We start from the raw sequence: 57,671 nt of genomic DNA, 5'->3' as shown, positions 1-57,671 counted from the left end.
GCCATGGCCGGGGCGATTGGTGCGGGGGGATTGGGGGACATTGCGTATCGGTACGGGTATCAGCGGTTTGATAGCCAGATCATGCTGACGGTGATTGTGGTGTTGGTGGTGTTGGTGGCGGTGATTCAGTTGGGTGGGGATCGGTTGGCTCGGGGGTTGAACAAACGCTGAAGCAAATGAATGACCTCAACGAGGGGAGCATTTCGCAAACACCTGCCCCCTCCCGTTCAAGCAATAAAGAACTAGCTGTCACTTCGCATATAGCTGACCCAATCGGTGGCCAAGAGATCGGAAAAATGAAGTTTTTTTGGTCTTATTCTGAACGAGTGGACGTGTGACTCGGCTGGTGCCAATGGACGGTTGCACGGGCTCAGCCAATGGTTTGGCAAGTCCCAACATAGATTCTTCATTGTAGATCTGCTGGGCGGTCATCCCTTTAGCCTCCATCTTGAAAATGATGTTCAGGCCTTCACTTTCGCCAAAATTCGCTTTGGCGGCTTCCCAGACACCTTGTTCTTTCAGGTAGGTGATCAAGCCATTGAAATCTCGCTTGTACATGTTCACCAGGCGCTCATACGTTTCGGGCGAGTCAATAGAATTGATTCGAAGTGTTGAATCAAACGACGAGCTCTCGGGAATCGGGGCATAGCTCACTGACTGTTGCTGCGGAGCAATCTCGCGAATCATCGCCTCAACGTCAATTGAGGATTCGGGTTTGTAGTGGCCGGAATGATTGTTGATGACGAGTTTTGAAGGGTCTTGTTTATCAACTTTCAACAGCCCCGCGAACTCTGGAAGGCCCATGCCAGGCTGGATGCCCATGTGCTGATAATGCATGTTGGCAAATAGACGCAGCTTGCCGTCCTGATCACGAAATGCAGCAATGGCATGTCCGAAAGATGATGGGTACCACTCGGAATCCGCCCCCTGGATCACCTCCATTCCTCGGGTATATACCGGACCAGTACTCATGAACGTGTTTTTCTCTTGATCCCACATCAGCTCCTCGAACCATCCGCTATAAATGGTTTTACTGCTTGAGTTGACGATATCGGCGATAAAAATATCGACTGGAATCGATATCGTGCCTTGCCAGTCGTAGAAATTAATCGGGTTGTTCCTCACCATCGCATAGCGATTCAGCCCATCCTTGTCTCCTGCCGGGTCTGGGCACATCCAACGCTGCAACCACGGCGCGTAATACCGGAATCCGTAGTAATAGAGCCCTGTCACATCCCGCTCTTTGCCGGAATAGCGAAACGTTTTGTACTTCGCCACCAACGCATTTTTACCAGCCCAGCATGCGGTGCCGCCGAAGGCGTAATAGTGTTCCTGAGTCAGCACGCCTGCTTCGTGATCCAGCTCCAATGTGCTGGAACCAAGGTGGTCGCAGAGGCTGTAACGCAGTTGATCGGCATGGGTTCCTTCGGGCCAGTGCAAGGACCGAACACTGCAACGTCCCGCTTCAATGCTGATGACATGGCGCTCTTCGCCATCGGCCTGGCGGTGGATTTCCAGGTTGGGCAGGTAACGGACTTCAGAACGCCCTGTACGGCCACTGGTCTGGTTGAAATGCACTTTGCGCAGCCGATGGCCGGGGCGGTCGTAGACGTAGCCTTCGTAATCGTCGGGTTCATCGCCGCGCTTGACCAAGGTCACCCGGCTTAACTGGTTGCGGATGTCCCACGTCATGGTTTGGCCGCGCTGCAACTCCAGCTGATTGCCGCAGGCATCGAAGCCTGACTCGATTTCCGACTCACCGGGCAATGAACCATCGTCCCGCTGCGCCAGGCTGCGGTTGCTGCGGGCGGAGGTGAACATCGAGAAACCCGGCGCGCCACTGTGCTGGCGGGTGATCAGATTGCCCGCCGCGTCGTACTCGAAGCGCTGGGTGTAATTGCGCCGCTGATTGGGGTCCAGCGGTGTGGGCAGTAAATCCGGCAATGCGGGTCCGTGGCTGGGGTTGGCAACTTCCCAGCCGCTGGCTTCGACCAGTTGGGACAGGCTGTCATAACGGTAACGATTGATTGGTTCGATGCGCTGGTTGTTGAACCAGGTAACGGCTTGGGCCTTGTCTTCCAGCTTGATGATGTTGCCCGCCGCATCGTAGACATAATGCAAATCCTGCAACAGCTTCTGACTTCCGACTGTCGCCACCAACCGAATCAGCCGACCGTTCTCGGCGTCGTACTCGGCTTGCGTTTTCACACCGTTGCCTGCGATTTCGCTTTCGATCTGGTCGTGGGCGTTGTAGCGGATGTCGCTGACCAGCTGTTGTGGTTGTCTGCCCTCTCCAGCCATCAGCAGCCAGGTTTCACTCAGCTTGCCTGCCACGTCGTAGACAAAGGTTCGGTCATTGCCCATGGCATCGGTCTGGCGCTGAATCTCGCCCGTGGGAGAAAAGACGTGCCGCGTGACAAACGACTGATCGTCCAGCAACGCGTCCCGAGCCTCCAACTCGCTGGGCCAGTTCGGTGGTTCAAGGTCGATCAGGAAGCATTGGTTTTCACTCAATTGCGAACCGGCCAAACCGTAGTCGGTGACGAAGCGGGTACCGGCTGGATTGTCGTGGCGGATCAGCTTTGCGCATTGGTTATGCACTGCGAATGCCGGAGCAGAGCCGCCGTAAGTCAATCGCTCGACCACGCGCGGTAGTGCTTCGGCGGGCTGTTCAGTGACGGCTATCGGACGTTGCTGATCGTCAAAGTCGATGTGACGCTGACTGCCTCTGGCGTCCCAGAATGAACGCAGCGAACCGGCCTGATTCAACAGGCTCAGTTGCCAACCGGCATCGACGCTGTCCGTCAGCAAAGGCTGGCCGCTCAACCCATGGACCGTCACCAGATTCGGTTTCTGCGCAGACGCCCATAAACGGGAATCCGACGACTCGACCAAACGCCCCGCAGCATCGAAAACCTGCCGAGTGATGCGCGAAGCAATGACGTTCTCGTCCGGATGCCGGCAATAGCCCACCTCGCGAATCGCCAGGGCTCGCGGGTCCATGACCGACAACGTCGGTGTGTGGGGGTGAGCGTTCACGGTATCGACGGTCCTTCGCTCGGGTCGAGATAAGACTGAGCCTTTTTGGGCCGGGCCGATACTGTAAGAAGTAACAGGTAGCCGCACCGAGAGTGTTGGGGCGGCGGGGATTGAACAAACGCTGAATCAAGGTTAGCGGTAGGAAATTAACTACAAGTCGGGAAGTTTTCCCACAGAGAAATCAGCACTCCTACAAGGCCAATCCCTTTCATTTGCAGGACATTTCCTAGATGATTCCGCACGCTTGCGCCTGGCAAATCCGCTGGCTAGTCTCGGTCCGTCACTGCTCATCAGTGATCGGGTTTAGTCGCTCGGACCTACCAGGCGCACAGCGCTACCTCGTGTCGGGTGTTTGTTAATGCCTGAACGTTATGGTGGCTGTGCGCAGGGCACCCTCGGGTGCGCCGGAGTTCCTGGTATCCGGTCGACTAACCTGCGTGCAGCCGCCACCCCTGTTCGTTTAGTCGCGATATCGGTTGGCTCCAATGAGTACCAGGAGTTTTACCAATGAAAAAACCAGTCCCCGATCCACCTCCCGAATCCTCAAGCAAAGACAACGACGATCCGCTTAAAGGACGTTCAGCGCTTTACCACGCGATCGATTTTTACCTTACCCGCGAACATACCGGCGCACCGGATGAACTGCGCTTCTACAACGTCAGCCAGGACGTGAACTTCGAGGACACGCAACTCTATGTCGCCGACCTTTTGCGCTGCGCCTCGGTCACCGCTTATCGGTGTGGCGATCAACTGAAAGGGGCCGACAGGGCCATGGTGTTCTCTATTTGGCATTTGCTGGAAATTGCCAAGGCGATGGTTGACCGGTCCATTGAATGTCTGGGGATGAAGCACACCGGAAACCGGCCTGAATAATAGGCCGGCAGTTAAATCGCCTTCGCGGGCAAGTCGGATCGCCGCACCGCTCGCTCCTACAGGAAAATGCGCCCCTCTGTAGGAGCGAGCGATGCGGCGATTCGACTTGCCCGCGAATGGCTGCGAAGCAGCCCCGGACCTGATGGCGTATATTCGGCGAATCCCAATTGCCTGCGCAGCCCGCCATGAAACAAACCCCGGACGACCTTGAGAAAATCACCTCCACCACCCTCGGACATTACAACTCGGTGGCCGAAGGTTTTCGCGAAGGGACGCGTGATCACGATGTCAGCCAGAACATCGACGCACTGCTGCGGCATATTCAGGGCGAGGCGCCGTTCGACATCCTCGACTTTGGCTGCGGGCCGGGGCGGGATTTGCAGACGTTCACGCGCATGGGCCACACCGCGGTCGGCCTCGACGGTTCGGAGAAGTTTGCGCAAATGGCGCGTGAAGACAGTGGTTGCGAGGTGTGGCAGCAGGATTTTCTGAAACTGGATTTGCCGGCTGAACGCTTTGACGGGATTTTTGCCAACGCGGTGCTGTTTCACATTCCGCGTCAGGAATTGCCGCGGGTGTTGAAGGAATTGCGCGGGGCGTTGAGGCCGGGTGGGGTGTTGTTCAGTTCCAATCCGCGTGGTGAGAATCAGGAGGGGTGGAATGGGCCGCGGTATGGGGCTTATCACGATCTTCAGGCGTGGCAGGATTTGCTGACCGCTGCGGGGTTTGTGGAGTTGGAGCATTACTACCGGCCGGCGGGGTTGCCGCGGGAGCAGCAGCCTTGGTTGGCGAGTGTTTGGCGTAGGGTATAAGGCTCCCAGACCTGCGGTGGCTGAGCTAAAGCCATCGCGAGCAGGCTCGCTCCCACAGGGAACCGGGTCTGCCAGAGCGACTCGTTCCACTGTGGGAGCGAGCCTGCTCGCGATTAGAGCGCGAAGCGCTCTGCTTTACCGGGCCTCTTTTTTCGGCTCGCGAATCTTGTACCAGGCCACATACAGCGCCGGCAAAAACAGCAGCGTCAGCAACGTCGCGATGATGATGCCGCCGATCATCGCGTAGGCCATCGGCCCCCAGAACACTTCCCGGGCAATCGGGATCATCCCCAGGCTCGCCGCCGCAGCCGTCAGCAGAATCGGCCGGCGACGGTGTTCCGTGGCTTGCGCCACCGCATCCCACGGCGACAGCCCCTCTTTCTCCAGGGCGTCGATCTGCGTCACCAGAATCACCGAGTTGCGGATGATGATGCCGATCAGCGCCAGAATCCCCAGGATCGCCACGAAGCCCATCGGCGTGCCGGTGGGAATCAGCGCCAGCACCACGCCGATCAGGCCGAGCGGCGCGACGCTCGCCACCAGGAACAGCTTCTGCACGCTGTGCAATTGAATCATCAGGAAGGTCGCCATCAGGAACAGCATCAACGGCACCACCTTGGCAATCGGCCCTTGTGCCTTGCCGCTTTCCTCAACCGTACCGCCCGTGGCGACCTTGTAGCCCACCGGCAAAGCCGCGGCGAATTTGTCGATCTCCGGCTTCAGTTGCTTGACCAGATCGGTCGGCTGAATCTCGTCGCGCACCGCAGCCTTGATGGTGATGGTCGGCTTGCGGTCGCGACGCCACACCAGCGGCTGCTCCAGTTCATAGCGCACGGTGGCGAAAGCCAGCAGCGGGATCGAAGTGCCGCTGGGCGTGACGATCTGCAGGTTCTGCAACGTTTCCGGCGTACCGCGCTCCGCATCCACCGCGCGGCCCACGACGTTGATCAGGTAGATATCGTCATCAACCTGCGTCACCGGCGCACCGACGACGATGCTGTTCATCAGGTTGGCCACGTCTTCCGACGACAACCCCAGTTGCCGCACCTTGTCCTGGGCGATGTCGATGCGCAGGACTTTGCCCGGCTCGTTCCAGTCGTAAATGATCTCGCCGATGTGCGAGTTCTTGTCCAGCTCGGTGGCCAGGGCGATGGCATGTTTACGCACCTGGTCGATGTCCTTGCCGCTGACCCGGTACTGGATCGGCCGCCCGACAGGCGGGCCCATTTCCAGCGCCTGGACGTAACTGCCGATGCCGACAAAATCCTTGCGCAAGCGTTCGCGCAAACGCTGACTCAGGGCTTCTCGCGATTCCAGGCCTTTGCTGACGATGACCAATTGCGCGTAGTACGGGTTTTGCAATTGCTGGTCGAGCGGCAGGTAGAAACGGATCGCGCCTTCGCCGATGTAAGTGCTCCAGCGCACGATGTCCGGGTCGTCCTTGAGCGTCGCTTCGAGCTTGTCCACGGCTTTGCGGGTTTCGGCAATCGAAGCGTTTTGCGGCAGGTTCAGGTCGACGAGAATTTCCGGCCGGTCGGAGGACGGGAAGAACTGGTTCTGCACGAACTGCATGGAAAACACCGACGCCACGAACAAGGCAATGGTGATGCCGATGGCCCACCAGCGATTGCGCATGGACCAGAGCATGCCGTAATTGAAGGCGCGACCGATGCGACCAGGTTCTTCATCGTGAGGTTTCACGTTGGCGCTGAGGATGTGTACGCCGATCACCGGCGCGAACAACACCGCGACAACCCACGACACCAGCATCGCCACGGCAATCACCGCGAACAGCGTGAAGGTGTACTCACCCGCCGAACTGGCGTTCAGGCCGATCGGTACAAAACCGGCCACCGTCACCAGCGTACCGGTGAGCATCGGGAATGCAGTCGAGGTGTAGGCGAACGTGGCCGCCTGCTCCTTGGTTTCTCCCATCTCCAGTCGGGTGACCATCATCTCGACCGTGATCATCGCGTCGTCCACCAGCAGGCCGAGGGCGATGATCAGCGCGCCGAGGGAAATCCGCTGCATGGTGATGCCGCTGTATTCCATGAAGACGAAGACCATCGCCAGTACCAGCGGAATAGAGCACGCCACCACTAACCCGGCGCGCACGCCGAGGCTGACGAAGCTGACCACCAGCACGATCACCACCGCTTCGAACAGCGCGCTGGTGAAGCCGCCAACGGCTTTTTCAACCACGGCGGCCTGATCGGAAACGTTGTACACACCGACGCCCACCGGCAAATCGGCGGTCAGGTCGATCATGCGCTGGTGCAGCGCCTTGCCGAAATCCTGAATGTTGCCGCCCTTCTTCATGGCAATGGCCAGGCCGATGGCCGGATGGCCGTTGTAGCGAAACTCCGGGGTCGCCGGGTCGACATAACCCCGACTGATGTCGGCAATGTCGGCCAGGCGATAGAAGCGATCGTTGAGCCGCAGGTTGACGTTTTCCAGGTCTTTCTCGGAAGCGAACTGCCCGGTGGTGCGAATGGAAATCCGCTCGGGACCGGCTTCAATGACCCCGGCCGGCGTCACCGCGTTTTGAGATTGCAGGCTATCCACGACCTGACGCTGATCGATCCCCAGCGCCGCCAGTTTGCGGGTTGAGAAATTCAGGTAGAGCACTTCATCCTGCTCGCCGACCATCTCGACCTTGCCCAGCCCCGGCACTTCACGAATTTCGGCGCGCACCTGCTCGACGTAATCGCGCAACTGGCGCATCGACAAGCCGTCAGCGGTAAAGGCGTACACCGAACCGAAAACATCACCGAATTCGTCGTTGAACCCAGGCCCTTGCAGGCCCTTGGGGAACTGGCCGCGAATGTCGTTGATCTTCTTGCGCACCTGGTACCAGATTTCCGGGATGTCCTTGGCGCTGGTGGTGTCGCGCAGGTTCACGAAGACCGTGGACTCACCGGGCCGTGTATAGCTTTTCACATAGTCGAGGGAGTCGAGTTCTTCGAGCTTTTTCTCGATGCGGTCGGTGACCTGCTTGAGGGTTTCTTCCTGGGTCGCACCCGGCCAGCTGGACTGGATGACCATGGTCTTGATGGTGAACGAGGGGTCTTCCTCGCGGCCGAGGTTCATGTACGAGAACACGCCCATCAGCAGCGCGATGAACATCAAATACCAGACAAACGACTGATGCTTGAGGGCCCATTCGGATAAGTTGAAACTCCCTTTCATTGTGGGCTGTCCTCATCGATTTTCACTTTCTGCCCAGGCTTCAGGCTGTTCACACCGGCACTCACGACACGCTCGCCGGACTTCACGCCGCTGGCCAGGACCATGGTGGAATCGGTGCGGCTGATCAGGCTGATGTCACGCGGGGAAACGGTTTGGGTCTGTGGGTCGATGACCCAGATCCGCGATTTGCCATCGACCTCTTGCAGCGCGGTCAGGGGCAACTCGATTCGTGGCTTGATCGCAGAGCTGAGGGTGACGCTGATTGCCGTGCCCAGGCGAAACCCCGGTGGTGTGTCGGTCAGGGTCAGGCGGGCGCGCCGGGTGCGGGTGGCGCTCTGGGCCTGGGGTTCGATTTCGCGGACGATGGCGGTGGTGGTGATGTTCGGTTCCAGTTGCACGGCGACCTGAAACACCACATCCGCGGGCAACTGATCCACCAGCGTGTCGGGCAGGTCGATTACCGCTTCCTTGATGTCCGGCTGCGCCAGGGTCACCACTTGCTGGCCGGCGGTCACCACTTGCCCGGCTTCGGCGTTCCACGCGGTGACGATGGCTTTGTGGTCGGTGCGCAACTCGACATAATCGAGTTGGTCCTTGGCCTGATCGACCGCCGCCTTCGCTTGATCGAGGGAAGCCTGAGTGGTTTTCAGATCGGTCTGGGCGATGTCCAGTTGCGCCTGCGCACCGACCCCGCGATCGAACAGCTCCTGCTGACGCCGGGCGTTGGCCTGGGCGTTGATCAGTTGTGCCTGGACCTTCGCCAGATCGCCCAGAGCCGAGCGCAGCTGGTTTTGCTGATCGGTGGGATCGAGGGTCGCGAGCAAGGCGCCCTTCTCGACCTCGGCGCCGACATCGACGTTGCGACTGGCGATGCGCCCCGGTACGCGGAAGCCGACATTGGTTTCGTATCGGGCCTGAATGCTGCCGGCGAAGCGGCCGAGACTCTCCTCGCCCAGCGCCTGGACCTTGATCGACAGCACCGGACGCACCGGCTCTGGCGGCGGTTCTTCTTTTGAGCAGGCCACCAGCAGCACTCCGGCGAACACCAGCAACACGCGCTTCATGGCTGGGCTCCCGCAGCTAAATCCTTGTAGGTGTTTTCGGCGATTTCCACTTTGACGCCGGGGTGCAGCAACTGACCGCCGGCAATGACGACTTTTTCGCCGCCCTTCAGACCATCGCTGATGATGACTTTGCCGGTCAGGTAACGACCCACCGTCACCGTATGCAATTGCGCCTTGCCCTCGTCATCCACCAGCCACACGGCCGGTTCGCTGAGGTTTTTGGTCAGCGCCGACCATGGCAGTTCGATTGCGGATTTGCTCGGCGTCTTCGCCGTGCCGCTGATCACCGAGCCAAGCTGCATGCCTTCCGGCAGACCGTTAAGGGTGACCTTGACCTGCACCGTACCGGTCTGCGCGGAAACGGCCGGGGTGACTTCCCGAACCGTGCCTGTGGTCTTGATGGCCGGGTTATCGAGCAAGCTCACCACAATCGTTTTGCCCTCAGGATCCTCTGTCAGCAGCGACTCGTAGACGTTGAACACCGCGTCGCGCTCACCGTCGCGCGCCAGGCTGAAAATCGGCATCGTGGCCTGCACCACCTGGCCGACTTCGGCCTGCCGGGCAGTGATCACTCCCGGTGCATCGGCGATCAGCGCGGTGTAACTCAGTTGCTCGCGGGCGTTGGCCAGTTGCGCCTGGGCAGCCGTCAGCGCGCTCTGGCTGCTGCGCAATGCGGCCTGGGCAGAGTCGAACTCGCTTTGACTGGTGTAGCCCTTGGGCAGGAGTTTTTGCTGGCGGACGAAGGCGGCGGCGGCCTGTTTGACCCGCGCCTGCTCGGCGACGACCTGTGCCTGGGCCGAGTCGACATTGGTTTGCAGGTCTTTTGGGTCGAGCCTGGCGAGCACTTGCTTGGCCGACACCCGGTCACCAACATCGACCGAGCGCTGGATGATCTTGCCACCGACACGGAACGACAGCTCTGTCTGGACGCGCGCCTGAACATCACCGGTGAGGGTCACGGACGCGGCGTAATTCGCGGCGTTGACGATTTGCACGAACACCCGCGGACGATCCTTTTCGACCTGGGGTTTTTCCCCGCAGGCCCCCAGCAGGACAAGAAGACTCAGGCCAACCACTCTTTTCAATCCGGGACCAGCCATGCAGACTCCTTTGCGTCGTACGAACGTGCCAATGGCGATACGACTGTGAGCTTAGAACAGGGTTCAACAGGTGCACAGGTTTGCTGCACTCATAGCAGTAAGGAAGCTTCCCATGCTCAAAACCCTCGCGGTGGCCAATTACCGCTCGATCAATAAACTGGTGATTCCACTGGGTCGTCTGAACCTGATCACCGGGCCGAACGGCAGTGGCAAATCCAACCTCTACCGGGCGTTGCGCCTGCTGGCGGAAACCGCTCAGGGCGGCGTGGTCAATGCGTTGGCCCGCGAAGGCGGCCTGGATTCGACCTTCTGGGCGGGACCTGAAACCATCACCCGGCGCATGCGCAACGGCGAAGTGCCGATCGAGGCGACCGTTCGCCACGGCGTCAAACGCTTGCGCCTGGGGTTTGCCGGGGACGACTTCGGTTACTCGATCAGCCTGGGGCTGCCCGATTCCAACGGTCATTTCATGTTGCCCGGGCACAGCACCCCCATTGCGTCACGGTTCAGCCTCGATCCGCAAATCAAGCGTGAATGCCTGTGGGCCGGGGCGCATTATCGTCCGGCGAGCCTGCTGGTGGATCGCGACGGCCCGATGATCCGCACCCGAGCCAACCGCAGCTGGGACGTGCTGGCTCAGCACACGCCGACTTTCGACAGCCTGTTCGATCAGGTGGGCAGCTTGCGGACCTCGCCGGAGGTGCTGGAGATGCGTGAGTTCATCCGCCGCTGGCGCTTCTACGATCACTTTCGCAGCGACGCCGACGCGCCGGTGCGTCAGCCACAGCTGGGCACCCGCACCCCGGTGCTGCACCACGACGGCAGAGACCTGGCGGCAGCGTTGCAGACCATTATCGAGATTGGCGACCCCGAGGCTTTGCGCAACGCCATCAGCGATGCGTTTCCCGGTGCGCGTCTGCATATCGAACCGCTGGCGGGCGGCCGGTTCGCCATCGAGTTTTATCAGGAAGGGTTATTGCGGCCGTTGTCGGCGGCGGAGTTGTCCGACGGGACGTTGCGCTACTTGCTGTTGGTGGCGGCGCTGCTGACGCCGCGCCCACCGACGCTGATGGTGCTGAACGAGCCGGAAACCAGCCTGCACCCGGACCTGTTACCGGCGTTGGCGCGCTTGATTATCCGCGCGTCGGAGCAGTGTCAGGTGTGGGTGGTGTCCCATGCCCGGCGGTTGATTTCGGCGCTGCAGGAAGATCCCGAGTGCAATTGCATCGTGCTGGAGAAAAATCTGGGCCAGACCGGGATTGTCGGGCAGCGGATGCTGGATGAGCCGGCGTGGTATTGGCCGGATTGAGCGGCGCCGCTGAAACCAATCGCCAGCAAGCCGGCTCCTACAGGATCGCGGTGATCCACTTGTAGGAGCCGGCTTGCTGGCGATAGCGGTCGAAAGACCGCTGCAAAAACTACAGAATCACCCCTGCCACTTCCCACCCTCGACAATCACGCTCTCAGGCTTGGTGTCATCGCTCAATTCCTTGCGCACATACTGGTCGTACAGTTTGAGCAGATACTTCTCCTCACCCAGCTTCGCCAACTCGGCGTTCACCCAGTCACGCAGCTCGATGTTGCCCTTCTTCACCGCCGGCGCAATCGGCGCTTCTGCACCGAGTTTCTGATCCAGCACGCGGTAGCCAGGGTTCTGCTTGGCCCAGCTGAACAGCACCAGATTGTCCTGCGCATAGGCATCGCCGCGACCGTTGGCCAGGGCTTGCAGGGACTCGGAGTTTTTCTCGAACTTCAGCAGTTTCCAGTCCGGGTGATTCTTGGTCAGCCAGATATCCGCCGTGGTGCCGGTGGTGACGATGGTGGTGCGGGTCGCCAGGTCATCGAGGTTTTTCACTTCGCTGGCCTGTGGCACCAATGCCTGTACTGCGACTTTCAGGTTTGGATTGGTGAAGTCCACCGCTTCCTTGCGCTCCGGGGTCACGGTCATGTTGGCCAGGATCAGGTCGACCTTGTCACTTTGCAGGAACGGAATCCGGCTCGCCGGTTCCACCGCGACGAACTCGACCTTGTTTTCATCGCCGAGCAGATCCTTGGCAAATTGGCGGCCGATGTCAGTATCGAAACCAACGTAACGCCCCGCTTCATTGACGAAACCAAACGGCGGTTTGTCAGTGAAAACGCCGACGATCAACTTGTCCCGCGCCTTGATTTTGTCCAGGTAGCTGGCCGGCGCAGTGCTTTCGCTGGCGACTTTCGGCTTCGCGGGTTCTTCGGTTTTGTTGCAGCCGGCCAGCAACGCGAGGCCGAGCAGCGGGAGTAGCAGTAGAGAAGACTTGGCAGTTTTCATGGCAGTTCCAGTTCCTTTGTTTGAGTCGTTTTGGGTAGTGCGGCGACGTAGGAGAACTTCTCCAGGAACTGCTGCGCTCGTGCGGTTTGCGGGTTCGTAAAGAAAATCTCGGGAGGGTTTTGCTCAAGGATTCGCCCGGCATCCATGAACACGATGCGGTCAGCCACGGCGCGGGCGAACGCCATTTCGTGGGTGACAATCAGTAGGGTCATGCCCTCGCGGGCCAATCCCTGAATCACTTCCAGCACTTCCTTGACCATTTCCGGGTCGAGGGCGGCGGTGACTTCATCGAACAACATGACTTTGGGGTTCATGCACAACGAACGGACGATGGCGATGCGTTGCTGCTGGCCGCCGGAGAGCTGGCGAGGAAAGGCGTCGCGCTTGTCCGAGAGGCCCACGCGCGCCAGCAAGGTTTCGGCCTGATCCCGGGCTTCACGACGCTCGCGCTTTTGCACCTTGACCGGGCCGAGCAGCAGGTTGTCGAGCACGCTCATGTGCGGGAACAGGTGATAGCTCTGGAACACCATGCCGATCTGCTGGCGCACTTCGCGCCAGTCGGTGCCTTTGTCCAGCAGCTCGCGGCCGGCAAATGTCAGGCTGCCGCTGTGCGCGACTTCCAACCCGTTGAGGCAACGCAACAGGGTACTTTTACCGCAGCCGCTGGGGCCGAGGATGACGATCACTTCGCCGGACTTCACCTTCAGGTCGATGCCGTCGAGCACCTGCTGCTCGCCGAAAAACTTGTTGAAACCCTTGAACTCGATCAATGCGCTCATGCTTGCGTCCAGCGCCGCTCCAGCACGCGCGAGGCGGCCGAGAGCGGGTAGCAGATGAAAAAGAAAAACAGGAACAGCGCGCCGTAGATCAGCACGGATTCGTAGGTGCGTTCGATGATCTGCTGGCCGACCTTGATCACGTCCACTACGCCGATCAGCACCGCCAGGGAGCTGGTCTTGATGATCCGCGTGTAGACGTTGATGGTCGGCGGGGTCATGCGTTTCAGCGCCTGGGGCAGCAGCACGTAGCCGTAGAGTTGCGGCCCGTTCAAGCCGATCGACAGGCCCGCTTCACGCTGGCCGCGTGGCAATGAATGCAAGGCGCCGCGCACCACTTCGCCGACTTCGCTGGCGCCCCACAGCGACAGCACCAGCACCGCGCACCAGAAGCTCGGAATGCTCAGGCCGAAGAAAATCGGCAGCCCGAAAAACAGCAAGTACAACCAGACCAATACCGGGATCGCCCGGAACAGCTCCAGATACACGCGCAAAATCGCGTTCAGCCATTTCGAATTCAGCGTACGCAAAACGCCGTAAAACACACCGCCAACGGTGCTGATGACGATGCTCAGGAAAGAGATCGACAGGGTTTGCGCAGCGCCCTTGCCCAGTTGCGGCAACGACACCCACAGCAATTCAAGACCCGAACTGGCCATGCTGGAGCCTCCTTTCCAGACGGCTGAGCAGCAGCGACAGCGGCAAAAACAGCAGCACGCAAATCAGCGTCAGCACGGCGAGCATTTCGTAGGTTTTGTAGTAGAGCGCGATGTAGCTTTTGGTGGTGTAGAGAATTTCCGGGACCGCCACGGCCGAGACCACGGTGGTCTCTTTGAGCAGGAAAATGAAATTGGCGAACAGCGACGGCAGGCTGAGGATGCCGGCCTGCGGCAGGATCACGTAGCGCAGCAATTGCCCGTGGGACAAGCCGATGGAGCGGCCGGATTCGAGCTGCGCCTGGGGCACCGCGTCCACCCCGGCACGCAGCACTTCCGTGAGGTAAGCGCCGCCCAGGAACGTCATGGTGATAATCGCCGCCGTGAAGCCTGACACCTTGATGCCCAGCGCCGGCAAGGCGAAATACACAAAGAACAGTTGAATGAGCAGCGGCGTGTTGCGCGCCAGTTCTACGTACAACCCGACCAGGCGTTGCAGGTAAGGCGTGCGGAACACCAGGATCGTTGCGTTGATCAAGGCCACCAGCAGCGAGGTGCCGATGGCGATGAAGCCGACCTGCAGCGTCACGCCCACGGCCTTGAGAAACGCCGGCAGGGTGCTGAGGATAAAAGCGTAATCGAAGTTCATTGAACATCCTGGACGTCGCTCGGTAAGCGACGGTGGCGCAGTCCATGGGCGGTGGATAACCTCCCGGCAGGCACCGACTTTAAAGGTATAAGAATCTGAATTTAAATACCGTTAAAGCATATTGATATCACGCAAAAAACTATCCGGTGAATTTGCCGAGAAGGGGGAAGACGACTATTTTCCTTTTCGCTGTAGGAAGGATCTTTTTTTCGGAATAGCCCTCCAAGGACGCACAGCTTTTGGCCAGACTCCCGGCCGATCCATCACAAGGAAGAGAACATGGCTGACGTAAAAGTACCGCAACGGCTTGATCCGCAAGACATCGTGAAGCTGCTGGTGGCGTTGCGCAGGGCGTTGAAGGCCAGGGCGGCCTAAGCCTCCGGAGCACGCCTATCCCCTGTAGGAGCGAGGCTTGCCCGCGAAGGCGTCCTTCCAGAAAATCCGTGTCGTCTGGTTCGCGAGCAAGCTTCGCTCCTACAAGAGTGCGGTGTGTCCGTGATCTGTAGGAGCGAGGCTTGCCCGCGAAGGCGTCCGGCCTGATACACCGCGTTGTCTGATTCGCCAGCAAGCCGGCTCCTACAAGAGGCTCGTTCCTACATTTGGAATGTGCAGGCGCAATAAAAAACGCCGACGCTATTGCTAGCCGTCGGCGTTCGAAACCTTGAAGGGGTTTGATGCTGCGTCCAATCAGAACGCCGGCAGTACGGCGCCGCTGTATTTCTTGGCGATGAAGGCTTTCACTTCCGGGCTGGTCAACGCCTTGGCCAGTTTCTGGATGGCTACGCTGTCCTTGTTGTCTGGACGAGCCACCAGGAAGTTCACGTAAGGCGAATCAGCACCTTCGATCACCAGCGCATCTTTAGCCGGGTTCAGACCCGCTTCCAGCGCGTAGTTGGTGTTGATCAGGTCCAGGTCAACCTGGTCCAGTACGCGCGGCAACATGGCCGATTCCAGTTCCTTGAACTTGAAGTTGTGCGGGTTCTTGGCGATGTCTTTCGGAGTAGCCAAAGCGTTTTTCGGGTCTTTCAACTCGATCAGGCCAGCCTTCTGCAACAGCAGCAGAGCACGACCGCTGTTGCTGCCTTCGTTCGGCAGAGCGATGGTCGCGCCGTTTGGCAGGTCAGCCAGTTTTTTGTACTTCTTCGAGTAGCCACCGAACGGTTCAACGTGAACGCCGATCACGGTCACCAGGTTGGTGCCTTTGCCTTCGTTGAAGTTTTTCAGGTACGGCAGGGTCTGGAAGTAGTTGGCGTCCAGACGCTTCTGGTCAACTTGTACGTTTGGCTGAACGTAGTCGGTGAACACTTTGATTTCCAGGTCCACGCCTTCTTTGGCGAGGGTTGGCTTGATCAGCTCCAGAATCTCGGCGTGTGGGACCGGGGTCGCCGCAATTACCAGTTTCTCGCCGGCCTGGGCCAGGCCCGCGGTCAGGGCAGCCGCCAATGCGGTGAACAACAGAACCTTTTTCATGCAGTGTCCTTATCGAAAATCACGGTCGTCATCGACGACGGCTTGTTTAGTACGAGTGCCAGTGAAGTGCTATCGCTGGCGTGAAGCGGACAATACCGGGATTTTTTATTCCCGAACAATATCTTTTATTCACTTTCATATTCCATTTTGTTCATACAGCTCTAACTCACGTGTTGGCTGCATTTCGCCGCACCCACCTGTAGGAGCGAGGCTTGCCCGCGAAGGCGTCCTTCCAGAAAATCCGTGTCGTCTGGTTCGCGAGCAAGCTTCGCTCCTACAAGAGCTCGGTGTGTTCGCGATCTGTAGGAGCGAGGCTTGCCCGCGAAGGCGTCCGGCCTGATACACCGCGTTGTCTGGATCGCCAGCAAGCCGGCTCCTACAAGAGTGCGGTGTTTTTGAGGAGTTGTTTGAGGGCGGCTTGTTCGGTGGCAGTGCCTTTGGTGAGGATGTGCCGGAGCTGCTGCTCGATCTGCGTCAGCGGCGCTGGTGCTTCGGGCAGGTTCAAATGTTCGGGCAGGATCTCGTCGCCAGTGCTGACCAGCAATGCAAAGTGGATGACGTTTTCCAGCTCCCGGGTGTTGCCCGGCCAGCTGTGCTGTTCCAGCAACTGCTGCGCAGCTTCGCTGATCAGCGGCACCGGCAGGTCCAGGCGCTGGCTGTAGATGCCCAGGAAGTACTCGGACAACGACAGGATATCGCCCACCCGCTCACGCAACGCCGGCAGTTCCAGCTGACCTTCGCTGAGGTAGTGATAAAGCCGCTCATGGAATTTCCCGGCAGCCACGGCTTGCGCCAGATCAATGCTGGTCGCGGCCACGAGACGCACATCCACCGGGCTCGGTTGATGCGCGCCGACGCGGGTAACTTCGTGGTTTTCCAGTGCGGCGAGCAACTTGATCTGGATCGGCAGCGGCAAGTCGCCGATTTCATCCAGGTACAGCGTGCCGCCATTGGCCGAACCGAACCAGCCAGCACGACTGCTCGCCGAACCGGTGTAACTGCCAGCGGCATAACCGAACAATTCGGCGTCGGCGTAGGTCGGGCTGATAGCGCCGCAATTGACCGACACGAACAACCCACCACGATCACTGGCGCGATGGATGTGCCGCGCCAGCAGTTCTTTACCACTACCGGTTTCGCCACGGATCAACACGGAGATCGAACGCGGGGCCAGTTGCTCCAGCTCGGCGCGCAATTGACGCGAGCGCGGATCGACGAACACCAGCGCCTTGGCGCGGATGCTCAGCGGACTTTTTTCTGCATCGGGAAAGGTCAGCAGCGGCTGACCGAAGGCTTCAAAACTCATGGCAGACTCCCGCCCAAAACCGCCGGGAGACGGGGGGCGATGTTAAAAAAAGAAAAGGTTCAAGCGCGGCGCAGGGCGTGATGTTCCATGCGGTTTTGCAGGCGATACAGATAAGCAAAACCCTGCTCCCAGCGCTGATGACCGGACTTCACGTTGATGTGCCCGGCACCCGACAGTATTCCTGCCTCGGCGCCCCAGTTACGTGCCAGTTCCAGCGCACGCGGTGCGCTGACAGCAGCGTCGTTGTCGGAGCTGACCACCTGGCTCGGGAACGGCAAAAGGCTCGTCGGAATCGGCGCGAAGTTGCGCAAGGCTGGCGCGCAGGCCGGGCGCTCGACGTCTGCCGGTGCAACCAGTAAGGCACCGCGCACCTGGCGCAAAAAATTCAGCGGGGCAGTGGCCGCCCAATGCGCGACCGTGATGCAACCCAGGCTATGGGCAATCAAAATCACCGGCGTGCTGTCAGCGGCAATCGCCTCGGCCAATGCCGCCACCCAGTCTTCACGACGGGGCGTCAGCCAATCGGCCTGCTCCACCCGCGCGCTGTTCGGCAAGCTGTTCTGCCAGTGGCTTTGCCAATGATCTTCTGGCGATCCTTGCCAGCCCGGCACAATCAGATAGCGAATTGATTCGTTGCGCATGGGGGAACTCTCCTGCTGCGTGTCTGTTCCTGATCGAGTATAGGGAGGAGAGTTATATTCGTTAAGGAATAAGAAGCTATTTATTAAGACCCATAAAGAATATGAGAGGCGCACGACCTGTAGGAGCCGGCTTGCTGGCGATAGCGGTATGTCAGACAACATTTTCGTTGGCTGGAAGGACGCGATCGCCAGCAAGCCGGCTCCTACAGGACCGTGGGTTTTCTCGAGGCATAAAAAAGGGGCCGCACCCTGCCAAGGAGACGGCCCCGGAAAATCGAAAATCGGTCAGCGTGCGGTAATCACCGACAACTTGGTAATCCCTGCCCGCTCAATCGACGCCATGGCTCGCGCCACTTCGCCGTAATTCACCCCGTCGTCCGCCTGTAATTGCACACGCACTTCGGGATCCTTGGCCTTCGCCGACTTGAGGCTGAACTCCAGCAAGTCCGGCTGAATCTCGTCCTTGTTGATAAACAGTTTTCCGGCACCGTCGATGCTCACGACCAGCGGGTCCTTCTGCTCCACCGGCGCCACGGCCTCGGTCTTGGGCAGGTTGATCGGGATCGCGTTGGTCAGCAGCGGCGCGGTGACGATAAACACCACCAGCAGCACCAGCATCACATCCACCAGCGGTGTCACGTTGATCTCGCTCAGCACCTCATCGCTGTCTTGCGTGGAGAAAGCCATCTCAGGACGCCTCCTTCACTTTCTGTGCGCTGCCCGATGCAGCGGTTTTATGCGCCGTCGGATGAATCAGCACACGGAACGAACTCTTCTGCGCCAGGCTGTAGAAGTCATGGGCGAAGTCATCCAGGTCCGCCGCCGTCAGTTTCAGACGACGCAAAAAGTAGTTGTAAACCAGCACCGCCGGTACCGCGACGGCGATCCCCACACCGGTCGCCACCAGCGCCGCGCCAATCGGCCCGGCCACGGTTTCCAGGCTGGCGGAGCCCGCTGCGCTGATTCCTTTCAACGCCTCCATGATTCCCCACACAGTGCCAAACAAACCAATGAACGGCGATGTACTGCCAATACTTGCGACCACCGCCAAACCTGTTTCCAGCGAGCGGCGCTCACGCACGATCTGCTGACGCAAGGCGCGCTCAAGACGATCCTGATGGTTGATCGCCTGGCTCAAATCCGCCGCTTGTGGCGCCTCCCCTACCTGTATTGCCGCATAGCCGGCCTGGGCCACTCGGGCCGCCGCGCCGGGCTGGGTCTCGGCCAGCTCCGCCGCCGAATCAAGGCTCGACGCCGCCCAGAACTGCTTATGAAACTTTCGGTCCTGCACCTTGAGACGGCCGAACTGCACGCCTTTGAGCAACGCCAGGCCCCAAGTGGCAACGGAAAAAACCACCAGCAGCCAGATCACCGCGCTTTCGATGGATTCAAGTGGAGATGCCAGTAACGTCATGATGAGTTCCTCGTGTAAACGTTTCGCGCGAATTTGGTTGCGGTTTAATGAAGCTTGAAATCGATGGGCACGCTGACCCAGCCGTCCTGGGCGACCTCACCCTGCTTGGCCGGCACGAAACTCCAACGTTTCACGGCATTGATCGCCGCCTCGTCGAGGGAGTCGCGACCACTGCCTTTCTGGATCTGAATCTCGCCAGGCTTGCCGTTGGCCAACACATGCACCCGCAATAACACCGTGCCTTCCCAACCGCGACGCACAGCTTGCGACGGGTATTCCGGCGCCGGGTTTTTCAGGTACGCGGCATTGGCCGAGGCAGGCGTCACCGGCGCGGGCGCCGGTGGTGCAGGTGGCGCCGAGGCCGCGACAGGGGCTGCCGGTTGTGGCGGCGCGGGTGGTTGCGGGGCGACTTTTTGCACCGGTTTCGGTACGGGCTTGGCGACCGGTTTTGGCTTGGGAATCGGTTTCGGTGGCGGCGGCTTCACGGCCAGCTCGTCTTCCACCGGCGGCGGTGGCTCGACCACGGGTTGCACCGGCTGCGGCGGTGGCGGCTCGACCACGGGCGGCGCCGGACGCGAGAATTCAATCGTCATCGGCGGAATTTCCGGCGGCACGATCGGCAATGCCTTGGTCGGCTGCTGATTGACCCAATAGATGACTGCGCCATGCACCAGCAGCGCCAGCACACCGAGCAGAATCGTTTCCCGGCGACTCAGAATGCCCTTGGGCGCACGCTGCAAACGCAGCTGCCCCAAGGGCACTCGGTGCACCCGGCCGAGGTCGACCAACTCGCCACCCGGCGCCTGGCGCCACAGCACCTCGTGTGCGCTGGCGGCGGTCTGGACATTGCCCATTGCTTAACTCCCTGCGGTCTCTTTGCGGATAACCGAAACGTCGTGCCAGACATCCCCCGACGACGTATCGATGGGTGAATCATTGAGGCAGACGCTTATCTCAGAAAGTAATCTTTAAAGTTATGCATAGACCAAAAACGAATATAAAAGACCACCCATCGACTCCAGGCCTTGCCCGACAAGGGCTGCGGGCAACAGGCGGAAATCACATGCTTTTAAGGCATCGAAAATATTCACCAAAGGCATGATTTCGAGACCATTTTCACGGCCACGAGGCCTTGGCGCCGGCAATCGGGCGGCAGGGACAACGCTCTATTGATATTCTTTTATCATCTAATAGTTATTTGATTGCTTCGTTGACGGAATAAGCGATTACCTTTAAAAAACCTCAACCACGCTCGTCGCACATGCCATCGAGGTCGTTTCAGGATGCCGGGAAAAACCTATGGATCTTCGTCAGCTGCGTTACTTCATTGCCCTCACCGAACACCGAAGTTTCGTACGGGCAGCCGACGCCATGGGCATCACTCAGCCGGCATTCAGTCGTAGCATTCAAGGGCTTGAACAGGAATTCGGCTGCGCACTGGTGGACCGTGGCAACAAGGACTTGCGCCCCACGCCGGAAGGTCAGGTGGTGCTGCAACATGCGCTGACGCTGGTACAGGGCGCCGCACTGCTCAACGCCGAAGTCACGCAAATGACCAAGCTCGACGCCGGTGAACTGCGGTTCGGCTGCGGCCCGGCACCGGCGGTAAAACTGGTGCCGGATGCGGTGGCGCAATTCATCGGTGCCCACCCGAAAATACGCACCTGTTTTCAGGTGGATAACTGGGAAAAACTCAGCCGCGCCCTGAGCCGTGAAGAGATCGAATTTTTCATCGCCGACATCCGCCATTTCGAAGCGGATCCGAACTTTCAGACCCGAGCGTTGACACCCAAACGCGGTGTGTTTTTCTGCCGTCCGGGGCATCCGTTGCTGGCCAAGGAAAGCCTGTCGACCAACGACATGTTCGATTACCCGTTGGCGACCACGCAGATCCCGCCGGGTATTCGCAAACTGCTGGCGAACCTCAGCGGCCGGATCGATTTTTCACCGACCATCGAGACCGAGCATTTTCCTGCGCTGGCCAGGATCGTGCTGCAATCGAACGCCATCGGAGTGGGAACAGAGGAAGCGTTTGTCGAGGACATCGCCGACGGTTCGCTGGTGCTGCTGCACTGGCGAAACCTGCCGCCGCACATCGAGAGCATGAGCGTGCGGTGCGGGATTGTCAGCCGCACGGGGTTCCGGTTGTCACCGGCTGCGCGGGCGATGATCGAGACGTTGGTGGCGGTGGATAAGCAGGATGTCAGCGTCGCGGTTTGAACAGAACGACCGCTTTCGCCGGCAAGCCACCCCCCTGTAGGAGCTGGCTTGCCAGCGAAGAGGCCCTCAGACGCGCACACCCTCCACCGTTTGCCCCTGCACTTCTTCCTTGCGAACAAACCGGTTCGCCCGCCCGAACGTCCCGAAATCGTTAAACCGCACGCCCATCTCGCGCATCACCTTGTGCGCCACCGGCACGGTCAACTGGCGGATGTAAAACGGTTCCTTCACCACAAAGTGATGGATCCCGTGGCTGCTGCCGAAGTTGAAGCAAAACGCCTGCAACGGCCACATCCACCACGGGTTCAGTACCTGGGTTTGCTGGATCACGTTCCCCGGCTCCACATCGCCGTAGTAATGCATGTTCGAGCTGACAAAGTGCAGGCAAAAAGTGCGCAACACGTTCGGGCCGATGATCACCACTGCCGCGATATCGATCACCTGCATCACCGAGAGCGTGGTCGCCGACCATTCAATCGGTGCTCCCAGCAGATGGGCGACGCCGTTAGCGGCGTGGAAGCCGAGAAACACGTACCACGCGCCCCAATGCACCAGCGCGAGCGGCGCATAGACCTTCAACGCACGCTTGATGATGCTGAACTTGTGGGTCCAGGTCTTGGCCCGCAGCATGCGGATGAACGCCGACATCACGTTGTCGCCGACCATCAACAGCCGCGCCAAACCCCAAGGCTCACCGTTGGTGATCGCCCGCTCCTCCATGTCGGCTTCAGTGCCGGACACTTTGTGGTGATTGAGGTGCAGATGCCGGCGAATCCACGGGTTGATCGTGCTCGGCCGCGCCAGCCACACCAGGCCCATCATCAGGTTGTGCGGCACGCGTTGTTTACGGAAGTACATGCTATGAATCAGGTCGTGCTCCAGCTCGTGGGTCAGCGACGCAAAGAACGCGTTGAGCAGCAGACATGCCCACCAGGCCATGTATCCGCTGATGTACAGCGCTGCCGAACCGATCATTCCCGCCAAAGCAAAGGCCAGAATGCCCGCGCCCAAGGCGTCCTGATGGTTGAGAATCGGGTAGCGTTTACGCAGTTCGACGCCTTTGGCCAACACCACTTCGCGAATATGCGCAGATCGCTGAGCTGCATTCAGTCGCTGGGGACTTGCAGAAGTACCGTCCATGCTTCCATCCTCTGGTTATTGATGTTCGCATCCTGCCGTGTGAACCTTCACAAGGCGGTAGCCCTGGACGCCAACCTGTTGACCGGAAGCGCCAATCAGCATGACTGAACCGACCTCCCTCGCCAGCTGGACCCGCGCCCTGCGCAAGCAACTCGATGCGCTGGGCCTCGACAGCACCGCGCTGTGCCACCAGGCGGGGCTCGACCCGCAATTGATGGACGACCCGAACGCCCGTTACCCGTTGTCGGGCACTACGCGGCTGTGGGAAATCGCGGTGCAGGTCAGCGGCGATCCGGCGATCGGCTTGCGGGTGTCGCGCTTCGTCAGCCCGACCACCTTTCACGCACTCGGCTATGCGCTGGTGGCCAGCGGCAGTTTGCGCGAAGTGTTCGAGCGCATCGTGCGTTATCACCAGGTGGTCAGCGATGCCTTGGATCTTGAACTGAGCCGCACCGAGGATCGCTATCGCTTCCGCCTGAAAATCCCGCCAGGCAACCCGGCGCCAGCGTTCGAAGCCATCGACGCTTTCACCGCGATTTACGTGCGCACCTGCCGCAACCGACTGGGCCGCGACTACGCGCCGCTCGCGGTGTACCTGCGTCGCCCGGAACCGGCCGACGCGCATCAATGGCACAAAGTCTTCCGCTCACCGGTGCACTTTTCGGCCGACGAAGACCGGCTGGAGTTTGCGCTGGTGGACTTCGACAGTCACTTGGACGACGCCAACCCGGAACTGGCCGAACACAACGAAACCGTGCTCAAACGCACACTGGCGCAACTCAAACCCCTGACCTGGGAGCGCAAGGTCCGCGACGCCATTGAAGAGCAACTGCCCGAAGGCGAGCCCAGCGCCGAACACATCGCCAAGGCCTTGCACCTGAGCTTGCGCAGCCTGCAACGGCATTTGGCAGATGAGGGTTGCAGGTTCGATACGCTGCTCAATGAAAGCCGCGAAAACCTCGCGCTGCTGCACCTGCGCGACCCGCAATGTTCGTTGAGCGAGATCAGTTATTTGTTGGGGTTTGCGGATACGAGCAGTTTCAGCCGCGCGTTCAAGCGCTGGACAGGGATGACGCCGGGGCAGTTTCGGGATGGGTTGCGGTGATGTGAATTTGTGCTGCCTGTTTCGGCCTCTTCGCGGGCAAGCCTCGCTCCTACAAGTTAGGGCTTGGGCCGGGCATTTTTGATCGACCCGTTACCTGTAGGAGCGAGGCTTGCCCGCGAAGGCGTCCGTCAATTCACCACATCCCCATCAACGATTACGCCGCACCAACTTGCGCACCCGCGCCACCAACTCGCTCACGGCAAACGGTTTGAGCAGATAATCGTCCTCATGCAGCTCCAACCCGCGCAGGCGATCTTCAATTCCATCCTTGGTGGTGAGAAACAGCACCGGCGTCTCGCCGAGCTTGCGGATCTGTTGCTGCAATTGCCAGCCGTTCAACCCCGGTAGCATGACGTCAAGAATGATCAGCTCGTATTCACCGGTCTCGATGAAGCGACGGCCGTCCATGCCGTTGAGCGCCACATCCACCGAGTAACTCGCTTCGCTCAGGCCGTTGGCCAGGAGTTTGGCGGTCTCCGGCTCGTCTTCCACTAACAGCACACGCATGGCACACCTCGATTGTCGTCGTCACAGGCTAGGCGCCTTCGCGGACAAAGCCCACCTTTACTGTGACCGGCGGGTTGGGTTTGTGGTTTGGGGTACATATCCGTTTCTGCGGTGAGGGCGGCTATTGGTTTCGCCCTTACGGCGAGTCACTTTGGAAAAGCCCCAAAGTAACCAAAGGGCTCTTGCCCCTTTCGTTCGGTGCCTCGCCTAGGCTCGGCATACCCTCGCTCCGGTCCTGCTCCGTGGGCCCGCCGCCATCGGCCATCCATGGCCGGGGGCGGCTAACCCGGCATCCATGCCGGGTTGCCCACTGCGCAGAACCTCCACTCGGCCTCTCGAGGGGGCGCTCAGATCAAAAGCGGAAGGCGAGCTAACGCTCGGCCTAATGAGTGGTGAAAGGCAAAAGCGTATACCGATCCCTGTAGGAGCCGGCTTGCCGGCGAAAAACGTCTAGGCGACGCGTTCATTCAGACAGCCCGCGTTATCGTTGGCGTCCATCGCCAGCAAGCTGGCTCCTACGGGGGAAATGCATATGCGATTGGATAAATACGATCAACTGTAGGAGCCGGCTTGCTGCGGGCGGCGTTCCGACGATAGCGGTGGGTCAGTCGACACATCTATCGCCTGAAAGGACGCCATCGCCAGCAAGCCGGCTCCTACAGGGGAATGTGCAAAAATCCAAAATTAGTGCGGCCACCACAGTGCGGGAGAGTGCGCACGACCGTAGAGCCAGGTCGGCTTTCAGGCCGCCTCGGCGGCTGTGGCGGTGGTCGCCCCCTCGAGAGGCTGAGTGGAGGTTCTGCGCAGTGGGCAACCCGGCATGGATGCCGGGTTAGCCGCGCACGGCCAAGGATGGCCGATCGCGGCGGGCCCACGGAGCAGGACCGGAGCGAGGGCATGCCGAGCATTAGCGAGCCACCGAACGAAAGGGGCAAGAGCCTTTTGGTTACTTTGGGGCTTTTCCAAAGTGACTCGCCGTAAGGGCGAAACCACCAGCCGCCATAACAAAACTAACGGATATCCCCCCAATCGCCGGCCAGCTTTAAAAAATCGCCAACGCCCGCAACCGCTCAGCATCCAGAATCTCAATCTCACCGTACTTCAAATTCAAAATCCCCTGCCCCTGCAATTCCTTGAGCAGCTGATTGGTGGTCTGGCGTGACAGCGACAGCATTGAAGCCAGCTGTTCCTGCGGCAATTGCAGCACACGCCGCGGCGGGGCGATTTCGCCGTAACCGTCGGCGATCATCAGCAAGCGATGCGCCAACCGTGCAGGCGCCGGCATCAGGCTCAACTGTTCGAGGTTGATGAAGGTCAGGCGCAGTTTCTGGCTCATCAGCAACGCCAGTTGCCGCCAGTACACCGGTTGCTCATCCAGCAAGGTCAGCAACGCGGCTTGCGGGATGTGCAACAGGATGCACTGGCCGACGCCGAACGCATCGTGGGTGCGCGGCTGGCCGTCGAACAGGCAGATTTCGCCAAACCAGTGCGGTGACTCCACCAGACTCAACAACGCTTCCTTGCCCTGTTCGCTGACAGCGCCGATTCGAACGGAACCTTCGAGCACCGCGTACAAACCGCACGGCGGATCGCCGCGCTTGAACAGCCGCTGCCCCGACGCCAGGCGCCGCACCTTGGCGCTGGCCAACAGACTATTCTGTAAAGGAACAGGTAGATGACTGAACCACTGCCCCGTTTCCAGGCGCGAACGCCAAACCTGCATGTCCATGAAAACTCCTGGAGATTGTCGCCTGGCTGACAGAGCGAGCGGTGAACCCGGGGCATGATCAATCACCCTACAGGAGGAATAACAATGAAAAGCCTCGTTGACCATCTCAGTCAATACGCCGCCTACCACCGTGATCCGCGCAATATTGCCAGCCACTTTATCGGTATTCCGCTGATCGTGGTCGCTGTCGCGGTGCTGCTGTCGCGGCCGCAATGGGTCGCAGGCTGGCTTTCGCCGGCGGTGCTGGTCTCGCTGGCATCGGCGTGGTTCTACCTGCGCCTGGAACTGCGTTTAGGCGTGCTGATGACGGTGCTGCTCGGTCTGTGCGTTTGGGCGGGTCATGTGCTGGCACAGCAAAGCACGCTGGTGTGGCTGGCGAGCGGCGTCGGGATGTTTGTGATCGGCTGGGCGATTCAGTTTGTCGGGCATCATTACGAAGGACGCAAACCGGCGTTTGTCGATGATGTGACGGGGTTGATTGTCGGGCCGTTGTTTGTGGTGGTTGAGTTGGCGTTTTTGCTGGGGATGCGACGGGATTTGAAAGAGCAGATCGAGGCGCGGGTTGGGGGTGTTCGGGTCAATCCGAAGCGCGCTGCTGCGTAGGGCGCCTTCGCGGGCAAGCCTCGCTCCTACAGGGTTCTGGGTCGATCACATAATTTGTGTACAACCCCAACCACTGTGGGAGCGGGCTTGCCCGCGATGTTTTTTGCTTTAGATGTTGGCGACTTTCTGCCAGACCTTTGGCTTGAAGAACAAGGTTTCGCCCTTCGCCAACCCGATCAGGCTGTCGTGATCCTTCACCACTTCCGCTTCGATCAAATCACTCTGCCCTTCGACCTTCAACGTCACCCGGGTCGTCGCGCCCAATGGACGGATATCGCGCACTTCGGCCGCGTGATGATCCTCCAGCTCATGCCGCGACAGCGACACTTCATGCGGACGGAACAGCACGTGTTTGTCTTCGCCCAGATGCAGACGGTTCGAATCGCCGAGGAAGTGATAAACGAAATCGCTGGCCGGGTTTTCGTAGACGTCGCCCGGTGAGCCGATCTGCTCGATCACCCCTTTGTTCATCACCACGATACGGTCGGCCACTTCCATCGCCTCTTCCTGGTCGTGGGTCACGAACACGGAAGTCAGGTTGATGTCTTCGTGCAGCCGTGCCAGCCAGCGACGCAGCTCCTTGCGGACCTTGGCGTCGAGGGCCCCGAACGGTTCGTCGAGCAGCAGCACTTTCGGCTCAACCGCCAAGGCACGAGCCAGCGCGATACGTTGACGCTGGCCGCCGGAGAGTTGTTCCGGGTAGCGATCCGACAACCAGTCCAGTTGCACCATGTTCAGCAATTCGTGGACCTTCACCGCGATCTGGCTTTCAGTCGGGCGCTGGTTTTTCGGTTTCATGCGCAGGCCGAACGCGACGTTGTCGAACACCGTCATGTGGCGGAACAACGCATAGTGCTGGAACACGAACCCGACGTTGCGATCACGCACGTCGTGGCCGGAAACGTCTTCACCGTGGAACACGATGTTGCCCTGATCCGGGGTTTCCAGACCGGCGATGATCCGCAGCAGCGTGGTCTTGCCGCAACCCGACGGGCCGAGCAGCGCCACGAGTTCGCCGCTTTGAATGTCCAGGCTGATGTCATTGAGGGCCTTGAACGCATTGAAATTCTTGCTGACGTTACGCACTTCGATCGACATGAATTATTCCTCCGCGGCGCTGGCGCGCAGGCGGTTAATACGGTTTTCGCTCCACTGCTTGAGCAGCAGGATGAAGAGCGCCAGGATCAGCAACAGGCTCGCCACAGCGAACGCGGCCACGTGGTTGTATTCGTTGTAGAGGATCTCGACGTGCAGCGGCAAGGTGTTGGTCACCCCGCGAATGTGCCCGGAAACCACCGACACCGCCCCGAATTCACCCATCGCCCGCGCGGTACACAGCACCACGCCGTAGATCAGGCCCCATTTGATATTGGGCACGGTGACGTGCCAGAACATCTGCCAGCCATTGGCGCCCAGCAGGCGCGCGGCTTCTTCTTCCTGCGTGCCTTGTTCCTGCATCAGCGGGATCAGTTCACGCGCCACGAACGGCACGGTGACGAAAATCGTCGCCAGCACGATGCCCGGCAAGGCAAAGACGATCTGGATATCGTGATCCTGCAACCACGGGCCGAACAGCCCCTGCGCGCCGAACATCAGCACGTAGACCAGACCGGCGATAACCGGCGATACCGAGAACGGCAGGTCGATCAGGGTCACCAGAATGCTTTTACCGCGGAACGAGTATTTGCTCACGCACCACGCGGCGCTGACGCCGAACACGAGGTTCAGCGGGACCGAAATCAACACGGCGATGACCGTGAGTTTCAGCGCCGACAGCGCGTCGGGTTCAAGGATCGCGGTGAAGAACGAACCCAGACCATTCTTCAAACCCTGGGACACCACGATCACGAGCGGCAGCAACAGGAAAAGGGCAAACACCAGCCAGCCGAGGCCGATCAGGATTCGCCGTGACGTGGCACTGCCACGGCGGGCAGCGTTCGAGGAAGCAGCAGCAATAGATGATTGGGACATTTCTGCGCCTCCTTATGGGGTTTCAATACGGCGTTGCAGCAAGTTGATCAGCAGCAACAGGACGAAGGAAACCACCAGCATCAGTACACCAATGGAGGTGGCGCCGGTGTAATCGTACTGGTCGAGCTTGACCATGATCAGCAGCGGCAGAATTTCTGTTTTCATCGGCATGTTGCCGGCGATGAAAATCACCGAACCATACTCGCCGACCCCGCGGGCAAAGGCCAACGCGAAACCGGTCAACCAGGCAGGCAGCAGCGCGGGCACCAGGATATGGCGGAAAACCTGCAGTGGTTTTGCACCGAGGCAAGCCGCCGCTTCTTCCACTTCACGCGGGATATCGGCCAATACTGGCTGTACCGTACGTACTACGAATGGAAGCGTTACAAAAGTCAGCGCCAGCGTGATGCCGAGGGGGGTATACGCGATCTTGAAACCCAGGTCCGCAGCAAACTGACCCACCCACCCATTCGGCGCGTACAGCGCAGTCAGCGCGATACCGGCCACGGCAGTAGGCAATGCGAAGGGCAGATCGATCATCGCATCGATGACCTTGCGACCCGGGAAGGTATAGCGCACCAACACCCAGGCCAGCAGCGTGCCGATGATGCCGTTGATGATCGCGGCGTACAGCGCGGTGCCGAAACTCAGCTTCAACGCCGCCAGCACGCGGGGCGCCGAGATGATCGCCCAGAACTGATCCCAGGTGAGTTGAGCGGCATGCACGAACATCGCCGCCAGTGGTATGAGCACAATCAGGCTGAGGTACACCAAGGTGTAGCCCAGCGTCAGCCCGAAGCCGGGTATGACGGGGGAGATACGACGCGACATAAAAGTCCTTGGTTGAGAACGCACAAAGCCCCGAACGTATATCCGGGGCTCGTTTATGGCTTATTGCAGATTACTGCGCCGAGTAAATCTGGTCGAACACGCCACCGTCATTAAAGAATTTCGGTTGCGCGGTTTTCCAGCCGCCGAAGTCTTTGTCGATGGTTACCAGCTCCAGTTTCGGGAACTGCTGGGCGTACTTGGCGGAGACTTCCTTGTCACGTGGACGATAGAAGTTTTTCGCGGCAATTTCCTGACCGGCCGGGCTGTACAGGTGCTTGAGGTACGCTTCGGCGATCTGCTCGTTGCCTTTCTTCTCGGCGTTTTTGTCGACGACCGCCACTGGAGGCTCGGCCAGGATCGACAGCGAAGGCACGACGATCTCGAACTTGTCGGCGCCGCCGTCTTCTTTCAGCGCCAGGAAGGCTTCGTTTTCCCAAGCCAACAACACGTCGCCCTGACCGTTGTTGACGAAAGTGATGGTCGAACCGCGAGCACCGGTGTCCAGCACAGGTACGTGCTTGAACAGGGTTTGTACGTATTCCTTGGCCTTGGCTTCGTTGCCACCGTTGGCTTTCAGGCCATAGGCCCAGGCCGCGAGGAAGTTCCAGCGTGCGCCGCCGGAGGTTTTCGGGTTCGGAGTGATGACCGACACGTCGTTCTTGATCAGGTCGCCCCAGTCCTTGATGCCTTTAGGGTTGCCTTTACGCACCAGGAACACGATGGTCGAAGTGTACGGCGTGCTCGCTTCCGGCAGACGCGTCTGCCAGTCCGCCGGCAGGGTCTTGCCGAGTTTGGCGATTTCGTCGATGTCACCGGCCAGGGCCAGGGTCACTACGTCGGCACGCAGACCGTCGATCACCGCACGACCCTGCTTGCCCGAGCCACCGTGGGACTGCTGGATTTTCACGGTGTCGCCAGCATGGTCTTTCTGCCAGTACTTGACGAACTCGGCGTTGTAATCCTGATACAGCTCACGAGTCGGGTCGTACGACACGTTGAGCAGCTCATAATCCTTGGCAACCGCAGAACCAGCAAAAAGGGCACTGGCCAGTGCGGCCAAAGCAAAATGACGAATCGACGACATGGTGAAAGCTCCTGGAATTCTTGGTGTGTTGGCTTTTTTTATGAAGTGCTGGAATCGGTTGCCGGTTGCTTAGCTCGACTTGGTGCTCGGGTTCTGCAAACGGAATTTCTCTTTACGCTCGATCTGGACCACTTGAGCGTTGTGTACGGTAATTTCCACGGCGCCAAATCGCAGATCGCGCAGGGCGCTCTGGATCTCACGCAAGATGGTGGCTTCGTCTTGACCGTCAACGCTACGTAGGGATGCGCTCATGGTGCTGCTCCTTCAACTGAGAGGTTGCCTGGCAGTGGGCGGCACTGCTTGCGGCGTGAGGCCAATAGTAGATAGGTGCGGATATTCTTAAAAAGACTATTTAAGAATGTTTATATAACCAAAAGAAATTATTTGCCGGGACGAGGGTTTACGTCTGCGCGACGGATCAAGGATCCAAAAATCAGCCCCTACACGATCCTTGTAGGAGCATGGCTTGCCAGCGAAGAGGCCCTTGAAACTCACCTAAATATCGAGACCGCCTTCGCTGGCAAGCCATGCTCCTACAGAGGTCTGCGTGTGGCGGAAGTTTTGTGTGGTCAATGGATCTCGGGGGCGTGCATCCAGTCCAGTTGCCCCGCCGGCACCGGTCGGCCGAACCAGTAGCCCTGGCCAAGATCGCAACCCTGCTCCAGCAGGAAACCCGCCTGCTCGACCTGCTCGATCCCTTCGGCATGCACCTGCATGCCCATGCTTTGCGCCAAAGCGATGATCACGCGCACGATGGCCGCGTCGTCATCATCCCAGGGCAATCCGGCGACGAAGCCCTGATCGATCTTGAGTTTCTGCACCGGCAAACGCTTGAGTCGCAACAGTGACGAATAGCCGGTGCCGAAATCATCGATGGCCAGCCGCACGCCAAGCTCGCGCAAACGATGCATCTGCTCCAGAGCCACTTCCGGGTCATCCATCACCGCACTCTCGGTGACTTCCAGCTCCAGATACGCGGGATCCAGCCCGGTGTCGCGCAGCACCTGCGCCACCTGCTGATACAGCTCACGGCGCGCGAACAAGCGCGATGAAACATTCACCGCGACAAACGACAACTCCACCCCGGCCTGCTGCCAGTGGCACATCTGCCGGCAAGCCTGCTGCATGACCCAGGCGTCGATCTCGGCGATCAATCCGGTGCGCTCGGCGATGGGGATGAATTCCGCCGGCGACACCAACCCCCGCTGCGGGTGCTCCCAGCGCACCAGCGCCTCGACACCGACCAGGCGACGAGTCTTGAGGTCGTGAACCGGCTGGTAATACACGCGCAATTCCTGCTGTTCCAGCGCACGGCGCAATTCGGATGCCGTCTCGACCCGCTGTTGCGCATGGGCGGTCAATTCTTCGGTGTAGAGCGCGTAACCGTCGCGACCAGCGCTTTTGGCCTTGAACAAGGCCGAGTCGGCGTTGCGCAGCAGCTGTTCAGCGCTCAAGGCATCGCCGGGGAACAGGCTGATGCCGATGCTGGCGTTGATAAACAGCCGATGACCGTCAATGTGAAACGGCTCCTTGAGACCGTCGACGATCCGCTGGGCCAGTGCTGCGGCATGCACCAGCTGTGGACAACTTTCAGCCAATACGGCGAACTCATCGCCGCCCAGCCGCGCCAGCGTGATGCCCGGGCCGAACATGGCCTTCAAGCGTTCGGCCACGGCCTTGAGCAATTGGTCACCGACCGTGTGCCCGAGGCTGTCGTTGATCATCTTGAAATGATCCAGATCGATCATCAGCAACGCACAGCCGCGCTTTTGGATTTGCGCCGACGCCAATGCCTGCTCGGCACGGTCGGTGAACAGCAGGCGGTTGGGCAGATCGGTCAGTGGATCGTGATGCGCCAGGTACTTGAGTTCGTGCTCGGAATCCTTGATCGCGCTGATGTCGGAAAACACCGCGACGTAGTGGCTGAGCTTGCCGTGGTCGTCATGAATCAGGCGGATCGTCTGCCATTGCGGGTAGATCCCGCCGTTTTTGCGACGGTTCCAGATCTCGCCGCTCCACTCGCCGCAACGGTTGAGCGTGGCGAACATCGTCTGGTAGAAACTCGCCGGGTGGTGGCCGGACTTGAACAGGCTGGGTTGCTGGCCCAACACTTCTTCGCACTGGTAGCCGGTGATTTCCATGAAGGCGCGGTTCACATGGACGATGACCCCATTACGGTCGGTGACCAGCACGCCTTCGCGGGTGCAATCGAACACGGCGGCGGCCTGACGCAAGCGCTCCCGGTCTTCATTGCGCTCACGCAATTTGGCGCCGATCCCCAGGCAACGGAACAATCGCGCCCGGGCGAGGAAGATCAGCCCGGCGCTGAGCACCACCCAGACGTAACCGTTGATCAGTTGCCATCGCAGTAACTCATCGGAGCTATCGAAGAAACTGTTCAATAAATAACCACTGAGCTCCAGCCAGACGACGGAAAGCAGCAGGTAAAGCAGCGATGCACGCATGGCATCGCGATAGGTGGCAGACATTCGGCCGTCCATGTCCCTACAAAAGGGTTGGAATTATAGGTTAATGAAACATCAAGCCACTCTTATCTGAAAGGGCGACTGGTTTTATCTGTGGGCTTAGTGATAATGCAACGGCTGTTTTTTTCTTTATCGAGGGCGCTATAGCCTATGTGGTACGAAGGTTTTCTCGGCTTGTCGCCCTGGTCACTGGTGGCAGTCACCCTGCTGATGACCCACATCACGATTATCGGCGTGACGGTCTATCTGCATCGTTATTCAGCCCATCGCTCGCTTGAGCTCAATGCCGGCCTGAAACATTTCTTCCGCTTCTGGCTGTGGCTGACCACGGCGCAGAACACCCGCGAGTGGACCGCCATCCACCGCAAGCATCACGCCAAATGCGAAACCGTCGATGACCCGCACAGTCCGGTCATCAAGGGCTTGTCCACCGTTCTGCGCAAAGGTGCCGAGCTGTACCGAGCCGAAGCGGAAAACCCCGAGACCCTGCGCATCTACGGCAAGAATTGCCCCGAAGACTGGATCGAACGCAACCTCTACAGCCGTTACCCGCTGTTGGGCGTGGCGATCATGGCCGTCATCGACCTGCTGCTGTTCGGCACCATCGGCATCACCATCTGGGCTATCCAGATGATGTGGATCCCGGTCTGGGCCGCCGGTGTGGTCAATGGCCTGGGCCATGCCGTCGGCTACCGCAACTTCGAATGCCGCGATGCGGCGACCAATCTGGTGCCCTGGGGCATCCTGATCGGCGGTGAAGAACTGCATAACAACCATCACACCTATCCTAATTCGGCAAAACTGTCGGTGAAGAAGTGGGAATTCGACCTCGGCTGGGCCTGGATCCAGGTCTTCAGTTTCCTGCGCCTGGCCAAGGTTCAACGAGTTGCGCCGATTGCCCACCGGGTCGAAGGCAAAGGCAACCTGGACATGGACACCGCCATGGCCATCCTCAACAACCGCTTCCAGATCATGGCCCAGTACCGCAAATTGGTGATCGCGCCGCTGGTCAAACAAGAGCTGGAAAAGGTCGATCACTCGGTCCGTCACCAATTCCACAGGGCCAAACGCCTGCTCTCGCGGGAAACCAGCCTGCTCGATGACAAACACCACCTGCGCATCCAGACCATGCTCGAGCACAGTCAGGCGCTGAAGGTAATTTACGAGAAACGACTGGCCTTGCAGCAGATCTGGGTCAAGACCAGCTCAAATGGTCACGACATGCTGGCGGCCATCAAGGATTGGGTACACGAAGCCGAAGCCAGCGGAATTCAGTCCCTGCGCGACTTCGCCGACCAATTGAAGACCTATTCCCTGCGCCCTGCAGCTACCGCCTGACACCGTTGATCGGTGCGCCCCGTTCGAGGGCGCACCCTTCGGAACTTAGCTCCAAATCCCCTATCTCAAAGACACTTCGCCACTACGGCGGGCTTTGTTGTGGCCGCTGTCGAACACGCGGCACGTCCTTGAGATTTGTGTCGATGGTCAATAAGAACCTGCAAGACTCATCCCTACCCCAGTGGCCGGAAGCCGCGCAAACCCTGATGGCGCTGATGCATGCCCAAGGCGAAGTCGCGCGCCTGAGCGAACGCGAACAGCTGTTCAGCTCGCTGCTGGTGAGCGTTAACGCGGTACTTTGGGCGTTCAACTGGGAAACCCGCCAGGTGCTCTACGTGAGCCCTGCCTATGAACGGATTTTCGGTCGGCCCGCCGGCCTGTTGCTGGCCGACGCCAACCAGTGGCGCGACAGCATTTACCCCGACGATCTGGAGTACGCCGAGCGCAGCCTCGCCGAAGTGCTGGTCAAAGGCGCCGTCGAAGACCGTGAGTACCGCATCATTACCGCCGACGGCCAGGTGCGCTGGCTCAGCGACAAGTGCTTCATCAACCGGCAAGCCGAACCGGGTCAACCGGTGATCATCGTCGGCATTGCCGAAGACATCACCGACAAGAAGCAGATGGAAAGCGAGTTGCATCGCCTGGCTACCACCGACGTCCTGACCCAGAGCAGCAACCGCCGGCACTTCTTCGACTGCGCCCACCTTGAATTCGAACAGGCAAGAAAAAAAGGCACGCCGTTGGCGTTTCTGTTGCTGGACATCGATGACTTCAAATTGATCAACGACACCTACGGCCATCCGGAAGGCGACAACGTGCTGCAACGGATCGCCGAGTGCGGGCAAGCGGCTTTACGGCGCGGCGATGTGTTCGGACGCATTGGTGGTGAGGAGTTTGCGGCGGTGTTCCCCGGTTGCGCACCGGACATGGCCATGCAAGTGGCCGAGCGCCTGCAACGGGAGATTCAGCGGTTGAGCTTCAGCCATGACGACCAGACGTTCGGCATCACTGTCAGCCAGGGATTGACCAGCCTGACGGCCGAAGATTTAAACCTGGATAGCCTGTTCGCCCGCGCGGACGCGGCGATGTATGAAGCGAAGCGCCAGGGCAAGAACCGGATCATCTCCGGCTGACAACCCCAACACAGATCCCTGTAGGAGCCGGCTTGCCGGCGATGGGGCCATAACATTCAACATTGATGTTGGCTGTGATATCGCCATCGCCGGCAAGCCGGCTCCTACAAGGGTTTTGCGTCGGACTTATTTTTTGCGCAAACGCATCAATTCCGGCAAGCCAATCTTGAGCAACCGCGCCGTCCGGCTCTTGGCCAGTTCCTCAATGCCCTCATGCTCATTCAATCGCGCCAACTGCGCCGCCATGTTCATTACCAGCGCTTCGCGCGAGTAAACCCCGCCACCGAGCTGGTAGACCGCTGCAATCAGCTCTCGCAGCTCCAGAGGCAGGCGCCAGCGCGTACGCAGCGCCGAACCATAGGCCGCACCGAACTCGGCCAGTGCATCACCGACTTCCTCCCATTCATCCAGCTCTCCACCGGACTGCTTCCATTCCTGCAAACACCGCAGCAACGCAAGGTCACCCAAGCGATGCAGCATGCCGGCGCAGTAGCAGCGCTCCTGATCCAGATCCAGCAAGCGCGCCAATGTCCGGGCGTATTCAGCGGTGTGCAGCGAGAGGTTCCAGTAACGCTCGGCATAATCCGCCAGCAGCGGATCGCTGAGCCGCGCACTGCGCTTGAGCGCCAACCCCAAAATCAAATTCATGCTCTGCCCAGTGCCCAGCCGATGCAGCGCCTGGGACAGGGTTTGTACCGCAGCGCCGTGATGCTGGGCTGCACTGTTGGCGGCGGCGATCAGGACGGCAGTGATCTGTGGATCAACGCGGATTTCATCTTCGAGCAACTTCAGGTCAAGACCGTTGGGATTAAGGCTGCGCTTGACCGCCAGTTCCACGTCGGTCATCAGCGGCGCACCGTCGGTAAACTCACGACGACACTCCAGGTACGCCAACAAACTCATGCCCGGCGCCAACGCCGGCACCTCACACGACACCTGTTCCCCGGCGTTCAGCAGCAGATCCTGCAGACGGTGGGTCAGGCTTTCCATGTTCAGGGGTTTGGTCAGGTACGCCGTGGGCGCCAGGGGCAAGGCTTCGCGCACGCTGGCACTGTCGTTGCGGGCGCTCATCAGAATAAAAGGCAACGGCGGATTGCGTTTGCGCTGGCGGACATTGCGCAAGACATTCAAACCATCGACACCGGGCAATTCCCAGTCGACGATCACCAGGTCATACGGATTTTCCGCCAGCAGCTCCAACGCCTGCTGACCATCGGCACATAGATCCAGCCGCGCGTCACAGCGCACTTTCAACAGCACCTGCTTGAGCAAGTCGCGGGACCAGGGGTCAGCTTCGGCAATCAGCACACGCGGTACGGCGGGCAAAACTACAGCGGTCATCTGCATACTCCATTTGCACTGCTTGCACCTTAGTCAATGCGGGCCATTTGAAAAAGTGCGGCAGGTTCTGCAGTCACGAAAAAACCCGCCGAAGCGGGTTTTTTGTCGATCAGGTCACACTCGGTGATCAGAGCTCGGCGAAGCACTCTTCGATGATCGCCAGGCCTTTGTCCAGTTGCTCGTCCGGCGAGGTCAGCGGTACCAGGACGCGCAGAACGTTGCCGTAGGTGCCGCAGGACAGCAGGATCAGGCCTTTTTCACGAGCCTTGGCCACGACGGCAGCGACCGCTGGAGCGTTTGGCTTGTGGCTGTCGCCATCAACGAACAGCTCGACCGCGATCATCGCGCCCAGGGCACGGACTTCGCCGATTACCGGGTACTTGGCCTGGATGGCCTTGAGGCCAGTGACCAGACGCTCGCCGACTGCCTTGCAGCGGTCCAGCAGGTGCTCTTCTTCGAACACTTCCATCACGGCCAGGGCCGCGGCGCAAGCGATCGGGCTACCGGCGTAGGTGCCGCCCAGGCCACCTGGAGCGATGGCGTCCATGTATTCGGCCTTGCCGCACACACCGGCCAGCGGGAAACCGCCAGCGATGGATTTGGCGAAGGTAGTCAGGTCGGCGGCAACACCCATCTGTTCCATGGCGAAGAAGGTGCCGGTACGGCCGGCGCCAGTCTGCACTTCGTCAGCGATCAGCAGGATGCCGTGCTGGTCGCACAGGGCACGCAGGCGCTTCATGAACTCTTTAGGCGCGACGTAGAAACCGCCTTCGCCCTGAACCGGCTCGATGATGATGGCAGCGATGTCACGCGGCTCGGCGTCGTTCTTGAAGATGCGTTCGATGCTGGCGATCGAATCGTCGATGCTCACACCGTGCAGTTCGTTCGGGTACAGCGCGCGGAAGATGCCGCCTGGCATCAGGCCCATGCCGGCCGAGTAAGGCACGACTTTACCGGTCAGGCCCAGGGTCATCATGGTGCGACCGTGGTAAGCGCCGGTGAACGCGATCACGCCGGCACGGCCAGTGGCGGCACGGGCGATCTTGATGGAGTTTTCAACGGCTTCGGAACCGGTGGTCACCAGCAGGGTTTTCTTGGCGAAATCACCTGGCACCTTGGCGTTGATTTTTTCGCACACTTCTACGTACGGCTCGTAGGCCAGTACCTGGAAGCAGGTGTGGGTCAGCTTGTTCAGCTGCTCGGTCACGGCGGCGATGATTTTCGGGTGCACGTGGCCGGTGTTCAGCACGGCGATACCGCCGGCGAAGTCGATGAACTCGCGACCTTCAACGTCGGTCACGGTGGCGTTCTTCGCGGACTCGGCGAAGATCGGGTGAATCTGGCCAACACCGCGTGGTACAGCGGCTTCGCGGCGTTTCATCAGGGAAGCGTTAGTCTTGCTCATAAAGTCCTCATTCACCGCTCATCGGGCGGCGTGGTTCAAGGAAAATGCGGCGGGGAGGCAACTGAGGCAGCATGCGATGATCGACTGCCACAGCGTTCCCGGCCACAGAGAAAATTCCGGTTGAAGCACGCAAAGGGTCAGCGCTCTCGTGCCCTTTGCGTTTGAAGCAATGCCTTGCCGGGCTTATGCCCTCGAGCTTAGATGCCCAGGCAGAGGTATTTGATTTCCAGGTAATCTTCGATGCCGTACTTGGAGCCTTCACGGCCCAGGCCCGACGCCTTGATGCCGCCGAACGGCGCGACTTCGTTGGAGATCAACCCGGTGTTGACGCCAACCATGCCGTATTCCAGGGCTTCCGCCACACGGAACACACGACCCAGGTCGCGAGCATAGAAGTACGAGGCCAGACCGAATTCGGTGTCGTTGGACATCGCGATCACGTCGGCTTCGTCTTTGAAGCGGAACAGCGGCGCCAATGGACCGAAGGTTTCTTCCTTGGCCACGGCTGCGTTGTTCGGCACGTTGGTCAGGATGGTCGGCTCGAAGAAGTTGCCTTCCATCGACTTGCCGCCAGCCAGAACAGTTGCGCCTTTGGAAATGGCGTCAGCGATGTGCTCTTGCACCTTGGCCACGGCTTTTTCGTCGATCAGCGGGCCAGTGGTGGTGCCCACTTCCAGACCGTTGCCGATCTTGAGTTTGGCCACAGCCACTTTCAGTTTTTCAGCGAACGCATCGTAGACCGAATCCTGAATGTACAGGCGGTTGGCGCAGACGCAGGTCTGGCCGTTGTTGCGGTACTTGGAGATGATCGCGCCTTCGACGGCCTTATCCAGGTCCGCGTCGTCGAACACGATGAACGGCGCGTTACCGCCCAGTTCCAGGGACACTTTCTTGATGTCCTTGGCGCATTCAGCCATCAACTGACGACCGATTTCGGTCGAGCCAGTGAAGGACAGTTTGCGAACGATCGGGTTGCTGGTCAGCTCGCTGCCGATGTCGCCGGCGCTGCCGGAAACAACGCTGAACACGCCCGCAGGAATGCCGGCACGCTGAGCCAGTTCAGCCAGAGCGAACGCAGAAAACGGAGTTTGCGAAGCAGGCTTGAGCACCATGGTGCAACCGGCGGCCAGGGCCGGGCCGGCTTTACGGGTGATCATCGCAGCCGGGAAGTTCCACGGAGTAATTGCCGCGGTCACGCCGATTGGCTGCTTGATCACGATCAGGCGCTTGTCTGGCTGGTGGCCCGGAATCACGTCACCGTAGACGCGCTTGGCTTCTTCGGCGAACCACTCGATAAAGGAAGCGGCGTAAACGATTTCGCCCTTGGCTTCGGCCAATGGCTTGCCCTGCTCCAGCGTCATCAGGCGAGCCAGGTCGTCCTGGTTCTCGATGATCAACTCGAACCAGCGACGCAGCTTGTTGGCGCGGTCCTTGGCGGTCAGTGCACGCCAGGCCGGCAGCGCTTTGTCAGCAGCTTCGATCGCACGGCGGGTTTCGGCAGCGCCCATTTTCGGCACGGTGCCCAGAATTTCGCCCGTTGCCGGGTTGTTGACCTTGATCGTCTGACCATTGTCCGCATCAACCCAAGCGCCATCGATGAAGGCTTGCTGGCGGAACAACTGGGTGTCTTTAAGCTGCATGTCGGCTTTCCTTAACAGCACCGCGGCACGCGCGGAGCAAATTATGATTGTAGAAAGGCGCCTCAAAGGCTGCCGTCAGGGAAATCATTCACCGGGCTGAAGCACATAAATAGCGCACGGAATGAACTCGTGCGGTTCAGCACCCAGACAAGAGCGTTTGAAATCTCAAACGAATCCTAGGATCAAAGGGGGTAAAGGACAATAGGCTGTTCGAAAAAAAGAACGAAAACGCCGCATTTGCTCAATTTTTCTGATCAACGTAGCAAACGCAGGTTACGCTTTGAAAAAGCGCAGTCGATTCAGCAGCATGGACGCCCGCAGTGCATATGAGTATCATGGCGCCCGCTTGCACCAGTAGCTCAGCTGGATAGAGTACTGCCCTCCGAAGGCAGGGGTCGTGGGTTCGAATCCCGCCTGGTGCACCATACTAGTAGTCAAGATCTGTCTCAGACAGTCTACGAAACACCCCAAGAAGCCCGCCCCGTGCGGGCTTTCTTGTTTCTGGCCATCCATCCCTGTCTGCCCCTATAACTTCACGCCGCGTATGCACACATGCATGCTTTGAGATTCATTGAATCCGGAGGCATACACGCAGTACTGAAATCAAACGCCGCCCACTGGCCGACACTACTCTTGCAGGCTTAGGGCCAGAGAGTGCGACGTATCGGGAGCAGGACGGCAATGGCTTGTATTTTCGGATCAAGGCAAATGGGCAGAAGTCGTGGGAGTTGCGCTACAAAAAACCAGACGGGAAATGGTCCTGGCTGGGCCTAGGTGGTTACCCCGAAATCAGTGGCTCGCTAGCCAGGCAGAAGGCGGCTCAACTGCGAGATGATGCATCGAATGGTAAAAATCCTTTAGCCAGTAAGCAGGCTCGTAAGATTGCTGACCAGGTGGCTGCCAACAACACTTTCGAAGCATTAGGGCGTGAATGGTTTGAGGCTCGGCGCTCAAGCTGGGAAGCCGGCACGTCCCGTCAAATCCTTTGCGCCCTGGAGCTTCACGTGTTTCCCGTTTTCGGCAAACGCATCTACACAGAAATACTGCCCCTTGAATGGATGGAGTTTCTGCGCGGCATGGAGCAAAAAGGGATCATTGACTCACCATCAGTGCGATCAAGGCAGAAATGGGGCTAATCGAGCATAAGCTGAAAAAACGGTGATGAAGATAAGCGGAGGCTCGCGAAAGCTTCCGGTGCATTCAAATTCGACAGGCAACTCCGTCCAAGCGCAGACGCTCAATGGTGTTTTGACGTCCGTTGGAGAAAGAAGAGCCCCGAAGGGGGGAACACGCACGGCCCATCGTGTGTCCTTCGACCAGCGACGTCTATGGTGCCAGGCGCCATATTGGTTGCTTAAACGGTCTAGGTGCGTCTTTCATATTCAATGACAATCTTGCGACTCTCACTGAATCCTACTCGACGTATTCGCAAAATATTTCGTAAGCTCTGGCCTGGGTCAAGCTGACCTGCGTGCTCCCGGTTCAATCCTATCCAGTCAGTATGGGGTACGCAATTCTTTTTTCTTTAATACCATTCCAAGATCTGCTGTTTTGTTCCAACCAAAAAACCATGTCCTATTACTTACGTCACCAAGCAGTTGATTGGCACGATCATTTAAGTTTTTTTCTGAAACATGCCTCAGTACGAGCTTGGCAATATTCTGTTTCTCTGAGGTTGACGCGTACGGACATGACAGCAGATCAAAAAATAAGAATACGTTTTCGGCTTCGTCCGCCCAATTTTTTAGTGCAAACCGATCTGTGGAAAAATTGACTGCAGCGCGTACCATATTCTGCAGAGCTGGAACACCCCCCACGTATGATATAAGAAAAACCAACTGAAAATAATCAAAATTATCTTTTAGCGTGACTTTATTATCAACATCTAATTCAAAATCAAATATTTGCGATAACAGCTTTGAGTCGAATATATAATTATCACCAAGGCTCCGAAGCACGATCAATAGATTCATAACTTCTATTTTATGCTCAGGGAAATCCGAGTTCGCCTGTTGAATTATTAGTCGAGACTCGTCGACAATTTTTCTCACAAGAGAATCTTGGAGGTCCGCCGGAAGAGACTTCATTATTTTTGATATCATGAGTATTATCTCTGACATCTGATATGTCTGTCTTACTCGCAACGTCATAGAATAATAGAAAAATACGATATCTATAACGGCTGTCAGAAAAAAATAAAGATCATTATCAGGCTTGGCTTTTTCAGACTTTAATTTCTTCCCCACCATTCGGGATAGAAACTTCTTGAACATCCCTAAAAAGTAGTTAGCGGTTGCGTCATAAGATCCAGTTTCACCTATCGATCTTTTTACAGCAGCAATTGTTTGCACAACTGCCGCCGTGACATTATCGATCTCTTTAAGGTAAATTACCGTGGACGATTTACCTGTTTCTTCAGATGCCTCCGACTTTATCTCGACATATTTATTAAAAAATGCGGCTACGTTTAGAGAAATGCTATGCCGAGAAATCGATGTATTGGTGATATAGGGTCGAACTTGGTCAGAAGTTTTTGCATGATTTACAGCTAGTTTATATTCTAGAAGCGCGTCGGGAATAAGTTTCTTTAATGCATCCTGAACGCCAACTTGATTCGTATAAATAAAATAATCATCAACATATCTTCGTATCGTGTAGTCAACATCCAATCGTAAATTCAGTTGAGTACATCTGCTTACTATCTCCAAATCGATTCGCTGGAGAATAATTTCCGCAAAAATCCGGGATACTTCCGGCCCAATTATAATCCCAGCTGTCTCGCCATGATTTGCGTTCTGAATAAGCTTGTCAAAACTATTTTCAAATGAGCTTTGCGTCTTATTTCTCTTTGCGTGGCTCTTACTTTTCACTGCCCAAGCTATCGTGTGGGTATAAATCCTATTAAAGCAATCAGAAATATCCATTTTTGTTAGCTGTTTGAACTTTTTTTCCAGCCTCAAGAATTCTAATGAGTCGTAAAATCTAAAAAGAAAAGGGAATTTCTTATACGCGAAGTATGATGTACCTGTATTTGGGATTGCCTCAAATCCATCCGTCTCCATTTGTATATCCTTGCTCGCAGCATTGCCGCTTGAACGAGCACGTTCCACGTAATAGCTGGCAATTGATGCAGGTGCCCTAAGCGAGAAGGGACTTCGCTGACATAGTCCTACGATTAAATGATCATACTGAGAGTAAAAAACTCCCGTTTCGAGTTGTTGGGCGGGATGCATGATTGCAAGTCCGCGAGACTCGAAGGAGTTCTTTCGTATTTTGTATTTGTATGGAATAGTCGGCTGACTTTTAAAAATATCCAACCCATGCACATTTTTAAGCTTATCAATCAACTTATCTTTAGCAGCAAGATATAGACCTTCATTTGAAAACAGCATCGGTACTTCGTAAGGAAGAGTTTCGGTCAGCAGCGCCCGATATTCGTCATTCTTCCTGATTCGAACCTTGTTATTAATAGGCTTATACATGCGCCCAAACTCGCTTGATTTCTAGAAGATGATCAGGTTTAAAAGGTCTCACTATTTTTTGCTGAAAGCCTTGCATGAGTGATATTTTCAAAAGCTCTCGGCGCTGATGCACTGGTAGCAGGGAGTGAAGTTTCCGACCCAACGAGCCGCTTTTGCTACATAGTGCCTTCTGCAGGAAGTTATCGATCCCATTAAGATCACAATGACGTTCCTTATCAATCAGCAAATGATTAAAATGCACACCCGCATACAGTTTGCCTCTCGCAGAGTCTTTGCCTATGTTATAGTTGCTTGCTAAAAATGTAAGTCGTGACTTAAGCAAAAGAAAATCTTCCGTTTTGCAAAAATCAAATAGCGCGAGCATTATTCTTGTTTTTATTTTCTTTATTTTCTTTGCTGCAATCCCAACCTGCAACTTTGTTGGCCTGTCCTTGTTTGTGCACAGAAAATTAAATTCGTACCCTAAGTACGTGACACTACTCCCTCCATCACTGGTCCTTATAGGCCCCTTATGAGCGTGATATAGAGAAAGGCTTTTGTCAGGGTGGAATGACAGCCCTTCAGGTAAGTCTATTTTTTTTGCGACATCACCTGGATCTTCACAAAACAGCATGAAAATATCATCGACATATCTAGTGTAAAAATAGCACCCAGTCAAAGTACGACAAGACTTATCAAACTCTCTCATATACAACTCAGATAACGTGGAGCTCAGCGAAATCCCCCTCGGCAACCCAGGATACTTAGAAAGCTCTTTGTTAGAGAAAACCTTTTCGAGAATTTTCTTCGACTCAAATGACAGTCTATGATCTTTATATGCAAGCTCTAGTGCTCTTGCTCGCGGTATAGATTCGAAAAACTTGGTGACATCTAGTTTTTGCAACCAAAACTCACCACCTTCAGCCAATAAAACCTTGATCTGAGGGAGTATGCTATTCCTGTCAGTTGTCTTTATATTAAAGACGCGTTTAATGTTATCATTCAGCTTCCGGAGCGCAAATTCATCAGTTATGTTTTGCGGCGATACAACTTCGCCGTGCGCCATTTTTTTTCTTCTAAAGTCTGAGAATGTATATGTTGATTTTGCTATTGACTCCTCAACGGCAACCAACTTCGCTCGATAATCATCGCCTCCGCCCCCCATATCAAATCTAAAAATATCTTGCCTTGTTAGAAGTCGCATGAAATTTTTAGAAGAAAAATGTTGGTTTAACATGCCAAGCTCCATGCTGTGTACTAACTTCCCGATGGTTTCTATCACGCTTAACAGCGGATCAAAGAAAACGTCGAGACAGGGATATCGAGATATGGCTATGAAAGCTTCCGACCTTTTTGATAATGACATACCGAGGCAATAGATATCTACGCGTTAAACTCAAATTGAAATAAATTCAACCTGTCGGTGGTCCGGACAAGTGAGCATGGGCCGCGGGATTGTCCTACATCTCGCAGCTAATCAGCCCTCTTGATCTCTATCCAAGGGTGCGTGGTCAATGTCGTATAGATAAAGCCTTCATTCCTGCGCTTGCCGTCTGCACCGTCATAGACAATTGAAACATCCCCCGTTGTTTCCTGCCGTGTGATGAATTTCACCGGTATTGACACAGGTCGTTTGAGGTCGATTATTGCGAACTTTATCTCACTGACTGCACCAATAGGTGGAGCAATGGCTATCTCAACTGCGTGCGCTACCGACCTTGCGACCCCGATCTCAATACTTGTTTCCGCATGGAACTCAAGGCCACGATTGGAACTGACTGAGGGCCCGCCACCAAAAACGAAATTCGCCCGAAAGGTGCGCTCTGTTTCCTCCAACTGCAGTTTTAGCGACTCCCGCTGTGCATCGATCTGCTGGATGGCAGCCACCGCCATGATCGATTGCTGCTCCACAGAATTTCTGAGTTCTGCGGCCTGTAATTTAAGCGCTTCGGTGCCCTGCCGCAGTTCATCGCCCTGCTGGAGGAAACCGAGGACCAGCCAAAGGAACGCGACCGGGCCGAAAGCACCGGATAGGAAGTCGCCAACCTCATTCAACGGCATGATCATTAGTGTGCCGGCGCGGCTCGACGCCACCGCCGCCAGCGCGACCAAGTAAACGGCGGTAACGACTCCACCGATCAATCCCAAGCGCTTACGCATGTAACCTCTAGTCAGCCGTTCACTTTCACAAATTGTCGAACCTTAGCTTTGCATGCCACTAAATTTTCCTTCATTGCCTTATCAGCGCGATGCATATCATTCATGTCCGACCTTTCCACCGCCCGTCTGAATGTAGTATCCACGACCTCTAGTTTTCCCAGATCTGCTGGATCAATTACAGGCGTGATACCGGTGGGATTGTCAATGAACATAACCACCTGGGTTTCCCTGCCTTTTACTACCCGGAATCCATAGCGTTTATAGATGGGCACCATTGCTATGTCACAAGACAGCCCTATAGCTGGGGAAATTTCCAAAATCACCTGCATCATATCGTTCATGATGCCTTGTCGACGGAATTGCTTCTGCACAGCGGTGTAATAGATATTGCACTCCTGCACATCGGTTTGGACCAAACCGAACAGCAAGAAACCCACTATCCTGCCATCATCGGTTGAGGCTGTGAGCAACTCAATCTGGGGAAGGTCGTGTCGTGTGATGTATGTCCGAACCTCTTCCACTAGCATGGTTTTGTAGCCGTCAAAGAGAGGGTGAGTTCTAGGCGGACTTGACATACTCAACGCGGTGACGTTCTCCCCTACCAAATCAAGGACAGCGCTGCACGTGGAGGGCTCCACAGGTGTGGTATGACGGGTGATGGTATACATACAATCCTTTGTGGTGTTCATCTCGAAGCCATGAGGCTATTGTTTTGCTATCACCCTGTCCACCCCCCCAAGTATCTTCGCTATTTACGTTTGGATGGTTCGTGGCTTGCAGGAGGAGGTTAAGGAATCGCACCAGCCGCACCAATAACTCGGCATTAGGATGGTGAGACACTACTGCCAGGGAATTATCAGTGAACACAGGCCTTTGTAAGGGCGGCCTCAACCACCAGCCATTCTGAAGCCGCTGCATTAATCCCGTAGAGATCAAATTCACATGATCGGAACGGTTCCCAAGACGGTCGGGCGTTGGCCATAGACCTTAAGATCAGACGCTAACGAATACCCTTGCGAATGGAATGTCGTTGCAATCGCCCGAGGCGATCCCAGTCTCTACTTCGAACTAGCGTAGGAGAAAGAACGTCCGCCTCTGGCCGATTGCTACCTTCGGCTCACCCAAATTTTTAAACGCCGCTGTAACACCTATTTGGCTTGTAACACCCTACGCAAGTGGAAGACTAACCGCGTGTAACACTAATAAATCTCAGCAAATTCAATAAGTTAATCTACTTCGTAACACTCGCAACACCTGTCACACGTCTTTTCGAGCCCCACACCCCATCGGTAATAGCTCCGCCAGCGAAACAATACTGGCTTGAATCGACGAATGCAGATTTCAAATACTGGGGCTCCGAACGCCCGGAGACTGGAAGGTTGCCGTCTGCCAATAGCCTGTACCGACATCGCCAGGGCCCCTGGGATGTTTACGGGGTCGGAAACCCGCAGGATCGTGTTAGCGGAAAGGTTCACAGCCTAGTGAACCTGGTGAACAGCAGCTCTACTGTGCATTTTCCCTATCGTGTGGGAGGTTATTGACTACTTTTACCGATGCGGTAACGATGTCCTTTTCTCTTCAAGAACCTTTCAATTTCAATGTTGAAATTTCAGTAAGCTGGTTGAACTGCGGCTAACGAAATGCCGCGGGTTTCCGACCCCGTGTGCGCCCGAAAACGTCAGGGGCCCACGCTGATTCTGCGCTCCCAAAACCCAATGTGGGACTAGCCGGCAATGCAACGATCTAGGTATGGTTCCATCCCGTCAAAATAAGCAGGGATGCACTGTGTTCTGGAAGAAAGACAAATCGATTCGCCTCGAGTTAGTAACCCCCATTACCCTCGTAGCTCAAAATCCTCTCGTGTATCCGCCGAACAAAACTGCTCCCAAGCAAACACCCAAGCTGAAGAAATCCGAAGCCAACACTGACCTGGCATTTAAGCTCATCAATTACGCCGGCATTGGCCTCCAAGCAGCACTCGTGGTGTATGGCTACTCCCTTCTGGTTGGCTACTACAATGGCTTTGGTATCGATACCAACGAAATTGCATTGAGTACTCCTAACCTGCTTCTTTATGGATACATAAGCCTGTTCTCTGGCGCGCTGACGGCAGCCAACTACGTCCCAATCATCGGCCCAGGTATTCTTGCCTTTTGCTTCGTCGCTGTTGCGGCGGCTTTTGTAGCGCTGGTGGTCAAGAATGCGAAAGTAGATACCGTTATCGGCCTAGCGTGCTGGATTGGTTTCCTGATTTTCATGGCCTTTTTTGCCCCCGCGATGGGTGTCCAACAGGGCGTAAAGATGAGCAAGGCTGATATGAAGGGCTTTACTCCTCAGGAGCTCAGTAGGGGTTTGGACAAGCAACACTCTCTCATCACTGATAAGGGCACGAAACTGACAGGGACTCTCATCTTGGCTGACGGCAAAAGCACATTTCTTCTGTCAGAAAGAACCGTGTACAAGGTAGACAGTGGCAGCGGTCGTGTACTGCGGGAGACCCTACTGTCTGCTAAGACTGACCCGACTCCATCATCAAAGCATGAGAGTCGGAAAAGTGAGAGTACAGAGGACGTTCAATGAGCTATTCCGCTGAAACCTTCAATGTGATGATCGCGTCTCCTGGTGATGTTGCTTCCGAACGAGCAATTGTTCGTGACGTCGTCTATGAGTGGAATGCGGTCAACTCCAGTGCTAGGAAGATTGTGCTACTACCTATCGGATGGGAGTCGCATTCATCTCCTGAAATGGGTGCCCCGCCCCAAGCCATTATCAACAAGCAGATCGTTGAAAATTGCGACCTTCTTATAGGGGTATTCTGGACGAGAATCGGCACCGCAACTGATGGCTATGCGAGCGGCACCGTCGAGGAACTGGAAAGGCATATCGAATCGGGGAAGCCCGCAATGCTTTATTTTTCCTCTCAGCCTGTAGCCATCGACATGGTCGACTTGGAACAGGTAGCAAGCGTTAAAAAATTCAAAGCTGATTGCCAGCAAAGGGGTTTGTACGAAAGCTACGACAGTCACGCTGACTTTAGGACGAAGCTCTACCGCCATCTGCAATTGAAGGTGAATCAACACCCCATATTTAACAAACCTCAAAGCCAGCCCATTACAGAAATCGTTGAGTCCAAAACCAACATTCCTGAGCTGAGTGTGGAAGCGAGAGTCTTGCTGAAGGAAGCGAGTCAGGATATGCATGGAATCATCATGTACATCCGTCACCTGAACGGCACCAATGTGCAGACAAATGGAAAAAATTTCATTGGTAGTCGGGACCGGCGAGAGATTGCAAAGTGGGAGCATGCCCTTGATGAATTGCGCACGAAAGGATTGATCGTTGCACGAGGTGCGAGTGGGGAGATGCACGAGCTAACAAATTTTGGCTTTCAGATTGCTGACATGATCGAGCTGTAATCCCTGATCAAGCTAATGCGAGCCTCACATACCGCCTTAGGGAGGCTCGAAGCAGGCAGCGTCGAGCTCGTTAGCAAACGTCACCGTGTATATCTAACAGGAACAGTGCATAAAAAACCCTTATAAAACAGGCCCATAGCATTCAGTCCAAACGACACTTGGATGTAGAAACGAGAAAGCCTCAGGCTATAGGGTCTGGGGCTTTTTTGTGGGTGTTGTCTCAGGGTGCACGGCTCGATAATCAGTTGTTCGGTCAAGCCGAACTACTGAGTCTGCAAAATCTCTTCGGTTTAAAACCGAGCCCTCTGCAGATCTTCAGCCACACCCCATCAGACCGGTGTATATCAAACCATGTTTAGATAGTCGGTCGCGGGACTAAATCCATCTTGAATAGGCTTGGCTCCGGTGCCTGAAGAGGCAGTTGTCAACTTAAAGTTGACAACTGTGGCAGACGCCAAGAGTGGTGCCCAACACTTGGGTGAAGTAATAGTTTGCGAGATAGCGGTTCTGCTCGTGGATTCAGCTAGGACAGACACGGATCAATCAATAATTTAAGCAAAATGACTGATCGAAAGGGAGCCGCTCAACACCCCCCCCTGAGCAGTATCAGCGCCGAAGCGAATCCACCGACAGGGGCCGTGTTGCAGGTGATTACAAGGAATGAAAATTTCTCATCAACTACTGGTTGGTTCGAGGCAACCGTCAAGGAAAACTTGACAGTTCAAGTCGAGGGTTCGCGCAAGATGGTGACCTCGGGGCAACGCGGGCATTCAGGCAGCCCGCGTTATCGTTTACGACCATCGTCGGAACGCCGCCCGGAGCCGGCTCGCCCCCACAATTATCCCGTACCCATTTTTGTGGCCGGCGCCTAAGCGTCACTGGTTCGGTTTTGCTGCCTGGCGAAAATCGCCGCCATCTCTGGCTCATCTAGATGATCCAGCGCTCGTTCCACCAACAAATGCACGCCATCGGCCATGCGGCTGAGTGCCAGGGCTTTGGAGCGGCTTGAACCGTCTACGTTGTCGGCGAGGTCAGCGGCGATGGCGCTGATCGACAGCAGGTCTTCCGAGGCATTGGCGAGCAGGGTTTCGGTGTTGATGTTGGGACTGACGGTGAAGAGCAAGCCTTTGCGTTCAGGTTGTTCTGGTTCAGATCCTGGTGGATCGGGGACTATTTTGGACATGTCTTAGCTCTCTTGGATGAGGCTGCGACTATTTCGCTACTAAACGAAAGGGAGGCAGCTGTGCGCAGGTTAGTAGACCGATGAGCTAAGAAATCGGCGCGCCCGAGGACGCCCTACGCACAGCCACCATCAAATACAGGACAGAGTCCAGACTGATGAGCGTCTTGTACGACTTAGCAACGACGGGCTACTAAACCCGGTCACTGACAACCAGTGACACGAATCAAACTACCGACCCGCTCCCAAGCGCACAAGCCGGCGGATTCTGGCGTAGCCGTAGGTAATGGCGCAAGAATTTGTAGCTTGCAGGAAGTAAACCAAAGCCCTTTTAAACAAGCCCAAAATCACTGGGCTGTGGGGCTTTTTCTGTAGGGGTGAGCCGGCTCCGGGCGGCGTTCCGACGATGGGCGTTAATAATGACGCAAGCAACCTGAATGCCCGCGTTGTCTGGGAGAACATCGCGAGCAGGCTCGCTCCTACAGGGAGATCATTTCACCAGAGAAGATCACTCAGTCGTCCAGTCAAACTCGTCGTAATCATCGTCTTCGTCGTCCTCAAACTCTTCTTCATCAAGGACGTCCTCCTCCAGAGCTTCTTCTGCCTGTTTCGCCAGAAGAAACTCCTTACGACTCTCGGTCACTGCTCGCCGCAGTTCCTCGCCCTTGACCGGGCAGTTGAGCATTTGGGCGATGCGGTCGATTTTCTTTGCCACGGCATCCTCCAACGCATCGGCTATAGGCCGATAGTGCGCGCTTTCGGGGGTGGATGCCAAATCGCAGAGCTCCTGACTTCTCAGTTTTTCTTCAATTCCTTAAGCCGGGCCGCGAGATTTTCCTTGGGAAAGCGTTTGTGCAATGTCGCCAACAATTCATCCGCCTCACGTGCCTGACCGGCGTTCTGCAGGCGAACCACTTCACGCAATTGCTCATCCAGGGTTTTCACCGGCGCAGCTACGCGTTTGCTGACTTTTGCTTCCTCGGCCATTTCGACACTGATGGATTCGCTCTGCGCGGGGGCGGCAAAATCGGCCATCGGCGCGGCGGGGGCAGCCAGCGAGCGCGCAACTGACGACGGCGCTTGTACTGCCTCTTTTTTGGCCACCGGGGCGGATGCTTTGGGGGCGAAGTCGTAACTCGGTACTTGCTCCGGCGTGCGTTGCACCAACGCCAGCATCAGCGCGACACCGACAAGGCTGGCAAACGCCACCTGCCAACGAGGCTTCTGGCAAGCCTGAACCCAGCGTTGCCACAGATTTGGTTTCGGCGCGGGGACTTCACGCTGTGCGGCAGCCAGGATGAACGCATCAAGATGGCTCGGCGGCTCGGCGGTCGAATGCTCGCGGAAATGCTGAAGCATTTCATCGTCTGGTGTTTTACGGGCGTCAGTCATGTCAGTACCTCCTCGGCCAGCAGCCGACGCAGTTTTTGCTGGGCGTAGCGCAAGCGGCTCTTGACGGTTTCCAGCGGTGTTTCGGTGAGGGTGGCGATCTGCGGCAGGTCGAGATCGCCGTGGGCGCGCAGCAGGAACACTTCGCGCTGGTCGGTGGGCAAGGTTTGCAGGGCAGACTCAAGGCGCTGGTTGTCGCGGCTCAGGCTCAGCAGTTGTTCGGGATCGGCGGCGTCATCGACCAGGGCGTGGGTTTGTTCGTCATAGCGGTCATGCAAGGGGTTGTGGATTCCGTGTTTGCGCCAGTGATCGATCAGGCGATTGCGGGCGATCTGGTAAAGCCAGGTACGAAAATTCGCCCGGCCTTGTGGCTGACTGGTGCTGCGGATCAGGCTCAGCCAGGTGTCCTGGTAGACCTCTTCGGCGAGTTCGGATTTGCCGCTGAGGCCTAGCAGGAAACGATAAAGGCCTTGCCGGTGACGGGCGTACAGAATCTCGAACGCCGGCCCGTCCCCTTTTCGGTAACGGGCCAGCAGTGATTCGTCGCTCGGTTCAAGAGCAGACATGTCAGTTGTAGCCTCCTTTAACCGGTTCGCTGTTGGATGCAGTGGTGGTTCGCAGGCTCTGCGCCAGTTCCACCAATTGCACGAACTCAGAACGCAGACCGAATGGATCATCACCCCGCGCACCGCGAGCCAACGCCTGCGTGTCCTTCAAGCTGAAATCACCCGTATAACGCCCGTCCTTGAGCTGCTGGGAAAACGCCGCCACGGCCGCCGCAAATCTAAGGTCGTCACTGGCCTTGCCTTCCGAACCAGCGGCAATCGGCCGTTCGATCAAGCGACTGCTCCCACCTTCCGGCAGCTGATAACGCACACGCAGCATCGCCAATTCTCCAGACTTTACCGAGACGGCTGACTCAGCGTTGCCATACCGCAATGGCTCCAACCAGCCCTTCTCACCCTTCGGAACAATTTCGTACAACGCCGTGACCGTATGCCCTGCACCGATTTCACCGGCATCGACTTTATCGTTGCTGAAATCCTCACGCTTCAACGCGCGATTCTCATAGCCCAGCAACCGATACTCGCTGACCTGCGCCGGGTTGAACTCCACTTGCAGCTTCACGTTCTTCGCCACCACCGCGAGGGTCGAACCGAGCTGATCCACCAGCACTTTGCGCGCCTCGCGCAGGTTGTCGATGTACGCATAGTTGCCATCGCCGGCATCGGCCAGTTGTTCCATCAGGTGTTCATTGTAGTTATCCACACCAAAACCCAGGGTGGTCAGGGAAACGCCGGTCTTGCGTTTATCCACAGCCATTTGCTTGAGGCTGTCGAAGTCGCTGATACCGACGTTGAAGTCGCCGTCGGTGGCCAGCAGGATGCGGTTGATGCCTTTGGGGATGAACGCTTGCTGCGCCATTTGATAGGCCAGCTCGATGCCCGACGCCCCGGCGGTGGAGCCGCCCGCCGTCAATTGATCGATGGCTGTACGAATTTTCGCTTTTTCCCGTCCGGAAGTTGGCTCCAGCACCACACGCGAATCGCCGGCGTAGACCACCAGCGACACCCGGTCCTGCGCGCGCAATTGATCGACCAGCAATTTCAGCGTGCTTTTGACCAGCGGCAGCCCCTCGCGACGGTCCATCGAACCGGACACGTCCACCAGAAATACCAGATTCGCCGGGGCCAGTTCAGCCACCGCACGGTCCGATGCCTTGATGCCAATGCGCAGCAAGTGGGTGTGCGGGTTCCACGGCGACGGCGCCAGTTCAGTGGTCACACCGAACGGCGAGCCATCAGTGGGCAACGCGTAGTCGTAGGGGAAGTAATTGACCATCTCCTCCAGGCGCACCGCACCTTCTGGTGGCAGTCGGCCTTGATTGAGCAGGCGGCGGACATTGGCATAAGCGCCGGTGTCGACGTCGGCGCTGAAGGTCGAGACCGGCGCCTCGGCGACGCTGTGAATCGGGTTATCCGCCAGCGCCTGATACTGCTCGCGCTGCTCATCCTGATATCCCGGCGGCGCAGATTCAGGCGCAAAACTCGCCATCGGTGCCGGACTCACACTGCGTTTGGCCAAGGTCGCATCGGCCATGATCGCCTCACTGCGCACCAGCTCATGTTGTGCAGGAGGCGCAACTGAAGGGGATTCAGGCTTGGACGAAACACCACAACCGGCAACGGCCAGCAGCAACCCGACGGTGAAACCCTGGGCGGCCGGGCGGAGGAAATGCAGAGGGAGGGACATGGGGGCTGACCTCAGGAGGAAATTGATCCATTCATCCTCTGAGACGGGCAGCCTCACTGGTTCGGGTTAAACCCGCTGAAAAAAACTTCAGCGGTGATAACGCCGCACCACGCTGCTGTTTTTCAGCACATGGCCTTTGATTTTTTCCAGCAACTGCGCGCGGGTCAGACCGGCCGGTAAGGCGTCCGGGGCGAGGTCCAGGGCGTAGAGCTGGATGATGTAGTGGTGGGAGCTGTCGCCGACCGGCGGGCAAGGACCGATGTAGCCGATGGTGCCTTTGCTGTTGCTGCCGCCCACGCCTTCAAACGCAGACTTGGCGCCAACACCGGCCGGAATCTGGCGGGTCGCGGATTTGATGCCGTAATGAATCCAGTGGTCGGAACCCAAGCCTTTCTGACCGTCCGGGTCGTGCATGACGATGGCGTAACTCTGGGTGCCCGCAGGGCCAGCGGTCCAGCTCAGGGCCGGGGACTGGTTCTTGCCGCCACAACCGGCCGCATCGCTGGCCGCCGCCGAAGTGAACAGGCGGTTGTCGGTGACACCGGGAATGCTGACGGTGAAGCGTTCTGCGGCCTGCGCCGGAAACTGCACGCAAAGGGCGACGGCAACGGCCGCCAGCCAAGGGTTCAGAGAGGTCAATCGGGTCATACCGGAGCACCTTGTGCGGGTGGGGCCGTGGTCGGCGTGCAAACTATAGCCGGACCGTTCACGCGGTGGCAGCAGGAATTGGCTGAACCTCGGGATAAGCGCCAAACTCTTAAGTGAAACGCTTGCCTGGAGAACGATCATGGCACTGCACCGCGTCGCCCGTTTTGCCGATGTGTCCGAAAACCGAGGCCTGGAAGTCCGGATTGGCGACACCAAGATCGTCTTGCTGCGGGTCGGCGCCCAATTGCGCGCCTATCAGGGTGAATGCCCGCACGCCGGGGCGCCGCTGGCCGAAGGTGCGCTGTGTCACGGTCGTCTGATTTGCCCGTGGCACAAGGCCGCTTACCGGATCGAGGACGGCGCGCTCTGTGAACCGCCGTCGCTGGACAGCCTCAAGCGCTATCCCCTGGAGGTGCGCGACGACGAAGTCTGGGTCGACGATCAGCCGCTGGACGATGCTCACACCCCGCCGGCCGATGACGAACGTACGTTTGTGATCATCGGTGCCGGCGCCGCTGGCACGGCGGGGGCGGCGGCGCTGCGCGAAAAGGGTTTCGGCGGCCGTGTGCTGCTGATCGACCGCGAGCCTGGCGCCGGTTACGACCGTACGGTGTTGAGCAAATTCGTGATCGCCGGGGAAATGCCGCCGGAAGAAGTCCCGCCACTGCGCGATGAAAACTTCTATCGCGAGCAACGCATCGATCGCATAAACGGTGAAGTGGCGAGCCTGGATGCACAAAACCGGACGGTGCAGCTCAAGGACGGCCAGACATTGACCTATGACGCCGCGCTGATCGCCACGGGCGGCACACCGAACGCTCTCGACATTCCCGGCGCCGACCTGCCGCAGGTGTTCTTGCTGCGCTCGAAAGACCAGGCACAACGGATTCTGAACGCCGCCAAACCTGGCCAGCGGGCAGTGATCATCGGCGACAGTTTTATCGCGATGGAGTCCGCTGCGGCGCTACGCGAATACGGTCTGGACGTCACCGTCCTGGCCCGCCACCCGGTGCCCTTCGCCAAACAGTTCGGCGAAACGGTCGGCAAAGCGATTCTTGCCCACCACGTGGCCCACGGCGTGGTGTTTCATACGGAGGGCGAAGCCGCGCAGATCGAAGGCACGAACAAGGTCGAAGCGGTGCGCCTGGATAACGGTCAGCGCTTTCCGGCAGATTTGGTATTGGTTGGTATTGGCGTCAGCCCGGCCACCGGGCCGTTCAAGGATTTGCCTACGGAAAAGGATCAGTCACTGAAGGTCGACGGCGGAATGCGCGTGACCGAAGGGCTTTGGGCGGCCGGCGATATCGCGACCTTCCCGCTCAACGGCCAACCGCAACGGATCGAGCATTGGCGCCTGGCGCAACAACAGGCACGAATCGCAGCGATGAACATGCTGGGCGGTGATGAGCATTACCTGGATGTGCCGTACTTCTGGACCTGGCACTTCGGCAAGAACTACGACTACCTCGGTCACGCCGAAGCCTGGGACGAAGTCGAGTTCAAGGGTGATCCGTACCATCCACCCTTTATCGGCCTGTTCGGCAAGAATGGTGTCGTAACCGCCGCCATCGCCTGCGATGAAGAGCGGGCGATGGCAATGCTGGCCGAGCAGATGAAGCAGCCGCTGCCGGTTGACGAGGCATGGCGGCTGATTCGGGACGTCTAGGCGTTACTGAACAACGCTTGCACCACCGAGTTTGCTCATCACAAAGCCGACAAACTCTTCGAGGGTCATTTTCTGGCCGTTGAACTCCACCTGGTTGTTGGCGTAGTGCAGTTTGCTGACGATGTTAGTGCCGTCCAGCGTGGCGAACTGCGTACCGACTGCCATGGCGCCGAACATGTCGGCGGTGGCCGTGGCTTGATCGGCAACGACCTTGACGTCAGCCTGGCCGTCGATCTGGCTCTGGACGCTGAGCAAATCAACCAGCATCGGTTTGGACACCTGGATATTGACGTCCAGCAGGGCAATCAACTGTTTGATCAGTTGATCCGGCGTCAGGTCCAAAGATTGTGGCTTGGTCAGGTCGAGTACCAGGTTGGCGCGACTTTCACCGTTGGCGGTGGTGAACGACAGGTTTTCCAGAGCCACTTGCGGGCCGGCTGCCAGCAGTTTCTCCAGACCGGTTTTCACCTGAGCCTCTTCTTCCGGGGTCAAGACCAGTTCGGGGGCCGGTTCGCCAGCTGCAACCGCTTCGGCGGCGGCCTTCTCGTACGGTTGCAGTTTGGTCTGGTAGATCTGCATCAACGACATCGTGGATGGAATGTCGAGGTTCTTCAGGCTCATGGCCATCTGTGCGGAGCCGACCGTCTTGCCGTTCAGGGACACTTCCCCGATCTTGTAATCGGCACGCCCGGAAGCGCTGGTGCCCGACTCTTCGGTCTGGTTCTTCATTTCAAATTTCTTGATGCCCAACACCGACTGCTGCGCGCCAAAGGTGGTCTTGCTGTCGGTCAGCTCGACGGTGTTCTCGCCGGTGTAAAAGCCGTAGGTGCTTTTGACGAGATTGCTGGCCAGGGTCAGGCCGTTCAATTCGACTTTCACCGGTGTCTGGTCTTCAGCCACGGTGGTCAGTGTGAAGTTGTCCATGTAGCCGTTGGCTTTGACTTTCTGCGCCTGGGCGTTGGCGGCGACCTCGAGGTTCAGGCCGGAAAATTTCAGGTGGGACTTGTCGTCCAGCGCGACATCCAGCGGCAGCAGTTCGAGGGTGCCGTTGGTGGCGTTGTCATAGCCGATGTTGACCACGCCGGTGAGCGGCGATTTGTCCTTGGCAGCGGCGAACCACTTCTCGGTTACCGGGGTCTTTTCCAGTTCGTAGTGACTGGTAGCCATGACCGGCAGCAATTTCAGCGACATCAGGCGCGAGAGCGGCAGCGGACCGTGTTCGATGCGGTCGGTGAAAAGCAGTTCGACCGGTGCTTCGCCGAACATCTCGCCCTGGCCCTTGAGGCGGTAGTGCGCGGTGCTGCTGAATACGTGGCGCTCAAGCGATACCAGTTCCAGCGACGCGGTGCCGTTGGAACCAACCAGCGCGGCTTGCAGCTCTTTGTTGGCGTCGGCGATCGAGGTGTTCAGCACCCCTTCGAGTTTGGTGCCGGTGAACCAGGCACCGCCGGCGCTGATTGCACCGATGGCCACGACGATTCCAAGAAGCACGCCTGCTGATTTATTCATGAATGACCCGTTCAATGTCCGTTGTTTGAGGTGTGGTCGTCTTCCCTGAACCCATTTCGGGTTGCGGTCACGACTGCGCGAAAAGTGCGATGGAGATTAGCATCAGGCGCACCGGGCGGCCCAATGTTTAAAGGTTAAAGAGTGTCTATGGACCGCGCG

General features: G+C 57.6%; 49 protein-coding genes, 1 tRNA gene and 1 pseudogene (1 of these 51 running past the window's edge). 14 read left to right on the top strand and 37 right to left on the bottom strand.

What is annotated here, in order from left to right:
- Positions 1–171 carry the 3' portion of a methionine ABC transporter permease gene (locus KGA82_RS24735; protein WP_223452776.1) on the top strand. 474 nt of this gene lie to the left of the window's left edge, so 171 of the gene's 645 nt are visible here — the last part of the coding sequence; the start codon falls outside the window, past its left edge; it ends in the stop codon at positions 169–171.
- A 78-nt stretch (positions 172–249) separates the two neighbouring features.
- Here KGA82_RS24735 and KGA82_RS24730 read toward each other — a convergent pair whose 3' ends face one another.
- Positions 250–3,039, bottom strand: coding sequence for an RHS repeat domain-containing protein (locus KGA82_RS24730; RefSeq protein ID WP_223452773.1), 2,790 nt, complete (start codon positions 3,037–3,039; stop codon positions 250–252).
- Positions 3,040–3,546: 507 nt separating this feature from the next.
- Here KGA82_RS24730 and KGA82_RS24725 point away from each other — a divergent pair.
- Both KGA82_RS24725 and KGA82_RS24720 read left to right on the top strand, forming a co-directional pair.
- Positions 3,547–3,912, top strand: coding sequence for a DUF6124 family protein (locus KGA82_RS24725; RefSeq protein ID WP_223452771.1), 366 nt, complete (start codon positions 3,547–3,549; stop codon positions 3,910–3,912).
- A 185-nt stretch (positions 3,913–4,097) separates the two neighbouring features.
- Positions 4,098–4,724 (top strand): class I SAM-dependent methyltransferase, encoded by a 627-nt coding sequence (locus KGA82_RS24720; RefSeq protein ID WP_223452769.1) that lies wholly within the window; start codon positions 4,098–4,100, stop codon positions 4,722–4,724.
- 135 nt (positions 4,725–4,859) lie between these two features.
- On the opposite strand, the gene KGA82_RS24715 is transcribed toward KGA82_RS24720, so the two are convergent.
- Genes KGA82_RS24715 through KGA82_RS24705 form a run of 3 tightly spaced genes read right to left on the bottom strand, consistent with a single transcriptional unit; the run spans position 4,860 to position 10,077 of the window.
- Positions 4,860–7,913: an efflux RND transporter permease subunit gene (locus KGA82_RS24715; protein WP_008040210.1), complete on the bottom strand. Its 3,054-nt coding sequence runs from the start codon at positions 7,911–7,913 to the stop codon at positions 4,860–4,862.
- Complete coding sequence (locus KGA82_RS24710) at positions 7,910–8,977, bottom strand: efflux RND transporter periplasmic adaptor subunit (protein WP_223452766.1); 1,068 nt, start codon at positions 8,975–8,977, stop codon at positions 7,910–7,912. Before KGA82_RS24710 ends, KGA82_RS24715 begins: the two co-directional genes overlap by 4 nt.
- Complete coding sequence (locus KGA82_RS24705; RefSeq protein ID WP_223452764.1) at positions 8,974–10,077, bottom strand: efflux RND transporter periplasmic adaptor subunit; 1,104 nt, start codon at positions 10,075–10,077, stop codon at positions 8,974–8,976. The genes KGA82_RS24710 and KGA82_RS24705 overlap by 4 nt, the downstream gene beginning before the upstream one ends.
- A 112-nt stretch (positions 10,078–10,189) precedes the next feature.
- Here KGA82_RS24705 and KGA82_RS24700 point away from each other — a divergent pair, with 112 nt between their 5' ends.
- Complete coding sequence (locus tag KGA82_RS24700) at positions 10,190–11,386, top strand: AAA family ATPase (RefSeq protein WP_008032511.1); 1,197 nt, start codon at positions 10,190–10,192, stop codon at positions 11,384–11,386.
- Positions 11,387–11,503: 117 nt separating this feature from the next.
- On the opposite strand, the gene KGA82_RS24695 is transcribed toward KGA82_RS24700, so the two are convergent.
- The 10 genes from KGA82_RS24695 to KGA82_RS24650 all read right to left on the bottom strand — a co-directional run bounded on the left by KGA82_RS24695 (position 11,504) and on the right by KGA82_RS24650 (position 20,151).
- Positions 11,504–12,385 carry a transporter substrate-binding domain-containing protein gene (locus tag KGA82_RS24695; RefSeq protein WP_008040217.1) on the bottom strand — a complete coding sequence of 294 codons (882 nt, stop codon included), beginning with the start codon at positions 12,383–12,385 and terminating at the stop codon, positions 11,504–11,506.
- On the bottom strand, positions 12,382–13,164 hold the full coding sequence (locus KGA82_RS24690; RefSeq protein ID WP_008032517.1) for an amino acid ABC transporter ATP-binding protein: 783 nt from the start codon (positions 13,162–13,164) through the stop codon (positions 12,382–12,384). The genes KGA82_RS24695 and KGA82_RS24690 overlap by 4 nt, the downstream gene beginning before the upstream one ends.
- Positions 13,161–13,820, bottom strand: a complete 660-nt coding sequence (locus KGA82_RS24685) for an amino acid ABC transporter permease (protein WP_207285571.1) — start codon at positions 13,818–13,820, stop codon at positions 13,161–13,163. Before KGA82_RS24685 ends, KGA82_RS24690 begins: the two co-directional genes overlap by 4 nt.
- A complete protein-coding gene (locus KGA82_RS24680; RefSeq protein WP_008032519.1) occupies positions 13,801–14,466 on the bottom strand; it encodes an amino acid ABC transporter permease in 666 nt (221 codons plus the stop codon). The genes KGA82_RS24685 and KGA82_RS24680 overlap by 20 nt, the downstream gene beginning before the upstream one ends.
- A gap of 687 nt (positions 14,467–15,153) precedes the next feature.
- The gene (locus KGA82_RS24675; protein WP_008040224.1) at positions 15,154–15,936 is read right to left on the bottom strand and encodes a MetQ/NlpA family ABC transporter substrate-binding protein; all 783 of its coding nucleotides are present in this window, start codon (positions 15,934–15,936) and stop codon (positions 15,154–15,156) included.
- A 376-nt stretch (positions 15,937–16,312) separates the two neighbouring features.
- Positions 16,313–17,242 (bottom strand): sigma 54-interacting transcriptional regulator, encoded by a 930-nt coding sequence (locus KGA82_RS24670; protein WP_192226693.1) that lies wholly within the window; start codon positions 17,240–17,242, stop codon positions 16,313–16,315.
- A gap of 59 nt (positions 17,243–17,301) precedes the next feature.
- The gene (locus KGA82_RS24665) at positions 17,302–17,883 is read right to left on the bottom strand and encodes an alpha/beta hydrolase (protein ID WP_192226691.1); all 582 of its coding nucleotides are present in this window, start codon (positions 17,881–17,883) and stop codon (positions 17,302–17,304) included.
- A gap of 285 nt (positions 17,884–18,168) precedes the next feature.
- Complete coding sequence (locus KGA82_RS24660; RefSeq protein WP_213942056.1) at positions 18,169–18,570, bottom strand: ExbD/TolR family protein; 402 nt, start codon at positions 18,568–18,570, stop codon at positions 18,169–18,171.
- Position 18,571: 1 nt separating this feature from the next.
- On the bottom strand, positions 18,572–19,297 hold the full coding sequence (locus tag KGA82_RS24655; protein WP_008045247.1) for a MotA/TolQ/ExbB proton channel family protein: 726 nt from the start codon (positions 19,295–19,297) through the stop codon (positions 18,572–18,574).
- 44 nt (positions 19,298–19,341) lie between these two features.
- Positions 19,342–20,151 carry an energy transducer TonB gene (locus KGA82_RS24650; RefSeq protein ID WP_223452763.1) on the bottom strand — a complete coding sequence of 270 codons (810 nt, stop codon included), beginning with the start codon at positions 20,149–20,151 and terminating at the stop codon, positions 19,342–19,344.
- Between the two features lie 445 nt (positions 20,152–20,596).
- Here KGA82_RS24650 and KGA82_RS24645 point away from each other — a divergent pair, with 445 nt between their 5' ends.
- On the top strand, positions 20,597–21,517 hold the full coding sequence (locus tag KGA82_RS24645) for a LysR family transcriptional regulator (protein ID WP_223452761.1): 921 nt from the start codon (positions 20,597–20,599) through the stop codon (positions 21,515–21,517).
- A gap of 66 nt (positions 21,518–21,583) precedes the next feature.
- Here KGA82_RS24645 and KGA82_RS24640 read toward each other — a convergent pair whose 3' ends face one another.
- Positions 21,584–22,657, bottom strand: a complete 1,074-nt coding sequence (locus KGA82_RS24640; RefSeq protein ID WP_223452759.1) for a fatty acid desaturase — start codon at positions 22,655–22,657, stop codon at positions 21,584–21,586.
- 100 nt (positions 22,658–22,757) lie between these two features.
- On the opposite strand from KGA82_RS24640, the gene KGA82_RS24635 reads away from it, so the two are divergent.
- A complete protein-coding gene (locus tag KGA82_RS24635) occupies positions 22,758–23,762 on the top strand; it encodes an AraC family transcriptional regulator (RefSeq protein WP_008034389.1) in 1,005 nt (334 codons plus the stop codon).
- A 147-nt stretch (positions 23,763–23,909) separates the two neighbouring features.
- Here KGA82_RS24635 and KGA82_RS24630 read toward each other — a convergent pair whose 3' ends face one another.
- Positions 23,910–24,269, bottom strand: a complete 360-nt coding sequence (locus tag KGA82_RS24630) for a response regulator (RefSeq protein ID WP_192226685.1) — start codon at positions 24,267–24,269, stop codon at positions 23,910–23,912.
- Between the two features lie 1,042 nt (positions 24,270–25,311).
- Positions 25,312–25,998: a Crp/Fnr family transcriptional regulator gene (locus tag KGA82_RS24625; RefSeq protein WP_223452757.1), complete on the bottom strand. Its 687-nt coding sequence runs from the start codon at positions 25,996–25,998 to the stop codon at positions 25,312–25,314.
- 84 nt (positions 25,999–26,082) lie between these two features.
- Between KGA82_RS24625 and KGA82_RS24620 the strand changes: the two genes are divergently transcribed.
- A complete protein-coding gene (locus KGA82_RS24620) occupies positions 26,083–26,601 on the top strand; it encodes a DUF962 domain-containing protein (RefSeq protein ID WP_223452752.1) in 519 nt (172 codons plus the stop codon).
- Positions 26,602–26,709: 108 nt separating this feature from the next.
- On the opposite strand, the gene KGA82_RS24615 is transcribed toward KGA82_RS24620, so the two are convergent.
- The 6 genes from KGA82_RS24615 to dibA form a co-directional block, all read right to left on the bottom strand.
- Positions 26,710–27,699, bottom strand: a complete 990-nt coding sequence (locus KGA82_RS24615; protein ID WP_008034095.1) for a sulfate/molybdate ABC transporter ATP-binding protein — start codon at positions 27,697–27,699, stop codon at positions 26,710–26,712.
- A gap of 3 nt (positions 27,700–27,702) precedes the next feature.
- Positions 27,703–28,572, bottom strand: a complete 870-nt coding sequence (gene cysW, locus KGA82_RS24610; RefSeq protein WP_008034093.1) for a sulfate ABC transporter permease subunit CysW — start codon at positions 28,570–28,572, stop codon at positions 27,703–27,705.
- A gap of 12 nt (positions 28,573–28,584) precedes the next feature.
- Positions 28,585–29,403, bottom strand: a complete 819-nt coding sequence (cysT, locus tag KGA82_RS24605; protein ID WP_007899634.1) for a sulfate ABC transporter permease subunit CysT — start codon at positions 29,401–29,403, stop codon at positions 28,585–28,587.
- A gap of 70 nt (positions 29,404–29,473) precedes the next feature.
- Entirely contained in the window at positions 29,474–30,487 is a 1,014-nt protein-coding gene (locus KGA82_RS24600; protein ID WP_207285565.1) for a sulfate ABC transporter substrate-binding protein, read from the bottom strand.
- Positions 30,488–30,556: 69 nt separating this feature from the next.
- Positions 30,557–30,739: a sulfur starvation response protein OscA gene (oscA, locus tag KGA82_RS24595; RefSeq protein ID WP_008034086.1), complete on the bottom strand. Its 183-nt coding sequence runs from the start codon at positions 30,737–30,739 to the stop codon at positions 30,557–30,559.
- Between the two features lie 317 nt (positions 30,740–31,056).
- A complete protein-coding gene (gene dibA, locus KGA82_RS24590; protein ID WP_223452749.1) occupies positions 31,057–32,976 on the bottom strand; it encodes a phosphodiesterase DibA in 1,920 nt (639 codons plus the stop codon).
- Between the two features lie 147 nt (positions 32,977–33,123).
- Between dibA and desA the strand changes: the two genes are divergently transcribed.
- Together desA and KGA82_RS24580 are read left to right on the top strand one after the other, a co-directional pair.
- Positions 33,124–34,311, top strand: a complete 1,188-nt coding sequence (gene desA, locus KGA82_RS24585) for a delta-9 fatty acid desaturase DesA (RefSeq protein ID WP_223452745.1) — start codon at positions 33,124–33,126, stop codon at positions 34,309–34,311.
- Between the two features lie 143 nt (positions 34,312–34,454).
- On the top strand, positions 34,455–35,444 hold the full coding sequence (locus KGA82_RS24580; RefSeq protein ID WP_008039684.1) for a GGDEF domain-containing protein: 990 nt from the start codon (positions 34,455–34,457) through the stop codon (positions 35,442–35,444).
- A 126-nt stretch (positions 35,445–35,570) separates the two neighbouring features.
- On the opposite strand, the gene KGA82_RS24575 is transcribed toward KGA82_RS24580, so the two are convergent.
- The 3 genes from KGA82_RS24575 to gabD form a co-directional block, all read right to left on the bottom strand.
- On the bottom strand, positions 35,571–36,785 hold the full coding sequence (locus KGA82_RS24575; RefSeq protein ID WP_223452743.1) for a response regulator: 1,215 nt from the start codon (positions 36,783–36,785) through the stop codon (positions 35,571–35,573).
- 127 nt (positions 36,786–36,912) lie between these two features.
- A complete protein-coding gene (gene gabT, locus KGA82_RS24570; RefSeq protein ID WP_008039680.1) occupies positions 36,913–38,190 on the bottom strand; it encodes a 4-aminobutyrate--2-oxoglutarate transaminase in 1,278 nt (425 codons plus the stop codon).
- A gap of 197 nt (positions 38,191–38,387) precedes the next feature.
- On the bottom strand, positions 38,388–39,830 hold the full coding sequence (gene gabD, locus KGA82_RS24565) for an NADP-dependent succinate-semialdehyde dehydrogenase (RefSeq protein ID WP_008034642.1): 1,443 nt from the start codon (positions 39,828–39,830) through the stop codon (positions 38,388–38,390).
- Between the two features lie 348 nt (positions 39,831–40,178).
- On the opposite strand from gabD, the gene KGA82_RS24560 reads away from it, so the two are divergent.
- Positions 40,179–40,255 (top strand) — tRNA-Arg (locus KGA82_RS24560).
- A 150-nt stretch (positions 40,256–40,405) separates the two neighbouring features.
- A pseudogene (locus KGA82_RS24555) lies at positions 40,406–40,930 on the top strand (tyrosine-type recombinase/integrase); the annotation flags it as partial.
- A 396-nt stretch (positions 40,931–41,326) separates the two neighbouring features.
- Here the strand turns inward: KGA82_RS24555 and drt3b are convergent.
- From drt3b to KGA82_RS24535, 4 genes are all read right to left on the bottom strand, one after another.
- Positions 41,327–43,312, bottom strand: a complete 1,986-nt coding sequence (gene drt3b, locus KGA82_RS24550) for an antiviral reverse transcriptase Drt3b (RefSeq protein ID WP_223452741.1) — start codon at positions 43,310–43,312, stop codon at positions 41,327–41,329.
- Positions 43,305–44,528, bottom strand: a complete 1,224-nt coding sequence (gene drt3a / locus KGA82_RS24545) for an antiviral reverse transcriptase Drt3a (protein WP_223452739.1) — start codon at positions 44,526–44,528, stop codon at positions 43,305–43,307. Before drt3a ends, drt3b begins: the two co-directional genes overlap by 8 nt.
- 236 nt (positions 44,529–44,764) lie before the next feature.
- A complete protein-coding gene (locus KGA82_RS24540) occupies positions 44,765–45,451 on the bottom strand; it encodes a hypothetical protein (RefSeq protein WP_223452738.1) in 687 nt (228 codons plus the stop codon).
- Positions 45,452–45,462: 11 nt separating this feature from the next.
- Positions 45,463–46,119, bottom strand: coding sequence for a GNAT family N-acetyltransferase (locus KGA82_RS24535; protein WP_223452736.1), 657 nt, complete (start codon positions 46,117–46,119; stop codon positions 45,463–45,465).
- 1,081 nt (positions 46,120–47,200) lie between these two features.
- On the opposite strand from KGA82_RS24535, the gene KGA82_RS24530 reads away from it, so the two are divergent.
- On the top strand, positions 47,201–48,031 hold the full coding sequence (locus KGA82_RS24530; protein WP_223452734.1) for a hypothetical protein: 831 nt from the start codon (positions 47,201–47,203) through the stop codon (positions 48,029–48,031).
- Positions 48,028–48,867, top strand: coding sequence for a DUF4062 domain-containing protein (locus KGA82_RS24525; protein ID WP_223452733.1), 840 nt, complete (start codon positions 48,028–48,030; stop codon positions 48,865–48,867). Before KGA82_RS24530 ends, KGA82_RS24525 begins: the two co-directional genes overlap by 4 nt.
- 868 nt (positions 48,868–49,735) lie before the next feature.
- Here the strand turns inward: KGA82_RS24525 and KGA82_RS24520 are convergent.
- From KGA82_RS24520 to KGA82_RS24495, 6 genes are all read right to left on the bottom strand, one after another.
- On the bottom strand, positions 49,736–50,050 hold the full coding sequence (locus KGA82_RS24520; protein ID WP_223452732.1) for a DUF6124 family protein: 315 nt from the start codon (positions 50,048–50,050) through the stop codon (positions 49,736–49,738).
- 505 nt (positions 50,051–50,555) lie between these two features.
- Complete coding sequence (locus tag KGA82_RS24515) at positions 50,556–50,822, bottom strand: hypothetical protein (protein WP_008034655.1); 267 nt, start codon at positions 50,820–50,822, stop codon at positions 50,556–50,558.
- Between the two features lie 20 nt (positions 50,823–50,842).
- Complete coding sequence (locus KGA82_RS24510) at positions 50,843–51,439, bottom strand: hypothetical protein (RefSeq protein WP_223452731.1); 597 nt, start codon at positions 51,437–51,439, stop codon at positions 50,843–50,845.
- Positions 51,436–52,002: an RNA polymerase sigma factor gene (locus KGA82_RS24505; protein ID WP_223452730.1), complete on the bottom strand. Its 567-nt coding sequence runs from the start codon at positions 52,000–52,002 to the stop codon at positions 51,436–51,438. The genes KGA82_RS24510 and KGA82_RS24505 overlap by 4 nt, the downstream gene beginning before the upstream one ends.
- A gap of 1 nt (position 52,003) precedes the next feature.
- A complete protein-coding gene (locus KGA82_RS24500) occupies positions 52,004–53,689 on the bottom strand; it encodes a vWA domain-containing protein (RefSeq protein ID WP_223452729.1) in 1,686 nt (561 codons plus the stop codon).
- Positions 53,690–53,776: 87 nt separating this feature from the next.
- A complete protein-coding gene (locus tag KGA82_RS24495; protein WP_008034659.1) occupies positions 53,777–54,337 on the bottom strand; it encodes a YbhB/YbcL family Raf kinase inhibitor-like protein in 561 nt (186 codons plus the stop codon).
- 139 nt (positions 54,338–54,476) lie between these two features.
- On the opposite strand from KGA82_RS24495, the gene KGA82_RS24490 reads away from it, so the two are divergent.
- On the top strand, positions 54,477–56,003 hold the full coding sequence (locus KGA82_RS24490) for an apoptosis inducing factor family protein (RefSeq protein WP_223452728.1): 1,527 nt from the start codon (positions 54,477–54,479) through the stop codon (positions 56,001–56,003).
- 3 nt (positions 56,004–56,006) lie between these two features.
- Here KGA82_RS24490 and KGA82_RS24485 read toward each other — a convergent pair whose 3' ends face one another.
- Complete coding sequence (locus KGA82_RS24485; protein WP_223452727.1) at positions 56,007–57,512, bottom strand: YdgA family protein; 1,506 nt, start codon at positions 57,510–57,512, stop codon at positions 56,007–56,009.
- Between the last annotated feature and the right edge of the window lie 159 nt (positions 57,513–57,671).

Origin of the sequence: Pseudomonas sp. BF-RE-22 (genome assembly GCF_019956155.1) — a bacterium.
In the GTDB taxonomy this organism is placed as follows: domain Bacteria; phylum Pseudomonadota; class Gammaproteobacteria; order Pseudomonadales; family Pseudomonadaceae; genus Aquipseudomonas; species Aquipseudomonas migulae.
This window is presented reverse-complemented; position numbering and strand designations above follow the sequence as displayed.

Bases quoted from the DNA above. Each gene is read 5' to 3' on its own strand.
- KGA82_RS24490 (WP_223452728.1), top strand. From the start codon at position 54,477: ATGGCACTGCACCGCGTCGCCCGTTTTGCCGATGTGTCCGAAAACCGA.
- KGA82_RS24700 (WP_008032511.1), top strand. From the start codon at position 10,190: ATGCTCAAAACCCTCGCGGTGGCCAATTACCGCTCGATCAATAAACTG.
- gabD (WP_008034642.1), bottom strand. From the start codon at position 39,830: ATGCAGCTTAAAGACACCCAGTTGTTCCGCCAGCAAGCCTTCATCGAT.
- KGA82_RS24715 (WP_008040210.1), bottom strand. From the start codon at position 7,913: ATGAAAGGGAGTTTCAACTTATCCGAATGGGCCCTCAAGCATCAGTCG.
- drt3a (WP_223452739.1), bottom strand. From the start codon at position 44,528: ATGTTAAACCAACATTTTTCTTCTAAAAATTTCATGCGACTTCTAACA.
- KGA82_RS24530 (WP_223452734.1), top strand. From the start codon at position 47,201: ATGGTTCCATCCCGTCAAAATAAGCAGGGATGCACTGTGTTCTGGAAG.
- KGA82_RS24580 (WP_008039684.1), top strand. From the start codon at position 34,455: ATGGTCAATAAGAACCTGCAAGACTCATCCCTACCCCAGTGGCCGGAA.
- gabT (WP_008039680.1), bottom strand. From the start codon at position 38,190: ATGAGCAAGACTAACGCTTCCCTGATGAAACGCCGCGAAGCCGCTGTA.
- KGA82_RS24720 (WP_223452769.1), top strand. From the start codon at position 4,098: ATGAAACAAACCCCGGACGACCTTGAGAAAATCACCTCCACCACCCTC.
- KGA82_RS24625 (WP_223452757.1), bottom strand. From the start codon at position 25,998: ATGGACATGCAGGTTTGGCGTTCGCGCCTGGAAACGGGGCAGTGGTTC.
- cysT (WP_007899634.1), bottom strand. From the start codon at position 29,403: ATGTCGCGTCGTATCTCCCCCGTCATACCCGGCTTCGGGCTGACGCTG.
- KGA82_RS24645 (WP_223452761.1), top strand. From the start codon at position 20,597: ATGGATCTTCGTCAGCTGCGTTACTTCATTGCCCTCACCGAACACCGA.
- KGA82_RS24655 (WP_008045247.1), bottom strand. From the start codon at position 19,297: ATGACGTTACTGGCATCTCCACTTGAATCCATCGAAAGCGCGGTGATC.
- KGA82_RS24575 (WP_223452743.1), bottom strand. From the start codon at position 36,785: ATGACCGCTGTAGTTTTGCCCGCCGTACCGCGTGTGCTGATTGCCGAA.
- desA (WP_223452745.1), top strand. From the start codon at position 33,124: ATGTGGTACGAAGGTTTTCTCGGCTTGTCGCCCTGGTCACTGGTGGCA.
- KGA82_RS24670 (WP_192226693.1), bottom strand. From the start codon at position 17,242: ATGAGTTTTGAAGCCTTCGGTCAGCCGCTGCTGACCTTTCCCGATGCA.
- KGA82_RS24725 (WP_223452771.1), top strand. From the start codon at position 3,547: ATGAAAAAACCAGTCCCCGATCCACCTCCCGAATCCTCAAGCAAAGAC.
- KGA82_RS24620 (WP_223452752.1), top strand. From the start codon at position 26,083: ATGAAAAGCCTCGTTGACCATCTCAGTCAATACGCCGCCTACCACCGT.
- oscA (WP_008034086.1), bottom strand. From the start codon at position 30,739: ATGAGCGCATCCCTACGTAGCGTTGACGGTCAAGACGAAGCCACCATC.
- KGA82_RS24615 (WP_008034095.1), bottom strand. From the start codon at position 27,699: ATGTCGATCGAAGTGCGTAACGTCAGCAAGAATTTCAATGCGTTCAAG.
- KGA82_RS24510 (WP_223452731.1), bottom strand. From the start codon at position 51,439: ATGACTGACGCCCGTAAAACACCAGACGATGAAATGCTTCAGCATTTC.
- KGA82_RS24640 (WP_223452759.1), bottom strand. From the start codon at position 22,657: ATGGACGGTACTTCTGCAAGTCCCCAGCGACTGAATGCAGCTCAGCGA.
- KGA82_RS24710 (WP_223452766.1), bottom strand. From the start codon at position 8,977: ATGAAGCGCGTGTTGCTGGTGTTCGCCGGAGTGCTGCTGGTGGCCTGC.
- KGA82_RS24505 (WP_223452730.1), bottom strand. From the start codon at position 52,002: ATGTCTGCTCTTGAACCGAGCGACGAATCACTGCTGGCCCGTTACCGA.
- KGA82_RS24680 (WP_008032519.1), bottom strand. From the start codon at position 14,466: ATGAACTTCGATTACGCTTTTATCCTCAGCACCCTGCCGGCGTTTCTC.
- KGA82_RS24690 (WP_008032517.1), bottom strand. From the start codon at position 13,164: ATGAGCGCATTGATCGAGTTCAAGGGTTTCAACAAGTTTTTCGGCGAG.
- KGA82_RS24665 (WP_192226691.1), bottom strand. From the start codon at position 17,883: ATGCGCAACGAATCAATTCGCTATCTGATTGTGCCGGGCTGGCAAGGA.
- KGA82_RS24705 (WP_223452764.1), bottom strand. From the start codon at position 10,077: ATGGCTGGTCCCGGATTGAAAAGAGTGGTTGGCCTGAGTCTTCTTGTC.
- KGA82_RS24675 (WP_008040224.1), bottom strand. From the start codon at position 15,936: ATGAAAAAGGTTCTGTTGTTCACCGCATTGGCGGCTGCCCTGACCGCG.
- KGA82_RS24520 (WP_223452732.1), bottom strand. From the start codon at position 50,050: ATGTCCAAAATAGTCCCCGATCCACCAGGATCTGAACCAGAACAACCT.
- dibA (WP_223452749.1), bottom strand. From the start codon at position 32,976: ATGTCTGCCACCTATCGCGATGCCATGCGTGCATCGCTGCTTTACCTG.
- KGA82_RS24500 (WP_223452729.1), bottom strand. From the start codon at position 53,689: ATGTCCCTCCCTCTGCATTTCCTCCGCCCGGCCGCCCAGGGTTTCACC.
- KGA82_RS24485 (WP_223452727.1), bottom strand. From the start codon at position 57,512: ATGAATAAATCAGCAGGCGTGCTTCTTGGAATCGTCGTGGCCATCGGT.
- KGA82_RS24535 (WP_223452736.1), bottom strand. From the start codon at position 46,119: ATGTATACCATCACCCGTCATACCACACCTGTGGAGCCCTCCACGTGC.
- KGA82_RS24525 (WP_223452733.1), top strand. From the start codon at position 48,028: ATGAGCTATTCCGCTGAAACCTTCAATGTGATGATCGCGTCTCCTGGT.
- KGA82_RS24630 (WP_192226685.1), bottom strand. From the start codon at position 24,269: ATGCGTGTGCTGTTAGTGGAAGACGAGCCGGAGACCGCCAAACTCCTG.
- drt3b (WP_223452741.1), bottom strand. From the start codon at position 43,312: ATGTATAAGCCTATTAATAACAAGGTTCGAATCAGGAAGAATGACGAA.
- KGA82_RS24660 (WP_213942056.1), bottom strand. From the start codon at position 18,570: ATGGCTTTCTCCACGCAAGACAGCGATGAGGTGCTGAGCGAGATCAAC.
- KGA82_RS24495 (WP_008034659.1), bottom strand. From the start codon at position 54,337: ATGACCCGATTGACCTCTCTGAACCCTTGGCTGGCGGCCGTTGCCGTC.
- KGA82_RS24540 (WP_223452738.1), bottom strand. From the start codon at position 45,451: ATGCGTAAGCGCTTGGGATTGATCGGTGGAGTCGTTACCGCCGTTTAC.
- KGA82_RS24695 (WP_008040217.1), bottom strand. From the start codon at position 12,385: ATGAAAACTGCCAAGTCTTCTCTACTGCTACTCCCGCTGCTCGGCCTC.
- KGA82_RS24635 (WP_008034389.1), top strand. From the start codon at position 22,758: ATGACTGAACCGACCTCCCTCGCCAGCTGGACCCGCGCCCTGCGCAAG.
- cysW (WP_008034093.1), bottom strand. From the start codon at position 28,572: ATGTCCCAATCATCTATTGCTGCTGCTTCCTCGAACGCTGCCCGCCGT.
- KGA82_RS24650 (WP_223452763.1), bottom strand. From the start codon at position 20,151: ATGGGCAATGTCCAGACCGCCGCCAGCGCACACGAGGTGCTGTGGCGC.
- KGA82_RS24600 (WP_207285565.1), bottom strand. From the start codon at position 30,487: ATGTCGTCGATTCGTCATTTTGCTTTGGCCGCACTGGCCAGTGCCCTT.
- KGA82_RS24685 (WP_207285571.1), bottom strand. From the start codon at position 13,820: ATGGCCAGTTCGGGTCTTGAATTGCTGTGGGTGTCGTTGCCGCAACTG.